This is a genomic window from Flavivirga sp. 57AJ16, assembly GCF_028736925.1.
Lineage (GTDB): Bacteria > Bacteroidota > Bacteroidia > Flavobacteriales > Flavobacteriaceae > Flavivirga.
Genome location: NZ_JAQZAT010000001.1, coordinates 503,485 through 561,155 on the forward strand (window position 1 = coordinate 503,485; position 57,671 = coordinate 561,155).

Annotated in this window: 41 protein-coding genes (1 of these 41 running past the window's edge); 14 read left to right on the forward strand and 27 right to left on the reverse strand. The window is 35.7% G+C overall.

Annotation, left to right across the window (positions count from 1 at the left end; all coding sequences use genetic code 11):
• Positions 1–356 precede the first annotated feature (356 nt).
• The 7 genes from PQO00_RS02040 to PQO00_RS02070 all read right to left on the reverse strand — a co-directional run bounded on the left by PQO00_RS02040 (position 357) and on the right by PQO00_RS02070 (position 8,466).
• Positions 357–1,196 (reverse strand): tetratricopeptide repeat protein, encoded by an 840-nt coding sequence (locus PQO00_RS02040; RefSeq protein WP_274183151.1) that lies wholly within the window; start codon positions 1,194–1,196, stop codon positions 357–359.
• 108 nt (positions 1,197–1,304) lie between these two features.
• On the reverse strand, positions 1,305–2,342 hold the full coding sequence (locus tag PQO00_RS02045; RefSeq protein ID WP_274183152.1) for a VWA domain-containing protein: 1,038 nt from the start codon (positions 2,340–2,342) through the stop codon (positions 1,305–1,307).
• Positions 2,343–2,528: 186 nt separating this feature from the next.
• Positions 2,529–3,533: a VWA domain-containing protein gene (locus PQO00_RS02050; RefSeq protein WP_274183153.1), complete on the reverse strand. Its 1,005-nt coding sequence runs from the start codon at positions 3,531–3,533 to the stop codon at positions 2,529–2,531.
• The gene (locus PQO00_RS02055; RefSeq protein ID WP_274183154.1) at positions 3,533–5,194 is read right to left on the reverse strand and encodes a BatD family protein; all 1,662 of its coding nucleotides are present in this window, start codon (positions 5,192–5,194) and stop codon (positions 3,533–3,535) included. Before PQO00_RS02055 ends, PQO00_RS02050 begins: the two co-directional genes overlap by 1 nt.
• Before the next feature lie 14 nt (positions 5,195–5,208).
• Positions 5,209–6,075, reverse strand: coding sequence for a DUF58 domain-containing protein (locus PQO00_RS02060; protein ID WP_274183155.1), 867 nt, complete (start codon positions 6,073–6,075; stop codon positions 5,209–5,211).
• A 102-nt stretch (positions 6,076–6,177) separates the two neighbouring features.
• Positions 6,178–7,179, reverse strand: a complete 1,002-nt coding sequence (locus tag PQO00_RS02065; protein ID WP_274183156.1) for a MoxR family ATPase — start codon at positions 7,177–7,179, stop codon at positions 6,178–6,180.
• A 186-nt stretch (positions 7,180–7,365) separates the two neighbouring features.
• Positions 7,366–8,466, reverse strand: a complete 1,101-nt coding sequence (locus tag PQO00_RS02070) for a DUF4382 domain-containing protein (protein ID WP_274183157.1) — start codon at positions 8,464–8,466, stop codon at positions 7,366–7,368.
• Between the two features lie 320 nt (positions 8,467–8,786).
• Between PQO00_RS02070 and PQO00_RS02075 the strand changes: the two genes are divergently transcribed.
• Both PQO00_RS02075 and PQO00_RS02080 read left to right on the forward strand, forming a co-directional pair.
• Positions 8,787–9,539 carry an SDR family NAD(P)-dependent oxidoreductase gene (locus tag PQO00_RS02075; RefSeq protein WP_274183158.1) on the forward strand — a complete coding sequence of 251 codons (753 nt, stop codon included), beginning with the start codon at positions 8,787–8,789 and terminating at the stop codon, positions 9,537–9,539.
• 91 nt (positions 9,540–9,630) lie between these two features.
• Positions 9,631–10,764: an ATP-binding protein gene (locus PQO00_RS02080; protein WP_274183159.1), complete on the forward strand. Its 1,134-nt coding sequence runs from the start codon at positions 9,631–9,633 to the stop codon at positions 10,762–10,764.
• A 606-nt stretch (positions 10,765–11,370) separates the two neighbouring features.
• On the opposite strand, the gene PQO00_RS02085 is transcribed toward PQO00_RS02080, so the two are convergent.
• The 3 genes from PQO00_RS02085 to PQO00_RS02095 form a co-directional block, all read right to left on the reverse strand.
• Entirely contained in the window at positions 11,371–11,736 is a 366-nt protein-coding gene (locus PQO00_RS02085; RefSeq protein WP_274183160.1) for a DUF2200 domain-containing protein, read from the reverse strand.
• 721 nt (positions 11,737–12,457) lie between these two features.
• Entirely contained in the window at positions 12,458–13,906 is a 1,449-nt protein-coding gene (locus PQO00_RS02090) for an arylsulfatase (RefSeq protein WP_274183161.1), read from the reverse strand.
• A 666-nt stretch (positions 13,907–14,572) separates the two neighbouring features.
• A complete protein-coding gene (locus tag PQO00_RS02095) occupies positions 14,573–16,126 on the reverse strand; it encodes an aldehyde dehydrogenase family protein (protein WP_274183162.1) in 1,554 nt (517 codons plus the stop codon).
• 122 nt (positions 16,127–16,248) lie between these two features.
• On the opposite strand from PQO00_RS02095, the gene PQO00_RS02100 reads away from it, so the two are divergent.
• A complete protein-coding gene (locus PQO00_RS02100) occupies positions 16,249–17,361 on the forward strand; it encodes an isoaspartyl peptidase/L-asparaginase family protein (protein ID WP_274183163.1) in 1,113 nt (370 codons plus the stop codon).
• A gap of 300 nt (positions 17,362–17,661) precedes the next feature.
• On the opposite strand, the gene PQO00_RS02105 is transcribed toward PQO00_RS02100, so the two are convergent.
• Positions 17,662–17,922 (reverse strand): hypothetical protein, encoded by a 261-nt coding sequence (locus PQO00_RS02105; protein ID WP_274183164.1) that lies wholly within the window; start codon positions 17,920–17,922, stop codon positions 17,662–17,664.
• A 151-nt stretch (positions 17,923–18,073) separates the two neighbouring features.
• Complete coding sequence (locus PQO00_RS02110; protein ID WP_274183165.1) at positions 18,074–18,544, reverse strand: CAP domain-containing protein; 471 nt, start codon at positions 18,542–18,544, stop codon at positions 18,074–18,076.
• A gap of 306 nt (positions 18,545–18,850) precedes the next feature.
• On the opposite strand from PQO00_RS02110, the gene PQO00_RS02115 reads away from it, so the two are divergent.
• The 5 genes from PQO00_RS02115 (at position 18,851) to pbpC (ending at position 28,632) form a co-directional block, all read left to right on the forward strand.
• Entirely contained in the window at positions 18,851–24,421 is a 5,571-nt protein-coding gene (locus PQO00_RS02115) for an alpha-2-macroglobulin (protein ID WP_274183166.1), read from the forward strand.
• Between the two features lie 81 nt (positions 24,422–24,502).
• Positions 24,503–25,234 (forward strand): YqjF family protein, encoded by a 732-nt coding sequence (locus PQO00_RS02120; protein ID WP_274183167.1) that lies wholly within the window; start codon positions 24,503–24,505, stop codon positions 25,232–25,234.
• Between the two features lie 9 nt (positions 25,235–25,243).
• Positions 25,244–25,579, forward strand: coding sequence for an antibiotic biosynthesis monooxygenase (locus tag PQO00_RS02125; RefSeq protein ID WP_274183168.1), 336 nt, complete (start codon positions 25,244–25,246; stop codon positions 25,577–25,579).
• Between the two features lie 182 nt (positions 25,580–25,761).
• A complete protein-coding gene (locus tag PQO00_RS02130) occupies positions 25,762–26,124 on the forward strand; it encodes an endonuclease domain-containing protein (protein WP_274183169.1) in 363 nt (120 codons plus the stop codon).
• A 156-nt stretch (positions 26,125–26,280) separates the two neighbouring features.
• Positions 26,281–28,632, forward strand: coding sequence for a penicillin-binding protein 1C (pbpC, locus tag PQO00_RS02135; RefSeq protein WP_274183170.1), 2,352 nt, complete (start codon positions 26,281–26,283; stop codon positions 28,630–28,632).
• Between the two features lie 243 nt (positions 28,633–28,875).
• Here pbpC and PQO00_RS02140 read toward each other — a convergent pair whose 3' ends face one another.
• The 3 genes from PQO00_RS02140 to PQO00_RS02150 are packed head-to-tail and all read right to left on the reverse strand — an operon-like array spanning position 28,876 to position 30,792.
• Complete coding sequence (locus PQO00_RS02140) at positions 28,876–29,754, reverse strand: endonuclease/exonuclease/phosphatase family protein (protein ID WP_274183171.1); 879 nt, start codon at positions 29,752–29,754, stop codon at positions 28,876–28,878.
• Positions 29,755–30,303 (reverse strand): YciI family protein, encoded by a 549-nt coding sequence (locus PQO00_RS02145; RefSeq protein ID WP_274183172.1) that lies wholly within the window; start codon positions 30,301–30,303, stop codon positions 29,755–29,757.
• Positions 30,304–30,324: 21 nt separating this feature from the next.
• Positions 30,325–30,792, reverse strand: a complete 468-nt coding sequence (locus PQO00_RS02150) for a CYTH domain-containing protein (protein WP_274183173.1) — start codon at positions 30,790–30,792, stop codon at positions 30,325–30,327.
• Positions 30,793–30,995: 203 nt separating this feature from the next.
• Between PQO00_RS02150 and dinB the strand changes: the two genes are divergently transcribed.
• Positions 30,996–32,093: a DNA polymerase IV gene (dinB, locus tag PQO00_RS02155; RefSeq protein WP_274183174.1), complete on the forward strand. Its 1,098-nt coding sequence runs from the start codon at positions 30,996–30,998 to the stop codon at positions 32,091–32,093.
• A 273-nt stretch (positions 32,094–32,366) separates the two neighbouring features.
• On the opposite strand, the gene pyk is transcribed toward dinB, so the two are convergent.
• From pyk to PQO00_RS02180, 5 genes are all read right to left on the reverse strand, one after another.
• Positions 32,367–33,809, reverse strand: a complete 1,443-nt coding sequence (gene pyk, locus PQO00_RS02160; RefSeq protein ID WP_274183175.1) for a pyruvate kinase — start codon at positions 33,807–33,809, stop codon at positions 32,367–32,369.
• Positions 33,809–34,294 carry an IPExxxVDY family protein gene (locus tag PQO00_RS02165; protein WP_274183176.1) on the reverse strand — a complete coding sequence of 162 codons (486 nt, stop codon included), beginning with the start codon at positions 34,292–34,294 and terminating at the stop codon, positions 33,809–33,811. The genes pyk and PQO00_RS02165 overlap by 1 nt, the downstream gene beginning before the upstream one ends.
• Positions 34,295–34,415: 121 nt before the next feature.
• Positions 34,416–35,156, reverse strand: coding sequence for a ribonuclease III (gene rnc, locus PQO00_RS02170; RefSeq protein ID WP_274183177.1), 741 nt, complete (start codon positions 35,154–35,156; stop codon positions 34,416–34,418).
• Positions 35,157–35,254: 98 nt separating this feature from the next.
• Entirely contained in the window at positions 35,255–36,505 is a 1,251-nt protein-coding gene (gene fabF, locus PQO00_RS02175) for a beta-ketoacyl-ACP synthase II (protein ID WP_274183178.1), read from the reverse strand.
• Positions 36,506–36,517: 12 nt separating this feature from the next.
• Positions 36,518–36,751 (reverse strand): acyl carrier protein, encoded by a 234-nt coding sequence (locus tag PQO00_RS02180; RefSeq protein ID WP_008269813.1) that lies wholly within the window; start codon positions 36,749–36,751, stop codon positions 36,518–36,520.
• Between the two features lie 278 nt (positions 36,752–37,029).
• On the opposite strand from PQO00_RS02180, the gene PQO00_RS02185 reads away from it, so the two are divergent.
• The 4 genes from PQO00_RS02185 (at position 37,030) to PQO00_RS02200 (ending at position 41,415) form a co-directional block, all read left to right on the forward strand.
• Complete coding sequence (locus PQO00_RS02185; RefSeq protein ID WP_274183179.1) at positions 37,030–37,596, forward strand: phosphoribosylglycinamide formyltransferase; 567 nt, start codon at positions 37,030–37,032, stop codon at positions 37,594–37,596.
• A gap of 103 nt (positions 37,597–37,699) precedes the next feature.
• A complete protein-coding gene (locus tag PQO00_RS02190; RefSeq protein ID WP_274183180.1) occupies positions 37,700–38,341 on the forward strand; it encodes a ribonuclease H family protein in 642 nt (213 codons plus the stop codon).
• A 115-nt stretch (positions 38,342–38,456) separates the two neighbouring features.
• Entirely contained in the window at positions 38,457–39,383 is a 927-nt protein-coding gene (locus PQO00_RS02195) for a PfkB family carbohydrate kinase (RefSeq protein ID WP_274183181.1), read from the forward strand.
• 133 nt (positions 39,384–39,516) lie between these two features.
• Positions 39,517–41,415 carry an amidophosphoribosyltransferase gene (locus tag PQO00_RS02200; RefSeq protein WP_274183211.1) on the forward strand — a complete coding sequence of 633 codons (1,899 nt, stop codon included), beginning with the start codon at positions 39,517–39,519 and terminating at the stop codon, positions 41,413–41,415.
• 442 nt (positions 41,416–41,857) lie between these two features.
• Here PQO00_RS02200 and PQO00_RS02205 read toward each other — a convergent pair whose 3' ends face one another.
• The 7 genes from PQO00_RS02205 to PQO00_RS02235 all read right to left on the reverse strand — a co-directional run bounded on the left by PQO00_RS02205 (position 41,858) and on the right by PQO00_RS02235 (position 56,287).
• Positions 41,858–42,790 (reverse strand): PorP/SprF family type IX secretion system membrane protein, encoded by a 933-nt coding sequence (locus PQO00_RS02205; protein ID WP_274183182.1) that lies wholly within the window; start codon positions 42,788–42,790, stop codon positions 41,858–41,860.
• A 4-nt stretch (positions 42,791–42,794) separates the two neighbouring features.
• Positions 42,795–50,483 carry a BspA family leucine-rich repeat surface protein gene (locus PQO00_RS02210; RefSeq protein ID WP_274183183.1) on the reverse strand — a complete coding sequence of 2,563 codons (7,689 nt, stop codon included), beginning with the start codon at positions 50,481–50,483 and terminating at the stop codon, positions 42,795–42,797.
• 1,004 nt (positions 50,484–51,487) lie between these two features.
• Entirely contained in the window at positions 51,488–52,141 is a 654-nt protein-coding gene (locus PQO00_RS02215) for a response regulator transcription factor (RefSeq protein WP_274183184.1), read from the reverse strand.
• The gene (locus PQO00_RS02220) at positions 52,131–54,254 is read right to left on the reverse strand and encodes an ATP-binding protein (protein ID WP_274183185.1); all 2,124 of its coding nucleotides are present in this window, start codon (positions 54,252–54,254) and stop codon (positions 52,131–52,133) included. The genes PQO00_RS02215 and PQO00_RS02220 overlap by 11 nt, the downstream gene beginning before the upstream one ends.
• Positions 54,255–54,402: 148 nt before the next feature.
• Positions 54,403–54,765, reverse strand: a complete 363-nt coding sequence (locus PQO00_RS02225) for a LipL32 family surface lipoprotein (RefSeq protein ID WP_274183186.1) — start codon at positions 54,763–54,765, stop codon at positions 54,403–54,405.
• 145 nt (positions 54,766–54,910) lie between these two features.
• Positions 54,911–55,330, reverse strand: coding sequence for a hypothetical protein (locus PQO00_RS02230; RefSeq protein ID WP_274183187.1), 420 nt, complete (start codon positions 55,328–55,330; stop codon positions 54,911–54,913).
• A gap of 348 nt (positions 55,331–55,678) precedes the next feature.
• The gene (locus tag PQO00_RS02235; RefSeq protein ID WP_274183188.1) at positions 55,679–56,287 is read right to left on the reverse strand and encodes a superoxide dismutase; all 609 of its coding nucleotides are present in this window, start codon (positions 56,285–56,287) and stop codon (positions 55,679–55,681) included.
• Between the two features lie 126 nt (positions 56,288–56,413).
• Between PQO00_RS02235 and PQO00_RS02240 the strand changes: the two genes are divergently transcribed.
• On the forward strand, positions 56,414–57,671 hold the start of the coding sequence (locus PQO00_RS02240) for an exodeoxyribonuclease V subunit beta (protein ID WP_274183189.1). The gene runs 1,874 nt beyond the window's last position; only the first 1,258 of its 3,132 coding nucleotides appear in the window; it begins with the start codon at positions 56,414–56,416; its stop codon lies off the right edge, out of view.

Here is a 57,671-nt window from a genome sequence, read left to right on the forward strand (position 1 = left end):
TTAGATTGACGATTTTAGATTGACGATTTACGAAGGCTAACATTCGTAATTCATAAATCGTAATTCATCATTCGTAATTCGTTTTACCGTTTTCCTTTTATTCCATTGTGATTAACGATTTTAGATTGACGATTTTAGATTGATGATTTACGAAGGCTAATATTCGTAATTCATAAATCGTAATTCATCATTCGTAATTCGTTTTACCGTTTTCCTTTTATTCCATTGTGATTGACGATTTTAGATTGATGATTTTAGATTGATGATTTACGAGGATTCGTTATAATCCATAAATCGTAATTCATAAATCGTAATTCACAAATCGTCAATCTAAAATCGTAATTCATAAATCATTTTCACCAGTCCTTTTCTGTTTTTATTTTAGCCCCTTTTTCTTTTACTGCATTCATTTTTTCCTGAACTTTTTGCTCTTGATTATTCATGGCTTCCAGTAAATTCTTTATTTGTTGCGGTGACATTTGCCCAGGTTGCGGCTTAGGCTTTTGCTGTTCTTTATTCTTATCATCCTCTCCTTTTCCCTTATCTTCTTTTTCGTCTTTAGGTTTTCCTTCATCATCCTTTTCATCCTCGCCTTCTTTTTTCTCCTGATCTCCTTCGTCCTTTTTATCCTCTTTATCGTCGCCTTCTTTATCCTTTTTGTCTTCGTTCTCCTTCTTATCTTGATCTTCCTTGTTCTCGTCCTTGTTTTTGTCGTCTTTATTTTCGTCTTCCTGATCCTTTTGTTGTTCTGCACAAACCTTTGCTAAACCTAAATTGTAACGCGTTTCATCATCTGTAGGATCATTTCTTAAAGCATTTTTAAAAGCTTCAACAGCTTCTTTGCATTTTTTGTTCTGCATTAAAATGTTGCCAATGTTATGATATGCCTTATGTTTTTCGGACTTTGAAGTGGTGGCCTTTGCTGCCTGTTCATGACGATACAGTGCTTCTTCAAAATGGCCCTTTTTATAGTAAGCATTTCCCAGATTGTAAATCCCAGCTACCGTATTTGGTTGCTCGGAAATGGCTTGCCTATAGGCCATTTCTCCAGAAACAAAATCAGCTTCATTTATTAAACTATTTGCCTCGAAAACATAGTCATTAGCTTTTTTAAGCGCTAACTTTTGCTCCTTATCTTCTTGTGCATAAGATATGGAAACCATACATGTTAATAGCATTAATACTAAATGTTTCATTTTTTTTATTTCTAAGATATAAAACCTTATTTTTTTGTTAGTTAAAAAATTTATAAAAGTTTTAATTCGAATGATATGAGTTGATTTTATCTTATAACCCGCAACAAACTAAAGGTTTTCATTAAATAAATTCAACTTTTTTAACCAGGCCGTTTTACGCTCCAATAGGAAAATATCTAAAAGCAAAAAGAAAATGCCCAAACCTAAAAACCATTGAAATTGATCTTTAAAATCGGCAAACTGTTTGGCTTCAAATTCTGTTTTATCCATACTATTTAAAATTTCACGAATATGCTCTACAACATCATTCGTGATTTTCCCATTTATATAAGCGCCATTGGCCTCTTCTGCAATAGCAATGAGAGTTTCTTCATTTAAACGCGTAATAACAGTTTCTCCTTGATTATCTTTTTTATAATTTAAGACAATGCCATTTCTTTTTTCTGGAATGGGGCCTCCTTTTACATCACCCACACCTATTGTAAATATTCGAATACCTTCTTCACTGGCTTCCTCTGCTATAGCTGCGGCTTCTTCACTATGATCTTCGCCATCAGAGATAATAATAAGGACACGATTGGTCTGCTCTTCATCATCAAAATACGTTTTTGCCAATTTAATAGCTTCGTTTATAGCAGTTCCTTGCGATGACAACATATCGGTATTCATGCTTTGTAAAAACATTTTAGCCGAAGCATAATCTGTTGTTATGGGTAATTGCGGAAAGGCCTTTCCTGCGTAAGCTATAATTCCCACGCGATCACTCGCCAAATTATTGATGATTTGCGTTACGAGTTGTTTCGACTTTTCTAGCCTATTTGGTGCAACATCTTCTGCCAGCATACTTTTAGATACATCGACAGCAAAAACAATATCGACCCCTTCTCGCTTAACGGTTTCTAATTTTGTGCCTATTTTAGGATTAATCAGGGCTATTGTCAAACATGCAAAAGCCAAGCTTAAAATACCTATTTTTAAAATCGATTTAAATACCGATGTATTAGGGCTCAATTTTTTAAGTAATTTTTTATCGGCAAATTTACTTTGTGCTCTATATTTCCAAAATTGAAGCACCAAAAAGAATAGGACTATTACTGGAATAATTCCTAATGTCCAAAACCATATTTTCTCTTCTAATTGATACATTATTGTTTATTTGTTCGTTATAGATTCGTTTATTTGTTTCACCACTAATTCACTAATGTTTTCATTTCTAAAGACGCTTTAATTATAGATTTTAAACCTGCCTTTTAATGGCCCTTCTTAGTTAATTATCATCTTAAGTCTTTTCTCTATATTCTCTTCTCTATATTCTATTCTCTTCATTCTTCTTTAAACAAAACTTCTAAAAACTGTAAAACGCAACAGTAATTCCAAAAGAAGCAATAATCCTGCAAATAATACTAAAGAGCGGTATTTCTCTTCGTAATTATAAAATTTAAACTCCTCGATTTCTGTTTTTTCCAGTTTATTTATTTCATTATAAATTTCTTCTAACTTTCTATTGTTGGTGGCTCTAAAATATTTGCCTCCGGTAACACTGGCTATTTCTTTTAATAATGCTTCATCAATTTCTACTTGAATACGCCCATACTGAAAGGCTCCATTAGGTAGGATCCCAACTGGAGACAATGCCGTACCGTTAGTTCCCAAACCAATAGTATAGGTTTTTATATCATATTCAACCGCCAATTCACTGGCAATTTTAGGGTCTATAAATCCAGAATTGTTAACCCCATCGGTCAATAAAATAATGACCTTACTCGTTGCTTTACTGTCTTTTAATCGGTTAACCGACGTTGCTAAACCCATACCTATAGCCGTACCGCCCTCGATAATATTATTATATTTTATACTTTTTAAAGAACGTATTACGATGGCCTTATCGCTTGTTATTGGTGTTTTCGTATAACTTTCTCCCGCATATTCTACTAAACCGATTCTATCGTTTGGCCTGCCTTTAATAAACTCTGACGCTACTTTTTTTAACGCTTCTAATCTATTTGGGGATAAATCTTTAGCTAACATACTTGCAGAAACATCTATAGCCATAACAATGTCTATTCCCCTGGTGGTTTTTGTTTTTGTTGAAACATCTACTGTTTGAGGTCTTGCCAATGCTGTGATTAATAAAGCCAATGCTACCAAACGTAAAACAAATAATAAGTGCTTTAATTTGGGCAACCAGGAATTGGTAATCTTAAAACCTTTTAAGCTTGATATTTTAAGTTCTGCTGTTTGCTTTTTATGTTTAAAAATGTACCACACTATGGCCAATGGTAGCACTAATAGCAACCAGAAAAATTCCTTATTTAAAAATTCGATTCCCTCAAACATTATTCTTCTGCTTTTTTAAGTTCTATTGAATTTAAAATGCGCTCAACAATTTGATCTGCATAAACATCGCTCTCTTTCCAAAAAAGCAATACTTGCTGTACGACGTTTTCTGATGTAAAGGCTAAAATAACATACTTTCCTTTTTCAACCTTGTCCGAATTTGGTACCGGCATATCCAAATTACCATAAACTTTTAGGCCTTCAGCACCATTAGGCGTGACAAATTCCTCATTTTTAGTTATAATATTTTTGGCACCAGCTCCTTCAAGTGTTTTAAAATTTCCTTCAATAGATTGTTTTAAATCTATTTTATTTTCACCCAAATTTTTATATTTTGAAGTAGCGACTACAATATTAAACTTGTCGATTAAGCTCCCATACCCAAACATGGTCATATCAACCTGTTGTGCCAATTCTTCTGGCAAATTGGGATCCATTCTTTTCAATACTTTTGGTGTTGAAATGGTTACAGGAGGAAATCCGTATGCACTCGTTATCCAATCGCCCTCTAAAAGCTCCATACTATCGTGACCAATAATGGTATCCTTTACGTAATTGAAACCGTATTTTATTGAAAAACCTGTTAGGGTTATTATTAACAAAAAAACACTTATTGCTACTGTGGTAACGATTTTTTTTCGGGTCTTTTTACGTTCTAGTTCTTCTCTATATTTTTCATCTAAAAGCTTCTCTTCTTCTGTTGGTTCTGGCAACACTTCTTTTACATGATCAATTTCACTATCAATCGTATGCCTATCTAATTCAGCTAATTCCTTATCTGGTGCTGATTTTGCAAATTTTACTAAATCGGCTCGTTTTAAAATACTTTCAATATTTTTAATCGTCTCCAGGCTTAAATCTATTTGGTTCCCTTCTTTTAGTAATCGGAGTCGCTTAATAAGCTCATCGGTAGTACTTTCTAAAGAATGGTCATATACCTTTTCATCTAAATACGTTCTAATGATCCCTGTTAATTCTGAATAATATTCTTTTATTTCTGAATGTTCTAAATAGTGGCTTTCGTCTAATTTTTGAAGGGCTAATTTAGCTCTATCGTATGGTGGGAGTAATGCTATTTTTTCGGCCTCTGTTAATGGTTTTTTTCTCCAAATAAACCAAAACAATAAAAATGCTATAACACCAATGACCAAAAGCGTAAATAATACATATTTCCACCAATTACTTGGATTCTTTTCAACTTCAATAATAGGCTTGATGTCATATAGCCCTTGTTTTGTGGTATCTACGACTATATTATTAACCTCCACTTTTAAAGAATCAGTAAAAAGAGTTTTATCACCGACAATTATTTTTTGTCTCGGAATCGTATAGGTGCCCGAATCAAATTGTGTTAATCCGTATTTTTTTATAAGGTTGTACTTATCTTTATTTTTTAAGGTATCTACTTCGTAGGATTCAATCATTTCTAAAGGTGAAAATGTTTGACCCTCAGGAAAAACAACTAAACTGGTCGTATCTGTTTCTACTTGAATATGATATGTAATTTGTTCTCCTATCTTTATGGTTGTGGAATCGATTGCTGAAGTCACTTGACCAAAAGAGAAAAAAGAATAAAGACCAAAGAATAAAGAGAAAAAGACTGATGACGGAAGACCGAAGACAGTTGTTTTTTTATTCATAATTTGTAATTCGTTATTCATAAATCTAAAATCGTTTATCCTCTTCTTTTAAAGTACCCGAGAAGTTTTTTCACATAGCTTTCATCAACACGACAATCAATGGCACCTGCCCCAGATTTCGTAAAGCTCTCTTTATAATAAGCCACTTTTTCATGATAGAATTTACCATAATGGTCTCTTACTTTTTTTGATGATGTATTTACTAACATGAGCTCCCCTGTTTCTTCATCTTCCATCTGTACCATTCCTAAGTTTGGTATGCTTTCTTCATGCTTATCGTAAACTCGTATTCCCGTAACATCATGTTTCCCTGAAACAATTTTCATTGTTTGATGATAATCGTCTGCAATAAAATCGGATAACACAAATACGATGGCTTTTTTCTTCATCACGTTTTGCATAAACTTCAACGCTTCTGCCAGATTCGTTTGTTTGCTTTCCGGTTGAAATTCTATGAGTTCCCTAATAATACGAAGCACATGAGAGCGTCCTTTTTTAGGTGGAATGTAGAGTTCTACCTTATCAGAAAATAAAATGAGCCCTATTTTATCATTGTTTTGAGTTGCCGAAAAGGCCAATGTGGCTGCTATTTCTGTAACAACCTCGTTTTTAAACTGTTGTTCTGTTCCAAACAGCTCAGAGCCTGAGATATCTACCATCAGCATCATGGTAAGCTCTCGTTCTTCTTCAAAAACTTTTACAAAAGGCTCATTATAACGTGCCGTGACATTCCAGTCTATATTTCGAACATCGTCACCAAATTGATATTGGCGCACTTCACTAAAAGTCATGCCACGCCCTTTGAAGGTTGAATGGTATTCGCCTCCAAATATATGATCAGACAAACGACGTGTCTTAATCTCAATTTTTCGTACTTTTTTTAGTAGTTCTTTAGTATCCATTTTTCCTCTCTCCCAACCCTCTCTCCAAAGGAAAGAGGGCTTTTTTAGTTTTAAGCTCCATCGAAATCTAGTCCTTCCCTTTGGGAAGGATTTAGGATGGGATTAAGGTACTTCTATTTCGTTTACAATTTTGTTGATGATATCTTCAGAAGTCACATTTTCAGCCTCAGCTTCATAGGTAATCCCTATTCTATGCCTTAGTACATCGTAAACAACCGCTCGAACATCCTCAGGAATGACATAGCCACGTCGTTTAATAAAGGCGTAACATTTAGCAGCGGTTGCTAAATTGATACTTCCACGTGGTGATGCCCCAAAGGAAATAAGAGGCTTTAAATCTGCAAGTTTATATTTTTCTGGATAACGTGTTGCGAATATAATATCCAGAATGTATTTTTCAATTTTCTCATCCATGTACACTTCCCGAACCACCTCTTGAGCTTTTATTATTTGAGATATAGATACTACGGGATTTACTTTATCCCAAGCACCTTTCAAATTGGCTCTCATAATCATTTGTTCTTCATCAATTTTTGGATAGTCTATAACCGTTTTTAACATGAAACGGTCTACTTGGGCTTCTGGCAATGGGTAGGTACCTTCTTGCTCTACTGGGTTTTGTGTTGCCATTACCAAAAATGGCTTATCCAATACAAATGTTTCATCCCCAATGGTTACTTGCTTTTCCTGCATCGCCTCAAGCAAGGCCGACTGCACTTTCGCAGGTGCTCTATTAATCTCGTCCGCTAACACAAAATTAGCAAATATAGGACCTTTCTTTATGGAGAAATCATTGACCTTCATATTGTAAATCAATGTTCCTGTGACATCGGCAGGCAATAAATCGGGGGTAAACTGTATTCTACTAAAGCTTCCATCTACCGCTTGCGCCAAAGTATTTATGGCTAATGTTTTTGCTAATCCCGGAACACCTTCAAGTAGGATATGTCCTCGGCCTAACAACCCAATAAGTAATCGTTCGACCATATGTTTTTGGCCCACTATTACCTTATTCATTTCCAACATCAGTAAATCAACAAAAGCACTTTCTTTTTCAATTTTCTCATTAATGGTCTTAATATCAATTGTACCTGTTTCTTGCATCTTCTTTATTTTTTAAAGCCCGAATATAATAAGCATATTTGAGCCATGCAAATTGTTAAAATTTTTCTTTTAAACCTGTTAAGGATTGGTTAAAATATTGATGTTAACTCAGTTAATAATTACTTAAAAATAAAGGGCCATGTCTTTCGACATGGCCCTTAAAATATTTAGAAAATTATAAAACGCTTATTCTAAAACTAAAGTCGCATCTATAATTTCTTCCTCTTCAGGACCTAATGTAATCGTAAAGTCTTGTGAAACATAGCCTTCTGCGCTTATTGTTACCGTATAGTCGCCTGGTACGATACCGTTTATTTCATACTCGCCTGCTGCATTAGCCTCGACACTGGCTGAAGCATTATCGTTAAGAGACACTGTTCCAATAATATCATTGGCTAGGCCAGATATGGTACCACTTATAGTTCCTGGTTGTAGCATGAGCTCAATAGGCTCTGCTATGTTGGTAATCTCGCCTTTGGTAACAACAACATCCATAACACTTGTACTTGCATAATCCGACTCTTCATCTACTGGCATCACTTTAACCTCATAAGTGCCTTCGGGCACACCCCATAAAGCAAAGGCTCCTGTCTCGTCTGTATATGCAGAAATCACAAAATCGTCTTCAGGGTCCTCATTACCCATATCATCAACCAAAACAGAAGCTACAGATGGCACATCGTTTGGAGAAACGGTCCCTTTAATTATCCCCGAATTAACTTCGGCACTAACATATAGTACTGGTTTTAAAATAATATTATCCGAATCACCTGCATCTACAATTGATTTCTCTACATCAAAATCCAACACAAAATCATAGGCAAAACCTTCTTCTATCGTGGTATTCACTTTAACTTTTAACCCTGATTGTTGTCCGCTTGGGGTTTTTAGGTCAAAGGTTTCGTTTTCGTCATTATCATCTTTAATGACTATAGTGTTTCCGTCTCCAAGTACAAGTCTCATTTGACTTAAAGTTCCGGCTGGAACTGGAAACCTTTCAACCAAAACTTTACTAAAACCGCCCGTAAAATCTAATAAATTAACAGTTTCATTGTTTGCTTCGAGAGAGGTCCATCCGTTATCATCATCATTGTCATCATTCATTTTAATCATTACATCAACTATTTCAACATTAACCGCTTCATAGTCTCCAGGAGCATCAACCAAGGTTACCGATATTGTTGATTGCCCTTCTTTAATACCAGGGGATTCATCATCAGCACATGATAATAAGAATGCAAAGATCAATAATGGAAAAATAAATTTTAGCTTTTTTAAAATACTCATAATTTTAATTATTTTTTAAAGGTTACTATTATATACGCATTAAAAACAGGGTTTAGACTATATAATATCAGTGGCCATCAAAAAAGAATAACTAATTTGTTATTAATCGCTAAATACTATTTACCTTCAACAGTACCATTTTAAACTAGTTTTTAAGTATTTTTATAGGTGAATTTCAACAAGATATTACCCGTATCATGTATGTGGAAAAATGTTAATTTTCGTTACCATCCAAAAACATGTGCTCAGCTTGACTGGGTAGTTGAAATGAGCTATCCTCGGCAAAACCACGAGGAATTCTTTTTAATTAAAATGAAAAAATGAAAAAAACAGCCCTAATTACAGGAGCAACAAGCGGTATTGGTGAAGCAACTGCTTATGAATTTGCAAAACATGGTATTGATTTAATATTGTGTGGAAGACGTAAAGAACGTCTAAATACCATCCAAAAGGCATTAGACCGATTAACGAACGTTCATATTTTAAACTTTGATGTACGAGATAAAGCAAAAACACTTCTGGCCATCGAATCACTCCCTGATGCTTTTAAGAACATAGACATTTTAATAAATAATGCTGGTAACGCTCATGGTTTTGATGCTATAAATGAAGGAAGTATAGATGACTGGGATGCCATGATGGATATTAATGTAAAGGGACTACTATATGTAAGCAAAGCTATTATTCCGCAAATGACAGCTCGCCAATCTGGGCATATCATTAACATCGGTTCGTCGGCAGGCAAAGAGGTATATCCAAAAGGAAATGTTTACTGTGCCAGTAAACATGCCGTTTTAGCTATTACAGAAGGCATGCGTATTGATTTAAATCCGTTTGGGATAAAAGTAGGAGCCATAAATCCTGGTTTGGTAGAAACAGAGTTTTCCCAGGTACGTTTTAAGGGCGATAAAATGGCAGACTCTGTGTACAAAGGTTTTAAAGCTTTACGGGCTAAGGACATTGCAGAGATTATCTACTTTGTGATTTCACGCCCCCCGCATGTAAATATTGCAGATTTATTAGTGTTTCCAACGGCACAGGCTAGTAGTACGATTGTTAAAAAGAATTTATAAAATGAGTATCACTTTTACTAATCCATTTTTCATTCCAATAAAATTTTAAACTAAAACGCATGAGATTCCTGCCTTCGCAGGAATGACAACTATGATTAACAAACGCCTACTCATAAAACACCTCTTAGCTCATAACGATGAGAACAGTTTCTATGATAAAAAACGAAAAATAGACATCAGTCATAAAGAAGGCAAAGCTAAGTTTTTAAAGCATGTTTGCGCACTCTCTAATAGCAACCCCAAAAACAACTCGTATATTGTTATTGGCGTTGAAGACGAGGACAATACTATTATAGGTGTCGATTTTTTTGATGACAGCAAAATACAAAACCTCATCAATGCGTACTTAAGCCACCCGCCAATAATTCAATATGAAAACATCCCGTTTCCGCACCTCCCTGATGATAAAGTGGTCGGTTTGGTAACCATAAGACCTACCGGTAAAATAACATCGCTTCGAAAAAACATTTGGAAATACTACGGCGGTTCTGTGTTTTTTAGAGATGGCAGCATGAGTATGCCCAAAGTCTTTGATATAGAAATTAAAGACGTTAATTCTAAAATTGTTGAGGCCATTGAGAACAATGCACAAAACAATATAGAGCATACGCTTAACGGTGTTTTCGACTTTATGAATACTCGTAAAGATTATAATGCACAATACAGGGTTTTTAAAGAGTATTTCGTAGTCTGTTGGGCGGGTCAAAAAAAGATGGTGAAGGACGAAGTTTTCTTTTCCAGAGTAGATATTGAATTGATTAATGAACAGGTACGATTATTTTTTTCTGCCTTGGATGAAGTCTCTATTTCATTTGATGATAACAGTTTTAAAATTATTGAATATGTCGATCTAGGGCTTCAAAATTCCAGTAAATATTATCCGTTAGAAGAAACAACCATTCGCTTCGAAAACAATGCAAGCTATCATATTGATACCACATTATTATTTGAACCGCCTCAATTTGATAAAAAGGTATTGCACCATATTTATAATGCTAACAATGCTATTTTAGAGAAGCTCAAAAAAGGACTTGCTCTTACTAAAAGAGAAGAGGCAGACCTGAAAAATCTCCCTGGAACTTACCTTATATGTTTTCTCAATTCATTTCAAGAAGCCATAAACAAACTTAACGAAGCTAAACCTTATTTAAAAGCCCATAGCACAGCACTATATAATCTTTACAAAGAATCTCTACGCATTTTAAGAAAGGTTAAATACAGTTAACATTTGTTGACAAGTTTAACCGTAAGTTAACTCATAGACTTTTAAACTGCGATAAAAATAATTAATTTTGCACTGCTATTAATCTTTTTATACAACCTTGTTACTCCCGAGAAATTCGGTGCTGGAGCAAGGTTTTTTTTTGAACTCATCTTGACTTTTTTCTTCGCTGTAGCAAAACTTACAAAATATAAACCATTCTTGTTATAAAACTTATACTTCCTGCTCATTGCTCTAAAATACAAAAAGCTCTTACATCCCTGTAAAAGCTTTCTCTTTTTATATTTTCTTACTCTTACCGCCACTAGGAAACCCTAGCGGTAGCCGTTACAGCAAACTAGCACCAGCAGAGGCAAACCAGCTTAAATAAAAAAGCCTTTGCAATTTAATACAAAAGCTCATTTATATTTCTTTGCTCAATCCTTTTTATTTCTTACTCTTACCGCCACTAGTTTTGGAAACTAGCGGTAGCGGGGTTTTTAATTGAAAAGATTTCTTAAAGAAAAAGAGAGAACACAAAACGTAAGTTATTGAGCACTATTTCATGCTATCACCATAATACTTATCTTCCAATGGATTTAGTTCAACCTTTATAATCCGTTGTCTTTCTTATACCTGTCTCAATATCTTCTCCATCTTTTTACCTTTTGCCAATTCATCTACCAATTTGTCCAAGTATCTCACTTGTTTTGTCAAAGGAGTTTCAATTTCTTCTATCCGATATCCGCAAATTGTCCCTGTAATTAGATGGGCGTTAGGATTTAATTTTGCATTCTTAAAGAAAGTCTCAAAAGTAACTTTTTCGTCAAGTTGTTTCTTAAGCTTTTTGTTATCGAATCCCGTTAACCATTCTATAACTTGATGCAACGCTTCTTTTGTCCTTCCTTTTTTCTCAACCTTATTAATATAATGCGGATATACGGATGCAAATGTCATTTTAGCTATCCGCGCATCGTGTTCTGGTGTTGTTTTCATATTTGTGCTTACTTTAATATTCTGCGATCACAATTTTTTTCTGCCTACTTATCACTTGTCCAGCATTGAGTTTACTCATCAATTCTTCTAGCTATTGCTCGTTTGCAACAAATGCCGTATCTGTAGTTAAACTTATACTTCCTGCTCATAGCTCTAAAATACAAAAAGCCCTCACATCCCTGTAAAAGCTTTCTCTTTTTATTCTTTTAGTCCACTTTACTTACTCGGTACGGCACTCGTCAAAGACGTAGCGCTAGCGTATAGAGAACTAATAGACTTCTTTTATTAATATAACTTAAAGCTGTATTTCTCTAAATAATTTTTTTAACCTGAGACAGATTTAATAATAAAATTTAATTATTGTTAAATAAAAAATATAACAATAAGTAAAATTATAAATGTTTTAGTTACAAATTATAAATATAGAAGCTCTTTAGCTCTAGTTTTCAAAACTAGTAACCCCTCGCTAGCTCTAGTATCTACTAGTGCCGTACCCGAAATCTCGCCCTAAAATAAGTTTACATATTTATACTTAACCTTATAATAGATTTACTTGTATATTTTTATAAACATCTAAAAATACAAAAGCTACCCTATTTCTAAAGTAGCTTCTTTATTTATTTTTTCTTACTCGCTACGCCACTAGGAAATCCTAGCGGTAGCCGTTACGGTAAACTAGTACCAGCAAAGGGCTAACGTTCTCAACCATGATTAGCGATATTTAATTTTTTTCATACCCAAAGCTAAATGCTTCCGAATAAGTATGTTCCTTCTCCATAATGTTGGCGATTTGCTCTACGATTTCAGGATTTTCATCGGCAACATTATTTTCTTCACCAATATCAGAAACTAAATTATAGAGTTCAATAGACGCTCTAGCGTTATTGTTCATATCTAAGCGTATCCCTTTCCAGTCTCCAAACCTTACTGCCTGTTTTCCTCCTCGCTCTAGAAATTCCCAATATAGATAATCATGGCTTTCTTGTTTTTTCCCCAATAATTCTGGCAAGAATGAGATACCATCTATATTCTCAGGTGGTTTTAATTGTGCGATTTCACATGCTGTAGGCAAAAAATCCCAAAAAGCCGAAATATGATTTGAAGTAGAATTTGCTTTTATTTTATTTGGCCAATATGCAATCATGGGCACTCGTATTCCCCCTTCGTACAGATCACGTTTGTGCCCTCTTAAATCTGCATTGCTGTTAAAATAATTTGGGTCGGCCCCACCTTCTTGATGAGGACCATTATCTGAGGTAAATATTATTATGGTATTTTCTGCAATGCCAAGTTCTTCTACTTTTTTTCTAATCTCACCCACTTGTTTATCCAGCAGGTAGACCATGGCGGCAAAAGCTGTATGAGGTTCTTTTTGCGAACCATACCCACCGTTTTTATAATCTTCACCATCATCTACACCCTGATAACTTTTTTCAGGTAATAATTTCCCTCTAAATTTTGCCATATACCCTTCTGGAGCGACAAGTTCTGCATGGGGAATAACCGAAGGGTAATACATAAAAAAAGTAGTGTCTTTATTCTTTTCGAGGAATGCTATAGATTTTTCATGAATAACATCAGGAGCATACGTTTCAGTTTCTTTTCCGCTATTCCCTTTTAATATTTCCTTGGTTTGATTGTGCCATAAATAATAAGGGTAATAGTTATGTCCTATCCGTTGACAATTATAACCATAAAATTCATCAAAGCCCTGATTATTAGGATCTCCTTCAGAGGCAGGGTAACCTAATCCCCATTTCCCAAAAGCACCTGTTATATAGCCTTCGGATTTTAAAAGTTCGGCAACTGTTACTATTGAAGAATCTAAAGGATATTGTCCTTCGGGCTTGATTTCTCTATTTCCGCGTATAAATGTGTGCCCCGTATGTAGCCCTGTCATTAAAGATGACCTAGAGGGAGCACAAACAGTAGACCCTGAATAGTGCTGGGTAAATAAAACCCCGTCTTTAGCTAACTTGTCAATATTGGGTGTTGAAAATTTCTTCTGCCCCATTACGCTTAAGTCCCCATAACCTAGATCGTCTGCTAGAATATAGATGATGTTAGGTTTTCGAGTGTCTCCATTTTCTATTGTTTGTTTTTTATTATTGCAATTAATAAGACTCCAACTAAATACAATGACAGCTATTATTTTATATAATTTTTGCATTCTTATTTTTTTGATTATGGTTTTTAGTTTTCATGAAGTAGAATGAATGGCTATGCGTATTGGAACACATATATTCGTACATACCCCAGCAAATCTAGCAGAATTTTATCGTAAGAAAAAGAATTTAACAAGATCCCCGCTTGTTCCTTAATAGACCCATCTAGCGCTCGTTCAATGTCATTGAGGCTCGTTTGCAACGTGTACCTTACCTCAATGTCATTAAGTTAAGACCGTAATGTCAGTCTGAGCCTTTCGGCTCCGCTCAAGACAGGCTAAAGTCGAAGACCTATTGGAGTTCTAGTTTTTATTAGCATTTCGACTGCGCTCAATGTGACAAATAAAGAACAAATTTCCTTAACTTAATGACATTGACCTTACCTGTGGCTAAACTTACAAAATATAAACCGCTCTTGTTATAAAGCTTATACTTCCTGCTCATTGCCCAAAAATACAAAAAGCCTTTACATTTCTGTAAAAGCTTTCTTTTTTATCCCACTTTACTTACTCGGTACGGCACTCGTTAAAGACGAAGTGCTAGCGCATGCGTGGACTAGCTGAGGAAAAACCTTGCGGTACATAAAACAATGTCTATACCCAAAAAGTTTTGCTTTATTACCATAAGATTCCTGCCTTCCTACCTATCCGGCAGGCAGGCGCAGGAATTAGTTACAGATCAAACTTAATTCCCTGTGCCAAAGGCAACTCCGTGGTGTAGTTTATAGTATTCGTTTGACGTCTCATATACACTTTCCAGGCATCAGAACCAGATTCGCGTCCGCCTCCAGTGTCTTTTTCCCCACCAAAAGCCCCACCAATCTCAGCTCCTGAAGTTCCAATATTTACGTTCGCAATACCACAATCACTACCAGCAACAGATAAGAAACGCTCTGCCTCTCTTAGGTTATTGGTCATAATGGCAGAGCTTAACCCCTGAGCTACTTCATTTTGAATGTCAATAGCATTTTCAACAGCTCCCGAATATTTTAATAAATACAATACAGGTGCAAAAGTTTCGTGTTGTACAATTTCAAAGCCAGGTTTTGCTTCAGCAATAGCCGGTTTTACATAACAGCCACTTTCGTAACCTGGGCCAGAAAGTACGCCGCCCTCAACAACAATATTCCCGCCTTCTTCAACAACTTTAGTTAATGCATTTTCGTACATTTTAACCGCATCTGTATCAATTAACGGCCCTACATGGTTATTTTCATCCAGCGGATTTCCAATACGTAATTGCTTATATGCATCGACAACGGCATTCTTGACCTGATCGTATATGCTATCATGAATGATTAAACGACGTGTCGAGGTACAGCGTTGTCCGGCTGTCCCTACTGCTCCAAAAACAGCTCCGATAACAGTCATTTTAATATCCGCATCAGGTGTCACAATAATAGCATTATTGCCCCCTAGTTCCAATAAACTTTTTCCTAAACGTGCCGCCACTTCTTGTGCTACAGTTTTACCCATTCTGGTAGAACCTGTTGCGGAAATTAATGGAATACGGGCATCCTTCGTCATAAACTCACCCACCTTATAATCGCCATTAATTAAATTACAAATGCCTTCTGGCAAGTTGTTTTCTTTAAAAACTTCGGCGGCAATATTCTGGCAGGCCACACCGCACATAGGTGTTTTTTCGGAAGGCTTCCAAACGCAAACATCACCACAAACCCATGCCAATGCGGTATTCCATGCCCAAACTGCCACTGGAAAATTGAATGCGGAAATGATACCAACCACACCTAATGGATGGTATTGCTCGTACATTCTGTGTCCCGGACGCTCTGAATGCATGGTTAAACCGTGAAGTTGGCGCGATAAGCCAACTGCAAAATCACAGATATCTATCATTTCCTGAACTTCGCCCAACCCTTCCTGATACGACTTTCCCATTTCATAGGAAACCAACTTACCTAAAGCTTCTTTCTTTTCTCGTAATTTATCACCAAACTGACGTACAATCTCGCCGCGTTGCGGAGCAGGCATGGTTCTCCAAATTTTAAAAGCACTTGTAGCACTTGCCATCACCTTCTCATAATCTTCGCGAGTAGTCGTTTTTACCTTCCCGATCAATTGTCCATCAACCGGCGAAAGAGACACTATAGTATCTCCACTGGAAAAACTATTAGAGCCTGTTGAAGTCCCCTCGTTAACATCTGCCACACCTAGTATCTTAAGCGCTTTATCTATACCAAAATCTGTTGCCATTGCTTGCATTAATTATTGAATTACTATTTATAATATGATTATATGCGAATATAACAATAAAAAGCCTTTTAAATAAAAATTTAATAATGATAAAACTAGTACCTTTAACGTGTTCATCAATTCCAATTTTCATGAAAAAACCTATCCACATATTAGTTATTACCTTATTATTATTTTCTTGTAAAGAAAAAGGGAAATTAATTGATTCCAATCCCCAAGAAAATTATCCGGACAAGTCCGAAATTGAAAAAACGCATCATATCACCTCATTAAATAAAGAAAACACGAATGGGTTTTCAATTATAATTCACGGGGGTGCAGGCACTATTTTAAGAAAAAACATGTCTTCAGAAAAAGAAGCTGCCTATAAAGCAACATTAGAGGAAGCCATTAGAGTTGGATATAACATCTTAAAAAATGGCGGTTCTAGTTTGGACGCCGTACAAAAAACGATTAATGTTATGGAAGATTCGCCCTTGTTTAATGCCGGGAAAGGCGCTGTTTTTACAAATGCGGGAACCAACGAGCACGACGCTTCCATCATGGATGGAAAAACGTTGAATGCAGGCGCATCGGCAGGGACAACCATTGTAAAAAACCCTATAAACTTAGCCAGAACTGTGATGGACCGTTCCCCTCATGTCATGTTATCTGGAAATGGCGCTAATAGTTTTGCAAAAGAACAAGGGTTACAAATTGTTGAACCTGATTATTTTTATACTGAAAAACGTTATAAATCCCTTGAAAAAATAAAAGAAACCGAGACATCTCAATTAGACCACGATAACAAGGTAGCGGCCTTTTATGATGAAGATATAAAAAACTCTAAATTTGGAACCGTTGGCTGTGCAGCACTTGACAAAAATGGAAATTTGGCTGCTGGCACCTCAACCGGAGGTATGACGAACAAACGCTGGGGCCGCATTGGAGACTCGCCTATTATTGGAGCAGGGACTTACGCGAATAATAATACCTGTGCCGTCTCCAGTACAGGTTGGGGTGAGTATTTTATCCGCGCCATGGTAGCCCACGATATTTCTGCACTTATGGCATATAAAAATGTATCCCTGCAAGAAGCAGCCAAAGACGTTATTCAAAATAAACTATCAAACCTAGGAGGCACCGGAGGCGTTGTCGCCATTGATAAAAACGGGAATATGGTTGCAGAATTTAACACAGCGGGCATGTATAGGGCAACCATGAATGCCAAAGGCGAATTAGCAATTGGTATTTATAAAGATTAGTTTCTGCTTTGTACCAAAGGCCTGTCCGAGACAGGTTCGAGGCTGTCTGAAAAGTGTCATTCTGAATATTACCGAGAAACAAAATATATTTTGTTTTGAAGGTAGCTGCGAAGCTGTGATGAATCTCTTAAAAACATAATATATTGTTTTACTAAACTATAAGATTCTTCGCTATAGCCTGTACTGAGCATTCTAAGTACTCTGAATGACAAATTTTATTACTTTTCAGACTGCCTCGTGGCTGTATGTGGTAACATACAGTCGGAGGTTTTTTTAAGAGCTCTTTTCTTGTTTAATTCGTTAAAAGCCCCTTTCTTTTCCTCCTGAGATCGAAAAATTCATCCCCGCTTCTGCTAAACTACCATGAGTACATATCTTTAAAAAAGACACGAATGGCACAAATTCACACGAATCCAATACTTTATGGTATAGATTGGACTCTGCATGAATATGAATCCCTAGTCTATATAGGCTTGAAATCCTGTCAATAGTCTGAATAATTAGTGAAAATTTGTGCCATTCGTGTCCAATCTTTTTTTTGTGCTTTTTTTGTGTACTCACAGTAGTTCTGCTAAAGTAGGGAGGCGGTTCAATTATACTGCCTTACCGTATAATATCCCATCTTGGTTTTTTATGGGATTGCCAAGTAAAGACGAACTTTGGGGTCTGGTTCCCCTCTAGCGATAGCACGCGAAAAAAGGTCAAGACGAAATCATTTTTTTAGAAAAAGCTGTGTGTAATAATAATGGCCATCCTTATTTTTAATAGCACTAATACCAATATGTGTAAAATCACCTTCTATATTCTCTCTGTGTCCTTTGCTATCTAACCAGGCTGCCATAACATCTTGCGCAGATTTTTGTTTGGCTGCTACATTTTCACCTATCCCTTTAGCGTTTTCCTCATCAAACAATCTATCTGCTCGTTGATCAAAATTTTCATGCCCTATTTTTTGTTGATCAATCATAAAGAACGTGTGTTCATCAGCCAATTTGGTTGCCAAAGTATTTAATACCAGCTCTTGTTTTCCAATACTGGCTCGATGTTCATTAACCAATCGAAGTATTTCAGAGGTAACAGAAACCTCAGAAGAATTATCGTCACTCGAACACGACACATTACAAATTAAGACTACCAAGCATGCCAATAAAAGCCATGCTTTAAAATAAAAGGTTTTATTCATTTTTAAGATTTTGGGTTTCTAAATATACGTTTAGTTTTGTTATGCGGTCGTTAAATTCAAAAAAACCTTAAGACTTATTTAACATTGAAAAAAGGTCTGAAACTTAAAATTTGAACGTACCTTTATTAATAGGAAATGGCTTGCTTTTTCTTTTTATAAAATGAAGTTTATTACTCCGTAGCGATGCTATGCAGTTCAAAAAAGCCTTCATTTGGGAATAAAATCACTATTTTTCGCTTCAATCAAAAAACATGTGCTCAGCTTGACTGGGTAGTTTAAACCAATTTAATTTAAAATTATTAATCTATGCTGTTAAAAAAACTTTTTGCTTTCGCATTACTTATTACGTTAGCTACATCCTGTAAAAAGAAAGTTGTTGAAACTGATAACCTTTTTAAATTCAAAGATTATATAAGCTATACATCATCTGGTTTAACATCGGTAATAAGCCCCATCGAAATAAATTTAACAGAAGACGTTGAAGGATGGGAAATGGGTCAGGAAATTACAGATCGTATGGTTTCCATAAATCCACATGTACAAGGAAAATTAATGGTAGCCAATAAGCATGCCTTATTGTTTACTCCAGACGAACCACTACAACCAGCTACAGAATATACTGTTACCGTTAAGCTATCGGATATTTATAAAGATATCCCCAACGAATTTAAAACCTATACGTTTCAGTTTAAAACCATCACGCCTAGCTTCAATATGGTGACCAACAGCCTGCAATCGTACAGTAAAAAATGGCAGTACTTAGAAGGCATTATTAAATCGGCCGATGTTATTTCCCTGGACCATGCCAAGCAATTGGTAAAAGCTTCACAGAATGGGAATAACTTAAATATTGTATTTAATGAAGCTCATGAAAAAAGCAAGGTTTTCGATTTTAAAATAGATAGTATTAACCGTTTAACCAACGATAGCCATATTCTTGTTTCTTGGGACGGAAAGCCTATTGATGCCGATAACAAAGGGGAAAACAAAATAACCATCCCAGGGATAAATAACTTTACGATTACCAAAACAGCCGTTATTCAATCGCCCGAACAATATTTATTGATCAATTTTTCAGATCCCTTAAAAAAGCAGCAAAATTTTGATGGCTTAGTAGCGCTTCAAAACGTAAAAAACCCAAAATATATCGTTGATGGTAACGTACTAAAAGTATATCCAGATGCTAAATTGGTAGGCAATATTCAAGTAGATGTTTTTCAAGGCATTAAAAACACAGAGGGATTCAAACTCAAAGAGACCTTTTCTGAAACCATTGGTTTTGAAGCTTTAAAACCCCAAGTCCGTTTAATTAGTAATGGTTCTATTTTACCAAATTCGGAAGAATTAAAATTCAATTTCGAAGCGGTTAATTTAAGTGCTGTTGATGTTAGGATTATTAAAATTTTCGAAGACAATATGCTTCAGTTTTTACAAGACAATGACATGAACAGTAATAACAGCCATGAAATTAGAAAGGTAGGGCGCCGTATTGCAAAAAAAACCATTCCGTTAGTATCTCAAACTGAAAACACAGGAAAATGGAAAGCATATAGCATTGATCTTTCAAAGTTCTTTAAAGCAGATCCAGGTGCGATCTATCGCGTAGAAGTTAGTTTCAACAAAAGCTATTCCCTGTATGATTGTGATGCTGTTGTTAATGTAAATAATGTAGAAAATGGTGATGATTATTATGACGAGGATTACTATGAAGAGGAGGATTACGGTAGCCAAACTTCTGAAGAAGACGATGATTTAAGAGAAGAAGCCTATTGGAACAATCTAAATTACAGATACCGTAACTATTCGTATAACTGGAGAGAAAGGGAAAACCCTTGTCATAATGCTTACTACAATGAAAGCCGTATTACATACCAGAACTTAATTGCTTCAAACCTGGGAGTGATCGCAAAACGGGGCACTAATAATTCATATTACTTTGCAGTTACTAATATTTTAAATACCAACCCAGAAGCAAATGCAACGGTAACCCTTTATAACTTCCAACAGCAAAAATTGGAAGAAACGGTAACAGACAAGGAGGGTTTGGCACTTATTGATGCCAAAAAACATGCAGCATTTGCTATTATCTCTAAAGGAAACCATGTTAGTTATGTAAAGCTTCATGACGGTAATTCATTGTCCCTAAGTAAATTTGATGTTTCTGGAAATCGGTTACAACGCGGACTTAAAGGCTATATTTATGGGGAACGTGGTGTTTGGAGACCTGGTGACACGTTACACTTAACATTCATGCTAAATGATATAGCCAATAATCTTCCTAAGCAGCATCCTGTAAAGTTGGAAATTACAGATCCCAACGGAAAATTGGTTTATAAAAAAGTGAGTGCAGATCATATTAATAATTTTTTCAAATTCACGGTTCCAACAGCTTCAGAAGATAAAACAGGAAACTACAATGCTAAAATCTCTGTTGGGGGTGCTACTTTTAATAAAAACTTAAAAATTGAAACGGTAAAACCCAACCGATTAAAAATTAAAGTTGATTTTAAAAATGACATTCTTACAAGTGCAGAACCTTTAAGCGGAACCTTGGATGTAAAATGGCTTCATGGTGCTCCGGGAAAAAACTTAAAAGCCGAAATAAAAGCAAAGTTCAGCACCTCGTATACTGGCTTTAAAAATTATAAGGATTATACATTTAACGATCCTGCCCGTCAATTTAACACAGAAGAAATCAATGTTTTTGAAGGGAAGGTAAATGAGGAAGGGAGCGCTCAAATTACCAATAAAATAGCTGTCGGAAAGAATGCCCCAGGCATGTTAAACGTTCAGTTTTTAGTGCGGGCTTTCGAAAACGGCGGCGATTTTTCATTGGATGCATTCACCAAACAATATGCCCCTTATGAGTCTTTTGTTGGGCTGCGCTCTCCAAAAGGAAAAGCCTATGGATCTTATTATACAGATGAAGATCAAAGCTTTGATCTGGTGGTGGTCGATGCCAAAGGGGCTCCTGTAAAACGACATAACCTGGAAGTTAAAATCTATAAAATTGAATGGCGCTGGTGGTGGAATTCGTCTTACGATAACTTATCAAGCTATGTCTCCAGCAGTTACCACAGACCTTATTTAAACTCTAAAATAAACACCGATGCCAACGGAAAAGCCACATTAAATATAAATATTCCAGATAACGAACGGGGTCGCTATCTTATAAGAGTCACAGATCCTGTAAGCGGCCACGCCACAGGGAGGACCGCCTATTTTTATAAAAACTGGTGGCAAAACTCATCTTCCGGTGATAAAGATGCTGCAAAAATGCTCGTTTTTTCGGCAGATAAAGAAAAATATAATGTTGGGGAAACGGCCAAAGTAACCTTTCAATCCGGTACCGAAGGACGCGCTTTAGTAAGTATTGAAAATGGCACCGAAGTATTGGATTATAAATGGGTAAAAACAAAACAGGGCGAAACCGTAGTCGATATTCCTGTAACGTCCGAAATGGCCCCTAATGTGTTTATTAATATTTCGTTATTACAGCCCCATGCTATTTCGGCCAACGATTTACCAATTCGTTTATTTGGAGTCATCCCCATGCTGGTTGAAGACCCAAAAACCAAATTAGAGCCCGAATTAAAAATGCCAAACACCTTACGTCCCGAGCAAGAATTTGAGGTGACCGTTTCAGAAAAAAATAGAAAGCCCATGACCTATACCATTGCTATGGTTGAAGAAGGCTTGTTGGATTTAACACGCTTTAAGACCCCAAATGCTTGGGATTCCTTTTACGCTCGCGAAGCTTTGGGCGTAAAAACCTGGGATCTTTTTGATGATGTTATTGGTGCCTATTCAGGCAGTATAGACCAAGTATTTGCTATTGGTGGTGACGGAAGTGCTGCTGGTGGGAAAAACAAAAAGGCCAACCGTTTTAAACCCGTCGTTACGTATTTAGGGCCTTTTACCTTAAAAGCTGGCGGTAGTAAAACGCATAAAATAAAAATGCCAAATTATATTGGTTCTGTAAGAACCATGGTCGTTGCCGGAAATAACGCAACCGAAGCTTATGGAAGTACCGACAAATCCGTTCAAGTAAAAAAGCCCTTAATGGTATTAGCATCGCTTCCACGAAAATTAAGCCCTGGCGAAAAAGTGACGCTTCCTGTAACTGTTTTTGCTATGGAGCCCAAAGTAAAAAATGTAAATATTAGCTTGAAACTTAGTAACGGCATTTCCATCGTTGGTGCTAAATCAAAAGCGCTCACTTTTACAAAACCAGATGAACAAATGGCGTACTTTGAATTGGACGTTAGTAAAGCAAAAGGTTTTAATACTGTTGAAGTGATTGCCTCTGGAAATGGTGAAAAATCGACTTATAAAGTAGAACTGGATGTTATGAATCCAAACCCTATAACATCAAAACCAATAGATCAAACCTTGGAAGCAAACGCCTCAGAATCCATAGCATTTTCAACATTTGGAGAGCACGGAACAAACTCGGCAACCTTAGAGTTTTCAACAATGCCTCCAATGGATTTTTCACGCAGATTGCAATATTTAATTCAGTACCCGCATGGCTGTGTAGAACAAACCACATCGAGCATATTTCCACAATTGTTCTTAAATGATATTTTCGATCTAACACACGATAAAAAACAAAACATCAAGAATAATATCGAAAATGGGATTAAACGTTTAGGGCATTTTCAAAGACCCAATGGAGGTTTAAGCTATTGGATGGGAGAAAACGATACGAACGATTGGGGAACCAGCTACGCAGGTCATTTCATGTTAGAGGCCGAAAAGAAAGGGTTTGTTTTACCGCTTACTTTTAAAAGCAATTGGCTTAAATACCAACAACAAGCAGCAAGGGATTGGAGACCGAGTTACAGATCTTATCATTCCGATTTAGCACAAGCTTACAGACTGTATACCCTAGCTTTAGCTGGGCAGGCAGATTTAGCTGCTATGAATAGATTGCGTGAATTTAACGAGCTATCAAACGAAGCAAAATGGCGATTGGCAGCAGCTTATGCACTAGCAGGACAAAAGGAAGCCAGTACGGCTATTTCAAAATTGGCCAACATTAATTTTAAACCGGTTCGCCATAACTATTACACCTATGGTTCTGTTGATAGAAATCGTGCTATGGCCTTAGAAACTATGGTAATTACCAAAAACCCTAAAAGGCGGGAATTGTCTCAATATATTGCTAAGGACTTATCGAGCAATCGCTGGATGAGCACCCAAACAACCGCTTACAGCTTATTGGCCATTGCAAAAATGGTAAATGCCAATGGCGGAAAAGCCCTTAACGTAAGCTATACTATAAACGGAAAAGCAGAAACCATAAATTCTAAAAGTGCGATTGCTCAACGCGAATTAAACATTGCTGATGGCGAAAACACTTTGTCGTTTACCAATAATAAAGACAATATGGTTTATGTACGTGTTTTAAATTCGGGGAAATTACCACTAGGTCAAGAATTAGCAGAACAACGCGGATTAAGTGTATCCATACAATACAAAGATTTAAAAGGAAATAAAATTAAGGTCTCCGAGCTAAAACAAGGTCAGGATTTTGTAGCTACAGTAAAGGTTAGCAACCTTAAAAACGAAATTGTTAACGATGTGGCATTAACACAGCTATTTCCATCCGGTTGGGAAATCGTAAATACCCGTTTTACAGATTTTGGAAATACAACAACGAGTCAGGCCAGATTTACAGACATAAGGGATGATCGTGTTAATTTCTATTTCGATTTAGAGCAAAAAGGAAGACGGGATACCAAGACTTTTAATGTCATGTTAAACGCATCGTATTTAGGAACCTATTATTTACCGGGCGTTCAAGCTGAAGCCATGTATGATAATGAATATTTAGTAAGGACACAGGGGACATGGGTTACTGTTGAGAAGTAGCGGTTAAATGGTCAGATTTTGGGGAGCTTATACCAGCTTAATTAATTTTGATAAATTCACTAGAAACTTAGGGGTTAAATCATGAACGCAACAGAAATACTAAAAGAGAAGGATCACAGACCGTTTGAATACCCTAAACGAAAATGGACATTTTATCAAGAGTGGAATAAAGCCGTTTTTTTACATTGGGAAGTGCCGCCGAATTTAATAACTCCTTTACTTCCAAAGGGGGTGAAACTTGATGTTCTGAACGAAAAAACCTGGGTGAGTTTAGTTGCTTTTAACATGAACAATATAGGGGTTAGAAACGTTCCTAAAACGCCTTATATTTCAGATTTTCATGAAATAAACATTAGAATTTATATTACCTGTAATGGCAAACCAAGTGTTTACTTTTTAAATATGGAAGGAAGTAAACGATCCTCTTGTAAAGTCCTGAAAGCCATATCAAAATTTCCTTATCAACATTCTAAAATGAGTAGAGGGAACACCTTTTACACCTCAAAAAACAAAATATTCCATGATACTTTTAACATAGAATATAACATAGAAAACACTCCTGTTAAAAAAGATAAAACCGACTTATGGCTAACGGAACGCTATGCTGTTTTTCAAAACTACAAAAACCATATGATTGAATATGATGTACACCATATCGAATGGCCCATGCAATCAATCATGGTTAACAAACTGGATTTAAACTATCCCAGATTTAATCATTTAATAAACAATCACCCCGATAAAATACATTATTCCAGTGGTGTGCAAGTATTAACCTGGGATAAAAGAAAACGTCCCATAAGTGACTTTTAAATAAAAAATATGAGCAACGATTTTAAACCCTATTATGCAGTCATTTTTACATCAACGCAAAATGAGACTATTGAAGGTTACTCCGAAATGGCCAACAAAATGGAGGCACTGGCAAAACAGCAAGACGGTTATTTAGGCATGGATAGTGCCAGAGAGCATGTAGGCATAACCATAAGTTACTGGGAAAGTTTAGATGCCATAAGAAATTGGAAGCAACAAAGTGACCATTTACAAGCCCAGCTAAAAGGAAGATCCGAATGGTATAGTTGGTACCATGTAAGAATTTGCAAAGTAGAACGTGAGTATGAGTTTAAGACCTCCTCGACTCCTATTTCAAGGTATTGAAATAGAAGCCACTCCTCCTTAAAAGGAGGAGCGTTAAATAAAAATGCTATTAATTAACCGAACTAAAAGTTTAAATTAAAGTTAGAAACAACTCCTTCCCTTAATTAAGGGAAGGTGGATTCCGATGCCAATCGGAAGACGGAAGGGTTAAATTATAAGACAGAAAAACACAAGTTTTAAATATGAACAAAAAAATCCATAATCATAAATACCTTGAAGAATACAGAAAAGAATTGCGAAACAATTCAACTTCTGCAGAAGCAACATTATGGACGTTTTTACAAAAAAAGCAACTTAAAGGAAGGAAATTTAGAAGACAACATAGTATTAAAAACTATATCGTTGATTTTTATTGTGCATCAGAAAAACTGATTATAGAATTAGACGGAGCCTATCACCTTAATGTTGCTCAACAAAACTATGATCAGGAAAGAACAGAAGCTTTAGAAAATTTAGGCTTTAAAGTACTTCGATTCGAAAATAAATCGGTTTTTAAAGATAGTGCTAATGTATTGGAGGAAATAAGTAAACACTTTAAGAGTTAGAACCTCCTCGACTCCTTAAAAGGAGGAGAGTTAAATAAAAATGCTATTAATTAACCGAACTAAAAGTTTAAATTAAAGTTAGAAACAACTCCTTCCCTTGTTAAGGGAAGGTGGATTCCGATGGCAATCGGAAGACGGAAGGGTCCTAAACACAAAATGAACAGAATAACAAAACATATTAAAAAACATAAAATTAAATCGGCTATTATAGCTGTGTTATTGATTGCTTATTATTTCTGTTTACCAAAACAACTCTTTAAAGATCCTACTGCAACCGTTATTACAAGCTCTAACAATGAACTATTAGGAGCTCAAATTGCCAAAGATGGTCAATGGCGATTTCCACATAACGATAGTATTCCAGAAAAATTTAAAACCTGTATTGTTCAATTCGAAGATGAATATTTTTATAAACATCCTGGCTTTAATCCAATATCTATCTTTAAAGCATTAAGGGATAATCTAAAATCGGGTGCAGTAAAACGGGGCGGAAGTACCATTACACAGCAAGTCATTAGGTTATCCAGAAAAGGCCCCTCCAGAACCTATCTCGAAAAACTAAAAGAAATTATTTTGGCAACTCGATTAGAGTTTCGGGCATCAAAAAATAAAATATTATCCTACTATAGTAGCCATGCCCCTTTTGGAGGAAATGTTGTTGGATTGGATGCTGCTTCGTGGCGTTATTTTAATAGAAACGCCCACCAATTATCCTGGGCAGAAAGTGCCACACTTGCTGTTTTACCAAATGCCCCAAGTTTAATTTATCCTGGAAAAAACCAAGAAAAACTATTAAAAAAACGCGATCGCCTTTTAAAAAAACTTTTAGAAAACGCTATTATCGATTCATTGACCTATCAACTGTCAGTTGCCGAGGGCTTACCTCAAAAACCCTACCCCTTACCACAAATAGCACCTCATTTATTACAAAAAGTATCTCAAACCAATTATGGAAAACACATAAAAACAACCATTGACACGAAGCTCCAGCAACGTGTAAACTATATTATAAAAAATCATTATAATCAATTGAGCCAGAATGAAATTTATAATGCAGCGGTGCTCGTTTTAGATGTAAAGACCCGACAGGTTTTAGCTTATGTAGGTAATACCCCGACAGATAAAGCCCATCAAAAAGATGTTGATATTATTGATAAACCAAGAAGTACCGGTAGTATTCTAAAGCCCTTTTTATATGCTGCCATGCTAGATGCCGGAGATTTGCTGCCTCATACCTTGGTAACAGATGTTCCTACCCAATTTGGTAGTTATAACCCAGAAAACTATAATAAGACCTACGATGGTGCCGTTCCTGCAAGTAAAGCTTTATCACGTTCGTTAAATGTTCCTGCCGTTAGAATGCTTCAAGAATTTGGCTTAGATAGATTCCATCATTATTTAAAAGCTTTACAATTAAAAGACTTAAAATACCATGCAAACCATTACGGGCTATCACTTATTTTAGGAGGTGCAGAAAGTAATCTTTGGGATCTATGCAAAAGCTATGCGGCGCTGTCCTCAACGCTAAATCATTTTTCGGAAACCTCAAGTGAATATTTCACCAATGAATTTCGTGAACCTACTTTTTTAGCTTCAGATAAAATCACCTTCGGGAATAAAACTGGTGACAAAACACTTTTTGATGCGGCATCTATTTATTTGACCTATGAAAGCCTAAAAGAAGTAAACAGACCCGAAAGTGATGAAAGCTGGGAGTTTTTTGATGGCTCTAAACAAATTGCATGGAAAACAGGTACCAGTTTTGGATTTCGGGATGCTTGGGCCATTGGTACTACCAAAGATTACGTAGTAGGTGTTTGGGTTGGTAATGCTGATGGCGAAGGGCGACCAGGTTTAGTTGGTGTACAAACGGCAGCACCTATTTTATTTGATGTGTTCGATTTATTGCCAAATAGTGATTGGTTCCCGAAACCCTTTGACGACATGCAGGCCGTCGATATTTGTAAACAAAGTGGGCATAGAGCAGCTCCCAATTGCCAGACCGTTGAACAGAAATTTATTCAAGTAAGTGGCTTAAAGACAAAACCCTGTCCGTATCATATATTAGTACACCTGGATCATAACGAATCCTTTCAAGTGAATACGTCTTGTGAAGATTTAAGCAACATTGTTCACAAATCCTGGTTTGTTTTACCTCCTTTAATGGCCTATTATTACAAAACAAAAAATCCGTTTTATAAACCGCTTCCTAAATTTAGGAATGATTGCTTAGGAGCGCATACCGTTTCGATGGCATTTATTTATCCAAAAGAAAATAACAACATTTTTTTACCCAAAGATTTCGATGGAAAAACAAATGAACTGGTTTTAAAAATAGCACATTCAAAGCCTGAAAGCACCTTATTCTGGTATATTGATAATACTTTTATTGGAAGCACTAAAGACATCCATGATATGGCCATCATACCAAAGCAAGGTACACACATGATTACGGTTGTGGATGAATTTGGGAATGAGGCGAAACGACGTTTTGAAATTTCGAAATAAAGAATTTCTTGAAACGATCTATCTCGCGGCAAGCCTCGGAAAATTCTTTTATACTATACCAATTATGAATTAAAATACGCAATTCAAACTCATTCATTAATTCGTTTTATCACTTTACTCATCATTTCCATAGCTTAGGCTATGCAAATAACACGCAGCAGGCTAAAACAAATAAGCAATGTCGTTTTCTGTTACTCATTTTAATTCATAATTGGTATTAATCCCGCTTCCCTTTGGGAACAACTATTTTCCAACAACTGCCTTAATCATGCTATGGTCGCTTTTAAATGTACCGATCTTTACAGCTTTAAGAGTTTCCAGATCTTTAGATACCCAGATATGGTCAAGTGATAACAAGGGTATATTCCAAAACCACGTTTCTCTAAAACCATTTCCTTTTTCTGAGAAAGCGTGATTAAAATTCATTTTAATCTTATCTAAATACATAGATTCAAAAGGGACATTAAAATCTCCTAAAACTACGGTGTTTTTGGTTTGTGTAATAGCTTCAGTTACAAATTCCAGTTCCCAACTTCGCGGCACATCCATACTTCCGGATACATCGACCGCATAAAAATTAACACCATTGGTTTCAAAATTAATTACTGTTGATTTGTATTTTGATGGCATTACCTTTTTTATGTTGATAGGTGTTTTAGAAAACACACCTATCTCTTTAACTGGGTGCTTGTAAAAATAATAATCGAGGTACTTTAACTTTGTTTTTTTTAATATATCGCCATGATATTCAACTAAAACAACTACATCTGGAATGGCATCATTTTCATTAAATACGTCTTGAAAATTTCTTTCATGTGAGGCATTCCAAAAAACAACCTCTAAATCATTTTCTTTAATGTCTTCCGGAATATGTATTTTAAAACTTCTGCCTAGCCAAATAACCAACAATAAAGTTCCCAGTAATAAATTATACTTTCTAAATCTTCTACCAATAAAAACAGAAAGCACTAAAACGATAAGAATAATGATGGGTAAAGGAAATGTATAAAAATATAAAGACGCTTGATAGCTACTTTCTTTTGCAACAAAATGAATAGCCAATAATGCTATAATTATGATAACATTAATAACATTAAATAGGGCCTTTATAAACTTTAACATCTATCGCAAAGGAAAGCCTTTTCCTGCCCACCATGGATGAATTTCAATCTCTAAGCGTCCTGCTTTTACCATGGGATCTGAGTTTGCTAAACTATCCGCCATTTTTAATGTGGGGACATTATAAATAGTAATCCCGCGAATGTCTCCCTCATCACCAAAAGGACCAGAAATATCCGCATAGCCCAACTCGTACATTTTTCTTAAATGAGCTAAATGCTCTTTTTGTAATAAAGCAGTCTCTTCTTCGTTCTGACCTCTAATAGGGCCCGTTTTTAAAAACGCTATAAAATACTGTTGCATTAAAACAGTGTCTTGCGTTTTTTCATCAACATAATCAAAAGTTTTAAAGCCCTTTGCAGTAAGTTCTTCTTTAATTTGCTTAGTTGTCTTTTTAATGGGTTTTTCCACTACTTCTACTTCTATTATTGAATCTACTTGCGCTTCTATAACCTCTTTGTCCGCTTCAATATCCAAAATAGGTGCTTTTCCTTGTTCTTTACATGAGAAAAGTACACACGCTAAAAATATTGCTATTATTAAATGCTTCATAATTTAGACCTTTTTAAATTATTACCATGTTTTATATGGCTGTTTACTTAATTGTGAATTGTAATATTTTATATGTCCTGTAACTTCTTCTCCTAACCAATAAGGTGTTTCAAAAGTTTCATTTTCACTCCCTAATTCAATTTCTGCAATCACTAAACCTTCATTGTCACCAAAAAATTCATCTATTTCAAAAGTATGGTTTTTAATCTTTACTTCATAGCGAATTTTATCAATAACGCCTGGTTCACAAATATTTAAAAGTGATTCTGCTTCTTTTTCAGGTATTTCCTTTTCCCATTCAAATCGTGATAGTCCATCTTGTGATGATTGCCCCTTAACCGTTATATAGCCTACATCACCTTTCAACCTAACCCGAACCGTACGTTTTTTATGGGTGTTTAAAAACCCTTGAATAATTCTAGTACTCTTAAATGCTTCTTCCTTATAAGCATGGGATGTCACTAAAAATTTACGTTCTATTTCTATCATATTTATTTCCCACGAAAGTGGGAATCTTTTAATAATTCCTGCTATTTATTTACTCGATAATCGAGATTTAAACCTGACTGCCGTCAGGCAAGTTGCTCCGAAGCTTGCTCCGAGGTAGTTTACTAATAAAAACCTTATTAATTATAAAACATTTCAAATAAAAAAGAGATTCCTGCCTCCGCAGGAATTTGTAAATTTACAGTATGTCTGCCAATTTACCAATACGAAAAATTATTCATGTGGATATGGATGCCTTTTACGCATCTGTTGAGCAAATGGATAACCCTGACCTTAAGGGGAAACCTCTTGCTGTTGGCGGTGGTGGCACACGAGGTGTTATTAGTGCTGCCAGTTATGAGGCTAGAAAATTTGGTGTAAAAAGTGCGATGGCCGGTAATTTAGCTTCTAAATTATGCCCGGATTTAATTTTTGTAAGACCGCGTTTTGATAGGTATAGTGAAATTTCGAAAAAAGTTAAGAGCATCTTTTACGACTATACCGATTTGGTTGAACCACTATCTCTAGATGAAGCTTATCTAGATGTTACCGAAAACAAAAAGGGCAATCCAAGTGCTTCTTTAATTGCAGAGGAAATTCGTGAACGCATTTTTAAAGAAATCGGTTTAACCGCTTCTGCGGGTATTTCTATTAATAAATTTATTGCTAAAGTAGCAAGCGATTACAATAAACCTAACGGACAAAAAACCGTAAACCCCGAAGAGGTCATTGTATTTTTAGAACAGTTAGACATCAGGAAATTTTATGGTGTGGGTAAGGTAACTGCAGAAAAAATGTATCAAAAGGGCATCTTTACAGGGATGGATTTAAAAGGAAAATCGCTTGAGTATCTTGATAAAAACTTTGGGAAATCCGGACGCTATTATTACGATGTGGTTAGAGGGATTCATAATAGTGAGGTGAAGCCTAACAGAATACGAAAATCGCTAGCTGCCGAACGTACATTTAGCAAAAACTTATCGAGTGAAGTTTTTATGCTTGAAAAATTGGAGCATATTGCCGATGAGGTTTCACGGCGTTTAAACAAAAGTGACGTCGCTGGAAAAACAGTCACGTTGAAAATAAAATACAGCGATTTTACATTGCAAACGAGAAGTAAAACCTTGCCATATTATATAAATAACAAGAGCATCATTCTAGAAACTGCTAAGGATTTGTTATATCAGGAAAAACTGAATAACTCGGTACGTTTGTTGGGTATCTCAATATCTAATTTAAATACCGAAACCAATAAAAAACGGGAGCAAAAAAGTGTGAGTGTGCAATTGAAGTTTGAATTTTAAGTCATTTTTATTTACAGCCCAGACCTGTCAGGTTTTAAAAACCTGACAGGTCTAAATAACTGAAAAACAATCGATAAGATGATATTGTTTCTAGTTTAAAAAATATCTTCGTATGACCTTTTATAATGATTTAGTTATATCTGTGTTAACATCTATAGTCTTTTTAACTTATCTTCAGATAAATTCCTTTTTTTTGAGATACTAGAAAAAGTACAATAAAAAAGCGTTATTCTTCAAAAGAATAACGCTTAAATATTTTAAACGCTGAATTTATTAAAAATCACAGGTATCTATTTCGGTAACACGCAATGTATTTACCATCCCTCTATCTTTGATAGGCATGGCCGCTAAACTAATAAGCATATCCCCTGCTTCCAGGTATCCCATTTTGCAGGCAATAGCATTTACATCCTCAATAGTTTCATCGGTACTTACAAATTTATCATAATAAAAAGCACGAACTCCCCAAAGCAAGCTGAGGCGTGTTAATATGCGCCTGTTAGAAGTAAAAACCAAAATATGGCATGATGGCCTCCATGCAGATATTTGAAATGCCGTATACCCACTATTTGTTAATGTTGATATAGCTTTTGCACTAATCTCATTTGCCATATTAGCCGCATGATAACAAATAGCTTTTGTTATATAACGGTTGGTACGGATATGAGGTGGTAATTGAGGGACTTTAATTAAGCTTGAGTTTTCTACACTTTTAAGTATATCGGACATTTGCTTAATAACTTCTACGGGGTAACTACCAACGGATGTTTCGCCAGATAACATCACGGCATCGGCCCCATCCATAACCGAATTTGCAACATCGTTTACCTCTGCTCTTGTTGGTGTTAAACTAGAAATCATGGTCTCCATCATTTGGGTAGCTATAATCACTGGAATTCTCGCTTTTTTAGCACGTAATACTAATTCCTTTTGAATAAGCGGCACTTCCTCAGCAGGCACCTCAACACCCAAATCACCACGAGCTACCATAATACCATCGCAATGCGTTACAATTTTATCAATATTTTCTACGGCCTCCGGCTTTTCAATTTTAGCTATAATTGGTATTTTGTGGGCACTATGTTTATTTATTAAATCGCGCAGTTCCATTAAATCTTCTGCATGACGCACAAATGATAAAGCAATCCAATCTACATTTTGACTAATAGCAAAAATAGCATCTTCAATATCTTTTTCGGTTAAAGCTGGTTGCGAAATATTTGTATTAGGAAGGTTTACCCCTTTTTTGGATTTAAGTGGGCCTCCCTGAATAACACGGGCAACGACCTCATTTTTGTTGTTGGTTGAAACCACTTCAAAAATTAATTTTCCATCATCTAAAAGAATGCGCTCTCCTGGCTTTGCATCTTGCGGAAACCTATCATAGGTCATATAAACACGCTCTTTTGTCCCTTCAAAACGCTCGCCAGTAGCAAATATGATTTCGTCATTAGGGAGCACAACAACTTCTTCTTTCATAACACCAACACGAAGTTTAGGGCCTTGTAAATCTGCTAAAATAGCAGCCGTAAAACCATACTCTTCGTTTAATTCCCGTATCATTTTAATGCGATCGGTAACATCATTGTAATCGGCATGAGAAAAGTTTATTCTAAATACATTAGCGCCTTCTTCAAGCATTCCTTTTAAAACTTCTTTCGTACTTGTAGCAGGTCCTAACGTTGCTACTATTTTGGTTTTTTTTGTTGTTGACATTAGCTAAAAATTAAATTATCCTTAGATTTTAATTGATTGACATCAATACTGTAAGCTGTAACAATTTGTGGTACCTTTAATATATTATTCAGAATAAGTTTTTCTTTATTAAAAAAGATTTCATTATCTATTTTCAAAAAATAATTAACCATTTTATATTCTGGTATCAAATATGCTGTTCTCGTGATTTTTTCTTGAGAGTCAAATAATGATTCGTTTCTACTTTGCCTATGATCTTCTGTTTTACAAACATTAGAAACTAAGCTCCATACCGTTTGCTGTTTACTATCTTCCCATTCAAAAAGTGAATAGGTTATTTTTCCATTTTGATAATCCAAATCCAATGGGTTTCTAGTAAGGCTTATTCCTAAATATTTATTTAAGAGATATGCTAAACGATAATCTTCAAGTGTATAATGAATTGCTATTAACGTACAAAAATCCTCTTCAAAAACATCATCTAAAATAAGTTTGTGTACAGCCATAACTTATATTAATTGGGGTAAATATAGCATTTAAAACATTCAATTGGAATACGTTTAACTTATATCTTAATAACAAAGTAAACGAAAACGTTATAGTTAGTTCTTTTATCTAAAATATCCTTTAAATCATTTTAGACATCTTGCTTTGAAATGCAAAAAAGGCACGTTTTGAAGCTTTTTCTTCTGCTTTTTTCTTTGATGTTGCCCGTGCTTTTGCAACAATTTTTTCATCTATAGATAATTTTACCGAAAAATGCCGAACCTCATCATTACCTGTATCTTCATACACATTATAACGAAATGTTTTCTTTTCTTTTTGGCACCATTCAATAAGCAAGCTTTTGTAACTAATAACCTTACCTTCTAAAGTTTCAATATCTACATAAGGAATAATAACACGTTTATATATAAACTTTTCACAAGACCTATAGCCTTTATCAAGAAAAATAGCTCCTATTAAAGCTTCAAAAATATTACCGTGAATATTGTCTCCAAACTGTCCTGGAGGGATTTTGCTCTCTACTAAGTCTATTAAGTTTAAGTCTCTCCCCAGTTCATTTAAATGCTCTCTACTTACAATTTTAGAGCGCATTTTAGTTAAATAACCCTCATCACCGCTTGGTACTTCTAAATATAAATGTGATGCGATTACGGCACTTAAGGTCGCATCTCCCAAAAATTCCAAACGTTCATAATTAATAGCATTTCCTTTACTATCTCTTAAATTCATTGAACGGTGTGTGAATGCCGTTTTGTAAAATTTTATATGTTTAGGTTTAAACCCAAGGATTTTAGTTAATTGCATAAAAAAATTCCCGTTGCGTTTAAAACGGGAATTTAATATGTTACGAATGTTTTTCATCTGATAATTAATAGTTTTATTTTAATGTCAGATGCAATAAACCATGTCTCATTCTACTGTAAAATTTAATTTATCATATGGTTTATTTCATTCGGAATTTAATTTATTTTCTTGAACACAATACATGCATTGTGTCCGCCAAATCCAAATGTATTACTCATTGCTACTTTAACATCGCGCTTTTGAGCCTTGTTCAGGGTTAAATTTAGTTCAGGATCAATATTTTCATCTACTGTCGTATGATTAATTGTTGGAGGTACCATACCGTGTTCCATTGCCAATATAACCGAAATAGCTTCAATAGCCCCAGCAGCGCCTAATAAGTGCCCAGTCATTGATTTTGTTGAATTGATATTTATACTCTTAGCATGATTTCCAAAAACCTTAGAAATGGCCTTGAGTTCTGCCACATCCCCTAAAGGGGTAGAAGTACCATGTGTATTTATATGGTCTACATCTTCTGGTTTAAGATTGGCATTTTCCAAACAATTTTTCATGACCTCAACAACACCAATACCTTCTGGGTGTGGAGCCGTCATGTGATGTGCATCGGAAGATAATCCTCCTCCGGCAACTTCAGCATATATTTTTGCTCCTCTTGCTTTTGCATGCTCGTACTCTTCTAAAACTAAAGCACCTGCTCCTTCTCCTAAAACAAAACCGTCTCTGGTTCCATCAAATGGTCTTGAAGCTGTTTCTGGACTTTCGTTTCTAGTAGATAATGCGTGCATGGCATTAAAACCGCCCATTCCAGCAATAGTAACTGCTGCTTCACTTCCTCCTGTAACAACCACATCACAATACCCTAAACGTATATAGTTTAAAGCATCGAACATAGCATTTGCAGAAGAAGCACATGCAGAAACCGTTGTGTAATTTGGTCCCATAAATCCATGTTTAATGGAAATATTGGCTGGTGCAATATCTGCGATCATTTTCGGAATAAAGAACGGATTAAACCTTGGAGTTCCATCACCATCGGCAAAGTTTAAAACTTCTTGCTGAAAAGTTTCTAAACCTCCAATCCCTGTTCCCCATATAACACCTACGCGCAACTTATTTACCTCGTCTAGATTTAATTTAGCGTCTGCAATAGCTTCATCTGAGGCTACCATAGCATACTGTGCAAATTTATCCATCTTACGAGCCTCTTTTCTATCAAGAAAATCAGTTGCATTAAAACCTTTTAATTCGCAAGCAAATTGGGTTTTAAATTTCTCGGTATCATAATATGTTATAGGCGCAGCACCACTTTTACCACTAATAAGTCCTTTCCAAAATTCATCTTTGGTATTACCTATAGGTGTTAAAGCCCCTAATCCTGTGACTACAACTCGCTTTAGCTCCATAAAGTGTAATGCTTATTTTGCTTCTTCTATATAAGAAATAGCTTGACCAACTGTGGCAATGTTTTCTGCTTGATCGTCCGGTATTTGGATATCAAATTCTTTTTCGAATTCCATTATTAATTCAACAGTATCTAATGAGTCCGCTCCTAAATCGTTTGTGAAGCTTGCTTCTGTTACAACTTCGTTCTCATCAACTCCCAATTTGTCCACGATAATCGCTTTTACTCTTGATGCAATGTCTGACATAATATTTTAATTTTAAATTTTAATTAGTTGGCAAAAATAAAAAACTTTATTTTTAAAACATATCTTTAAATATAAAAATGTGTTTGTAATTTACTAAATTACTTCTAAGTATTTATGTTTTACCTTCAAATTGTTAATAATTATTCTTTTTTTTGCTCGAGTAATTTCAACATGATGCGCTGTAAAACGAAATGAACTTGGAAGATTTTACGGAACATGCTTTGAATTTTATTTACTAGATGGTATCTAAACATTAATTTAAAAATATAAATCAACACATGAAACGTATTGTGATTTTTGCATCCGGAAGCGGTACTAATGCTGAAAATTTAATTACCTTTTTTCGCAATAGCAATCGTGCGTCTGTTATTCAAATTCTTACTAACAATCCTTTCGCTAAAGTTTTAGACCGTGCTAAAACCCTAAAAGTAAGTGCGCTCTCTTTTAATAGAATAGCATTTACAAAAACAGACGATGTATTAAACATCTTAAAGGCGTCTCAACCGGATTTAATCGTGCTCGCTGGATTTTTATGGAAATTCCCAGAACCTATTTTGAGAGCATTTCCTAATAAAGTTATTAATATTCACCCTGCTTTATTACCGAAATACGGTGGTAAAGGTATGTATGGAATGCATGTACATGAAGCCATTGTCGCTAATAAGGAGCTTGAAACCGGTATTACTATTCATTATGTAAACGAACATTACGATGAAGGCGCGATTATTTTTCAAGCAAAATGCGATGTTAATACTTCTGACACCCCCGAAGATGTTGCTGCAAAAATCCATGAATTGGAAATGGCACATTTCCCTAAGGTGGTTGAAGGATTGTTAAAAGGTTAAATTCGTAGAAAAACGAATCTAAAAGGAGCATAGTCGAAGCGTCTTAATTATAGATAGAAGTTAATATTAAAAAAATTCCCGCCTTCGCGGGAATGACAAAAAAATGTCAAAGAAGAAGAAGAAATATTATACTGTTTGGAAAGGGCATCGTACCGGTGTTTTTGAATCTTGGAATGATTGCAAAGCGCAAATAAAAGATTTTCAGGGCGCTCAATATAAATCGTTTTCAACATTTGAAGCAGCAAAAAAGGCTTTGAAGGGAAACTATAAAGATTATATTGGAAAATCCTCAAAGTTTAAAAGCGAGCTTTCCAAAGAGCAATTAAAAAAAATAGGACTGCCCAATTACAACTCTATTTCGGTTGATGCTGCTTCAAGTGGAAATCCAGGAAAAATGGAGTATCGTGGTGTCGACACTAAAACTAAAAAACAGCTCTTTATTCAAGGCCCTTTTGAAGAAGGAACGAATAATATAGGTGAGTTTCTAGCTATTGTACACGGATTGGCTTTACTTAAAAAAAACAATAGTGATCGTATTTTATATACAGATTCCAAAACAGCCATGAGCTGGGTGAAAAAGAAAAACTGTAATACCAAATTAAAGCGCAATAATAAAAACAAAACTCTTTTTGATTTAATTGACAGAGCTATTGAGTGGTTAAAAAACAACACCTATATAACCGTTATTGTAAAATGGGAAACCAAAGCTTGGGGAGAAATCCCTGCAGATTTTGGAAGGAAATAAGCTGTTTTTTTAATCTATATCTTCACTACGAATAAGCGTATTTGCATTCAAAAAAAATATTCTTGAATTAGCACTTAAAAGACTTATCTTTGCAGAAAATTATCAGGTCTCTTTTATGAGTAAATTACTAATAGTTGGCACAGTAGCATTTGATGCTATTGAAACGCCTTTCGGTAAAACCGATAAAATTCTGGGCGGTGCCGCAACTTATATTGGTTTATCGGCTTCACAGTTCAATATAAATTCTGCAATAGTATCTATTGCAGGTGATGATTTCCCCCAAGAATATTTAGACTTATTATCAAATAAAAACATAGATATTTCGGGTATTGAAATAGTTAAAGATGGGAAAACATTTTTTTGGAGTGGACGGTATCATAACGACATGAATTCTCGTGATACCTTAGTGACGGAATTAAATACGCTTGCCGATTTTAATCCTGTCGTTCCAGAAAATTATCGCGATGCAGAAATTGTTATGCTGGGAAATCTACATCCTTTAGTACAACAAAGCGTTTTAGACCAAATGACAACAACTCCTAAATTAGTGATTTTAGACACTATGAATTTTTGGATGGATTGCGCTTTGGAAGATTTGCACAACGTTATTAAAAATGTAGATGTTATTACTATAAATGATGAAGAAGCCAGACAATTAACAGGAGAGTATTCCTTGGTTGTTGCCGCAAGGAAAATTCATGATATGGGACCTAAATATGTGGTTATTAAAAAAGGAGAACATGGCGCTTTATTGTTTCATGATGACAATGTATTTTATGCCCCTGCTTTACCTTTAGAAGAAGTTTTCGATCCAACAGGAGCAGGAGACACCTTTGCCGGAGGTTTTGCTGGATATATTGCGAAAACAGGGGACACCTCTTTTGAAAACATGAAAAACGCTATTATATATGGTTCTACTTTAGCCTCGTTTTGTGTAGAGAAATTTGGCACCGAGCGCATGGAAGATTTATCAAAAGAAGAAGTCCATAAGCGGCTGTTACAGTTTAAGCAATTAACACAATTTGAAATAGAATTAACATAATACAAACGCGCTCTAAATTTAGAGCGCGTTTTTAATTAAAAACAAAACTCCAAAGTAGTATTATTTTGGAATTAATAATTTGTCATTCCGTGCCCGCTTGTTGGACGGGCAGGAAAACGAAAAAAATTTATATATGAGTGATGCCTTAAAACATGAATGTGGAATAGCTGTTATAAGACTTTTAAAACCACTGGAATATTATAAAGAAAAATATGGGAGTGCATTTTACGGTGTAAACAAAATGTATCTTATGATGGAGAAACAGCATAACCGCGGTCAAGATGGTGCCGGTTTTGCAAGTATTAAATTAGATACCAAACCAGGTGAGCGCTATATAAGTAGAGTGCGCTCTATAGCACAACAGCCTATCCAAGATATTTTTGGTCAGATAAATGAAAGAATAAATAACGAATTAACGGCACATCCAGAGTACGCTAATAATGTTGCCTTACAGAAACAACATATTCCTTATATAGGAGAACTTTTATTAGGGCATGTTCGCTATGGTACTTTTGGTAAAAACAGTGTAGAAAGTGTGCATCCGTTTTTAAGACAAAACAACTGGATGCACAGAAACTTAATCATGGCAGGTAACTTTAACATGACCAATGTTAAAGAACTTTTTTCTAATCTTATCGAGTTAGGCCAGCATCCAAAGGAATATACCGACACCATAACTATTATGGAGAAAATCGGTCATTTTTTAGACGATGCCGTAAGTAAGATCTACAAAAATTTAAAAAAGGAAGGCTATAACAAAAGAGAGGCTTCTCCACTTATTGCCGAGCGACTTAAGGTAGCTAAAATATTAAGACGTGCAGCAAAAAATTGGGATGGCGGTTATGCAATGGCAGGGCTTATTGGTCATGGAGACTCTTTTGTTTTAAGAGACCCAGCAGGTATTCGTCCAGCATACTATTATCAAGATGATGAAATAGTTGTTGTTGCATCAGAACGCCCAGTTATTCAAACCGTATTTGATGTTAACTTTGAAGACGTTAAAGAATTAGATCCTGGACAGGCCATCATTATTAAAAAGTCTGGAGAAGTACGCTTTAAACAAATACTAGAGCCTTTAGAGAGAAAATCCTGTTCTTTTGAACGTATTTATTTTTCCAGAGGAAGTGACGCAGAAATTTACCAAGAACGCAAAATGCTTGGTAAACTATTGATGCCAAAAGTTCTTGAAGCTATTGATAATGATACTAAGAATACCGTCTTCTCTTATATACCCAACACAGCAGAAACATCATTTTTTGGAATGATCGAAACTGCTGAAGCTTACATAAACAAAAAGAAGACCCAGGCTATTTTAAACGGACAACGTTCTTTATCGGCAAAGAAAGTAACCGAAATCCTATCAGAGCGTGCACGAATTGAAAAAATTGCCATAAAAGATGTTAAACTCAGAACCTTTATTACCGAAGACAGTAGTCGTGACGATTTAGTAGCCCACGTTTACGATATTACTTATGGTGTTATAAAGCCAGAAGACAATTTGGTAATTATCGACGATAGTATCGTAAGGGGTACTACATTAAAAATGAGTATTATAAAAATGCTCGACCGTCTTGACCCTAAAAAAATTATTGTGGTGTCCTCTGCTCCTCAAATTAGATATCCTGATTGTTATGGCATAGACATGGCCAATCTCGAAAGTTTGATTGCCTTTAGGGCTACTTTGGAGTTGTTAAAGGATGCCAACAAATATCATATTGTAGAAGAGGTATACAACAAATGTATCAGTCAAACGGATTTAGATGATAAGCATGTACAGAATTTTGTAAAAGAGATTTATAATCCTTTTACTGATGAAGAAATATCAGATAAAATTTCCGAGCTATTAAGCGATGAAAGTATTAAGGCAGAAGTTAAAATTATCTTTCAACCTGTTGAGAATTTACATAAAGCATGTCCTAATCATTTAGGTGATTGGTACTTTACGGGAGATTATCCTACTGTAGGAGGCAATAGAGTTGTAAATAGAGCATTTATCAACTTTTATGAAGGAAATAATGAGCGTGCTTATTAATTGTTAAATTGCTAATTTTTTTCACTTTATCTGTACAAAATCGCAATTAACCCGAAAAATATGCCGTTTATCTAAAAAATAATCAATATATCTAAAATACACATAACTTGGTCTCACCATAACATAAGTAGGTTAAGTTCATGGTAGATTTGGGGCAAAAAAAGGTGAACATCTGTTCGCCTTTTTTTATGCAATTTATTTTTTTTTGTAGGCCCGTTTTAAAAATTATTCTTTCATCTCTTTTTGCTTTATAATAATTTTACAAAACCGTTTAAGCCAATATATAGGCAGTTTAACTAAAATATTTCGTCAATCTTTACAATCAGCATATATTTGGCTCACCATAACATAAGTAGGTTAAGTTCATGGTAGATTTGGGGCAAAAAGGTGGACGAACGTTCACCTTTTTCATTTTTATTTCAATCTAGCCTTTTAACCCCAATTAATCAATACTATACCCATCTCCAAATTGATAACTTAATACAAACCCATGTGTGTTACCCAATGGAGAGTTGTTAGTTGCCGTATTATAGTTGTATATAAAGCGTGCACTTTTAAATAAATAAACTCCAGCTAAAAAATTTAGAGAAGAGCTCGTTCTATATCCTGTTCCAATTTCAAATTTGTTTTTAAAACTTACCGCTAAATTTATATCGACTTGCATAGGCGCACCATCTTCATGTTTTAATAGTATATTTGGTTTTATCATCACTTCATGATAACGATTATTAAAAAAGCGGTATCCTAAATACCCATAATAAGGGTTTACGAGATTTAAATTATCATCAGAAGCTAATGATTCCCCTAAAATATTTGGCGTTGAAAACCCTAGATAAAATGAGGCATGATTAAACAAGAAACTAAAACCTAATGTCGGGATCGTAGCATTGATATTTTCAGCAAATCTAGGATCGTTTGGAATTCCTAAATCTAATAGGTTATCTTGATATTGCTGTAAGCCAGCAGTAATTCCAAAGGAAAGTACGCCTGCGTCATATGGTTGCCAATATGGGCGATTACTTTCAAAATCAAAGAATATTTTATAAGAATACGCTCCAAAAACATTTGTAGAAGTCGTGACACCTATTTCATCTCTTATAATACCAGCGCCAATCCCCATTTTCCCTCTATTTAATGCACCGTGACCACTCATTGAAAAAGTCCTTGGACTTCCTTCAAACTGATTAAAATAGCCAGAATTGCTTATGGATAGCTCTGTGTTTGGAGTTAGGCCCGCATAAGCAGAATTTATAATAAAAGGGTTGTAATTATATTCGGAAAACAATGGTGTTTGTTGACCAATACTTATACTGGTTTTTAAAATAAAAAATAGTATAACAGCCGCATAAGCGGAATAGTTGTTTTTTCTAATCATTATATTAACGCTTTATTACTAAAAATCCCTTTAATTTTTTCAGGTTATGACTTCCCGAAATTTTAATATCAAAGAAATAGGTGCCATTCGGTAATGTGCTTGCTCCAAATTTATTGAGGTTATTCGCTTCTCCTCTAAACACGTTACTACTATTATTGTAATTTGGGATTGAAAAAACTAAATCCCCCCATCTATTATAGATATTTACCATATTCTGCGGACTATTTTCTATACCTTTTATCTCCCAAAAATCATTAATTCCGTCGCCATTAGGTGAAAAACCATATTTTGATTCTACTAAATGTTCTGTAGTAAACGATGCTTCTGAACAATCCATAGCTTCTCCAACAGCGTTGTAAGGGATTATAGTGACATAGATGGTTGTTCCCTCTGGTAAGTCTGGCAAATCAAATGTTATAACATTCCCTACGTCTTCGGCATTAAGTATATCTGTAGCGCCCGTGGAAGTCCCGGCGTTTATTCTATATCCCGTGGCGCTTGCCACAGCGTCCCAACCAAGGCCTGTCGTTACGGCAACATCCGTATCGCCGTCCGACGGACTTGATAGTGTCGTACAGGCAGGGGCGGTCGCTATCGTTTCCGTAACGAACGATGCCTCGTTACAGCCTGCGGCGGGCCCAACTGCGTTGTAAGGGATTATCGTGACGTAGATCCTTGTATTCTCCGGTAGGTCAGAGGGGAAGGGGTACGCCAGTACGTTCCCCACGTCCTCGGCATTGAATATATCGGTAGCGCCCAACGAAGTCCCGGCGCTTATTCTATATCCCGTGGCGCTTGCCACGGCGTCCCAACCAAGGCCTGTCGTTACGGCAACATCCGTATCGCCGTCCGACGGACCTGATAATGTTGTACAGACAGGGGCGGTCGCTATCGTTTCCGTAACGAACGATGCTTCGCTACAGCCTGTGGCGGGCCCGACCGCGTTGTAAGGGATTATCGTGACATAGATGCTCGTATTCTCCGGTAGGTCCGAGGGGAAAGGGTACGCCAGTACGTTCCCCACGTCCTCGGCATTGAATATATCGGTAGCGCCCAACGAGGTCCCGGCACTTATTCTATATCCTGTGGCATTTGCCACGGCATCCCAACCAAGGCCTGTCGTTACGGCAACATCCGTATCGCCGTCCGACGGACTTGATAGTGTCGTACAGACAGGGACGGTCGCTATCGTTTCCGTAACGAACGATGCCTCGCTACAGCCTGTGGCAGGCCCGACCGCGTTGTAAGGGGTTATCGTGACGTAGATCCTTGTATTCTCCGGTAGGTCCGAGGGGAAAGGGTACGCCAGTACGTTCCCCACGTCCTCGGCATTGAATATATCGGTAGCGCCTGCCGAAGTCCCGGCACTTATTCTATATCCCGTGGCGCTTGCCACGGCATCCCAACCAAGGCCTGTCGTTACGGCAACATCCGTATCGCCGTCCGACGGACTTGATAGCGTCGTACAGACAGGGGCGGTCGCCATGGTCCCCGTAACGAACGATGCTTCGCTACAGCCTGCGGCGGGACCAACTGCGTTGTAGGGGGTTATCGTGACGTAGATCCTTGTATTCTCCGGCAGGTCCGAAGGGAAAGGGTACACCAGTACGTTACCCACGTCCTCGGCATTGAATATATCGGTAGCGCCCGTCGAGGTCCCGGCGCTTATTCTATATCCCGTGGCGCTTGCCACGGCGTCCCAACCAAGGCCTGTCGTTACGGCAACATCCGTATCGCCGTCCGACGGACTTGATAGTGTCGTACAGACAGGGGCGGCCGTTATCGTTTCCGTAACGAACGATGCTTCGCTACAGCCAGCGGCGGGCCCTACTGCGTTGTAGGGTGTTATCGTTACGTAGATCCTTGTATTCTCCGGTAGGTCAGAGGGGAAAGGGTACGCCAGTACGTTCCCCACGTCCTCGGCATTGAATATATCGGTAGCGCCCAACGAGGTCCCGGCGCTTATTCTATATCCCGTGGCGCTTGCCACGGCGTCCCAACCAAGGCCTGTCGTTACGGCAACATCCGTATCGCCGTCCGACGGACTTGATAGTGTCGTACAGGCAGGGGCGGTCGCTATCGTTTCCGTAACGAACGATGCTTCGCTACAGCCTGTGGCGGGCCCAACCGCGTTGTAAGGTGTTATCGTTACGTAGATCCCCGTATTCTCCGGTAGGTCCGAAGGGAAAGGGTACGCCAGTACGTTCCCCACGTCCTCGGCATTGAATATATCGGTAGCGCCCGCCGATGTCCCGGCGCTTATTCTATATCCTGTGGCGCTTGCCACGGCGTCCCAGCTAAGGCCTGTCGTTACGGCAACATCCGTATCGCCGTCCGACGGGCTTGATAGTGTCGTACAGGCAGGGGCGTTCGCCATGGTCCCCGTAACGAACGATGCTTCGCTACAGCCTGTGGCGGGCCCGACCGCGTTGTAAGGCGTTATCGTGACGTAGATCCTCGTATTCTCCGGTAGGTCCGAAGGGAAAGGGTACACCAGTACGTTCCCCACGTCCTCGGCATTGAATATATCGGTAGCGCCCAACGAAGTCCCGGCGCTTATTCTATATCCCGTGGCGCTTGCCACGGCATCCCAACCAAGCCCGGTCGTTACGGCAACATCCGTATCGCCGTCCAACGGGCTTGATAGTGTTGTACAAGTAGGAATGGTCATCACAGAATTCCCGGTTCTAAAGGTTTCTTCACCACAACTTATGGCATCGCCTATATCATTATAGGGTATAATCGTTACAAAAATTAATCTGTTGGGTATTAAATCATCTGGCAGAGTATAGGTCGTTACATTACCAACATCAACATTATTAAGAACCTCTATACCTCCTCCAGTAGTACCTACCGTTAATAAGTAACCAGTGGCATTGGGTATAGAACCCCAGCTAAGACTGGTATTAACAGGAACGTCTGTAGCTCCATTTAATGGGCTCGTTAAGCTTGTACATATTGGCGCAACTGGAATTATTTCTGTTGTAAAACTTTCTTCAGTACATAAGGAAGCAGTACCTGTTTCATTATAAGGTATTATAGTAACAAAAATGGTGGTGTCCTCTGGCAGGTCGGTAGGAATATTGAATGTGGTTACATTACCAACATCAACATTATCAACAATGTCATTGCTCCCAGAGTTCGTACCTACCGTTATACGATAACCATCAGCATTTGCTATAGCTAACCATTCTAAATCTGAATCCACGGTTATTCCAGTTGCAGCGTGAATTGGAGTGGTTAAATTAGTACAATCTGGTACGGTTGGAACAGCACTACTGGTAATTTCAAAACTTTCGTCTATACAGCCCGTAGCCTCCCCTTCGTCATTGAATGGTATTAATGTTACAAAAACGGTTTCTCCGCCAGAAAAATTAGTGGCAAATTCATACGAAGTCCCTGTAACAGTTTCATTATTAACGATTGTAATGTTTCCAGGGTTTGTACGAACAGTAAGTCTATAACCTCTTGCATAAAGAGTTGGTTCCCACCTTAAATTCGTATTTACTGGAACTTCTGTTGCCCCATTTAGCGGTGCAATAAGTTGAGTACATGCTGGTACAGGGCAATCCAACACATCACCAACAATGGTCCAGCCATAGGTATCTATCATGGATTGTCTTTCTTCCAAGGCATCACAATACAATAATCCTTGAGCACCTAAGGTAACTCCGGGAGTTAGTACTTGTTCTGACCAAGCTATTAAAGTGGTGTCATAATTTTCTCTTGTAAGCGCTGTTTTATCTAGCATATTAGTCATGTCGGAAACACGGCTAACATCCCAGGTACTAAATTCCTGATCTAAACTGGTAGCGTTATTGAACATAGAGCGCATACTCACAGCACCTATATTCCAACGGTCTAAAGGTTGATTAAATGCCAAGGCATGCATAAACATTGCGTCCATATTTAATACACCTGAAACTCTCCAATTATTAATGGTTTGGTTAAAAACTGTAGCTTTATTGAACATATATTGCATGGTAGTAACACCTCTTACATTCCAATTATCTATCAATTGATTAAAAGCAGAAGCCCCATTGAACATTTCTTTCATAGTGGCAACAGAGGCTACATTCCAGGAATTCATAGGTTGATTATAGACCACGGCATTTTTAAACATCGCTTCCATGGTTGTAACATAGGCTACGTTCCAGTTATCTATATTTTGATTAAAAGCGGAAGCTCCTCTAAACATCTCTTCCATAGTTAAAGCTTCTCCTGTATCCCAATTTCCCAATGGACGATTAAATACTATGGCATCTTTAAACATAGCCTCCATCGTTGTTACTGAAGCTACATCCCAATTTTCAATAGGATTATTAAATAGTTCCGCACCTTCAAACATCGAATTCATCAAGGTAACAGATGATACATCCCAAGTATTAATGGGTTGATTAAATAAGATAGCCTTCTTAAACATAGCCGACATATTTGATACGGCACTTACATTCCATCCATCAAGGGGTTGATCGAATGCCCGAGCACTTTCAAACATTGAGGACATATTTACTACAGAGTTAACATCCCAATTATTTAAGGGTTGATTATAAGCAGTGGCACTTTTAAAAATGCTGGACATATTAGTGACATTGGTGACATTCCAATCATCTATTTTTTGATTAAATACCTGAGCGCTTTCGAACATAGAGGCCATTGTAGTAACCGATAATACGTTCCAACTATTAAGAGGTTGATCAAAACTGCCAGCATTATTAAACATAAAACTCATATCGGTCACCTTGCTTACATCCCAACTATTTATAGGTTGGTTAAAAGCTAGAGCATTTCGAAACATCCTAGGCATATTTGTAACGCTGCTTACATTCCAAGTATTTAACGGTTGATTAAATACTTTGGCACCTAGAAACATATTAGACATATTCGTTACACGACTTACATCCCAAGTATTTAATGGTTGATTAAAAGCTTCGGCATAGTTAAACATATCAGACATATTCGTTACACGACTTACATCCCAGGTATTAATATTTTGATTGAATATAAGTGCAGAAGCAAACATGGAATGCATGTTTTCTACATTAGCTACATTCCAACTATTGAGAGGTTGGTTAAAAGCATTTGCAGTATAAAACATTTCAGACATATTGGTTACGTTACTAACGTTCCAAGAATCAATATTACCGTTAAAAAGATGGGCGCCCCGGAACATTTCAGACATATCTTCTACTTGAGATAGATCTGGTATATCTGTAGCATTATAAGTCATGTTTTCACAACCAAAAAATGCTCTGTTCATAGACTGCCATTGTTGCGTTCCCCATTGATCTATGGTCAACAGTTTTATATTATCTGTAGAGTACCAAGAATAGTGTGCGGGATAAGTTCCAATAATACTTATGGTATAAATCCCTGGTGTTTGATAGGTGTGAGTTATAGATCCAGTGACATTGTTATCAAATTGATGATCTCCCCAATCTATAGAGTAATTGTATGTTAAACCTCCTTTAGCACTTATTCTTAGTTGATTTGCATCCGAAGTCGTCGATGACACTTTACTAGTATCGTAAGTAAGTTTAAAAGCGGTAGGACTATTTTCCCAACTTGCTATCACTGTAAAGCTCTCTTCCACACAACCTGTTGCAGGCCCAGCAGCATTATAAGGTACAACCGTAACAAAAACCTCATCTCCAGGAGTTAAATCTGTGGCAAAGTCAATCCCCGTTACATTACCGACATCCTCATTGTTATAAATAGTTTGAGAAATTCCACCATTTACTCTTCTAACACTTATTCGGTATCCAGTTGCCCCGGGTACAGCCTCCCATACTATATCGGTATTTGATGGCGCATTAGTCTCGCCATTTTTTGGATACACTAAGGAAGTACAGATCACAAAAGGACAGTTTATAATATCTCCATTAATAGTCCAGTTAAAATTATCGATAAGCTCCTGCCGTGCGTGACGTCCATCACAATAGTTTAGGTTTGTTACACCTAATACTATGTTAGAACTTACGGCTTGTGCAGCCCAACCTATTAAAGTGTCGTCATAATTAGTTTGTGATAATCCCGAATTAGAAAGCATATTAGTCATACTATTAACTGTACTAATATCCCAACTACTTAGGTTTTGATCAAAAGCGCTGGCATTAAAAAACATATTAGACATGTTAGATACGGCCCCAGTATTCCAATTGTTTAAGGGTTGATTAAAAACTGTAGTAACACTAGAAGAACGAAACATACTAGACATATCTCTTACTGCACTAGTATTCCAACTATTTAAGGGTTGATTAAAGGTATTTGCGTCTTCAAACATGCCTCCCATATCAGTTACCTTATCTACCACCCAACTGTCTAGTGGTTGGTTAAAAACCTTAGTACTCCCAAACATTGTCTCCATATTTGTAACACTGCTTACAATCCACTTATCTAAAGGTTGATTAAAAACCGGAGCATATCGAAACATGGAACTCATATTTGTAACCTGACTCACGTCCCAGTCATTTATATCCTGATTGAAAGTTTGGGCAGATTGAAACATAGACGCCATATTTGTAACCTGACTGACATCCCAGATACTTATGTCCTGATTAAAGCTACTTGTACTCTCGAACATGGAACTCATATTTGTAACCTGACTGACATCCCAAACACTTATATCCTGATTAAAGGCATATGCGTCTTCAAACATGCCGCTCATATTTGTAACATGGCTCACGTCCCAGCTGTTTAGCGGTTGATTAAAGTTTCTAGTGTATCTAAACATAAAACTCATATCTGTTACCTTACTTACATCCCATTTATCTAATGGTTGATTGAAAGTACTAGACAAATAATAGCCATCAAACATCCTGGACATATTAGTAACACGGCTCACATTCCAATTATTGAGTGGTTGGTTAAAAGCGGTGTTTCTAAGAAACATGGCAGACATATCGGTTACCGAAGAAACATTCCAAATTTCTATATTTTGATTAAATAATTGACAATAACTAAACATGCCGGACATGTCTTCAACTCTGGAAACATCCCAACTACTTATGTTTTGGTTAAAAGCACTTGCAGAGTTAAACATATTAGACATATTAGTAACCAAAGCTGTATTCCAATTATCTAAGGGTTCATTATATAATCTTGCTCCATAGAAGGCTTCAGACATATCAGTAACATTACTTGTTACCCAATTATCTAAGGGTCTATTAAAAGTAATAGCACTGGCAAAAATTCCTGAAATATCGGTTATAGTACTTATATCCCAATTATTTATAATGCCATTAAAAACACTGGCATTCCTGAACATATTTTTAAGGGTTGTTACTTGTGAAAGATCCGGGCTATCGATAGCATCAAAATTCAAGTTTTCGCATCCATAAAAAGCATTCTCCATGGTTTGCCATTGAATATTTCCCCAAGCCAATATCTCTATAATCTTATTTCTATCACCACTATTATTAAAGTAAATAGAAGGAAAGTTACCACTTATACTTATCGTATATTTTCCTGGAGTCACGTATGTATGTGTAATATCTCCAGGGACATTGGTGTCTGTTGAACCATCTCCCCAATCTACAGTATAATTGTACGTATAAGCGGGGTTTGTGGGAATGGTAACCTGATTTGGATTCGATACACTTGATTGTTCGGTATCCCAAATAGAATTAAATGTCTGTCCAAATAAATTATAACAGAAAAGTAGAAGAAATATAGTGAAAGTATTTTTTATCATATGATAACATTGATTTTAGGTTAACCTAATAATGATGGATCGCCATGTTGGTTTTTACTTGTAAATATTTGATTTGCAACATTCTGTAATCATCTCTTGTAATAGCAACGCGCATAATTGCTCAAGCTTTGACACATAGATTGTTATTGGAGTGACACCTAAATCAATTAGAGCCTATTTAAAATAGCATCTATAGCTGTCACAGTTGTCCATTTAAAGTGAACTGAAGAAGTAGTGAATAGGTTGTTTTTCATGTGGTTATATTTTAGAGTGGGGCAATCTTTATATTATTAGGTCGCAAACTTAAAAAACATAAATGATATAAGGATTCTATTCTATAATATGACTCCTCTTTTATGCCATTTTTTTATGAAATAATCGTTGAGTTGCACAATTAATATAAAGTTCTTTTGCATTTGTTTTTTTTCAAGAAGTAAAAATGGTTCAGTGTACAATACCTAATAAGGTTTATGTGATTCCCCAAACCATAACTTTAAGTTTTTAAAAGATTAATATTTGGTTTAACGACTCTATTAAAGGCTTAAACCGCTTCAATTTCATGGGACAAAGATGCATCATCATAAACATTAAAGAAACATCTTTTCCAGTGAAAAAAACACCCTGTAAACAGGGTGCTGTAAAACCAAAAAAAAGTGTATTGATTTTAGAGGTCGGTAGTTAATAGCCTCATTTAAATTCAATTTTCTGATTATTAACAATGTCTCCTCGAGCACAGTCGTGAGGTTTTCAAAAGGTCTTGGCTCCATGTTATTAGGTTAAGAAAATTTATTCTATTTCGCCATGTTGAGTACTTCGACTACCCTGAGCATAAAGTAAGGTCGAAACGCAATTTAAAACGAGGATTTAAATGTTATCGACCCATCTAAGGATAATTTTTTTTAGGATAACTAATTGGTTTTTAATCTTAAAAATCATTTTATTTTATATTTAAATTTAAGTACGATAGAAATGAATTATTAGGTTTATTTTATTCGTTAATTGGTTTAAGAATCCATTAAATCCAAATACTTCATTTTTATAGCATATTTAGTTAATCCTGCTAAGTTCCTTACTCCTAATTTTGCAATTAAATTTTTACGATAACTCTCAATGGTATGCTTACTTAAAAATAATCTATCTGCAATTTCCAGGGTAGTAAACTCTTTTGCTATTAGTGTAATCACATCAATTTCACGCTGTGTTAATTTGATGTTTTCTTTTTTCTTTTTAGAGAATTTATTTTCCATATAGATCTCTGTTATTTCTCGTGAAAAATATTTATCTCCTTTTATAATAGTTTCTATTGCTTTGAGTAATTCTTCTTTTTCAGCATTTTTAGGCACATAACCATCCACGTCACTTTCAATAAGTGTATCAATCATATCGGGATTAGTATGCATACTTACAGCAAGGATTTTTAGATTACTATCTTTTTTTTTCAAAATTTTGGTCAATGCAATCCCATCCATTTCTGGCATGGTAATATCTGTAATAACTAGATCTATCTGTTGGTCACTATTAATATCTATATACTTAGCAACCTGAGCGCCATTTTTTGCAGTTAACAAAATATGGTATGCCCCTTCTGAATTAAAAATACATAGCAGGCCATCTAAAAACATTTTATGGTCATCTGCAATAATTAAATTATATTTCATTGGTCATGGATATCAAATTGGAAATTTCGATACTTATTATAGTACCTATTTTAGGGTTGGAGTCAATATTTAAAACTCCTGATATTTTTTTTAATCGACTTTTCATATTTTTAAAACCAATGCCATTGGTTTGTTTTTTAACATTGAACCCAATGCCGTTATCTTCAAAAATAATCCCCAGTACATTGTCTATTAAATTAATTTGAATATCAATGCTACTTGCATGAGCATGTTTAATGGTATTGGTTATTAATTCTTGAATAATTTTAAAGATTTCAGCTTGTAAATTCTCGTCCAGAAGATCAATTTCTTCTACTGGATATACATTTATATTTGAAGAAATGGAACTTTTTTTTAAAATATTATTAAGATATTCCCTAAGAACATTACAAAAATTATTTTCACTAAATTTTTTAGAAATTAAATTATGTGACAAATCCCGAACTTGCCTACAAGTATTATCTATTTGAAAATTAATTGAAGCTAAATCATTATGGTCAGAATTATTTAATTGTAACTTAATCCCGGCTAAATTACCACCTATACTATCGTGTAGTTCTTGAGCAATACGTTTCCGTTCATTATTTTGACCTTTTATTGAAGCTTTTACTAATTTTAATTCTTGATCTTTTAAAATAGATGCTATTTTTTGCTCGTTAACTTCTTGTTGCTTTTTATTTAATTCGCTCTGTGCTTTTAACTTTAAATAGTATGTATACAGTAAACCTATGATTGGTATTAAAAAGATAAGAAAAGAATATAGAATTATATTTTTAATCCCTTTTTGCCTGTTTGTTTCAGCTTGTTGAATTAAAAATTGAGCGGCCTTTATTTCTTGATTTTTTCTAAGTAATCTGTTTTCATTAGCTGTTTTTTCTGTAGCATTTTGAATAGATAATAATTCATTTTCATTAGATTTTTTTTCTATTTCCCTTAGTAATTCCAAGTTTTGAAAGGCTTCCTTTTGATTGGCTAATTCTAAATTACGATTGACTTTTTCTACTTGTAGAATACTAATTTCTTTTTCTTTTTGAAGTGTTTGATACTTAACTTCTAGCTCATTGATCTCTTTGTTTCTTTGAAGTTGACCAATAGAATCCTTGATAGCGAAATATTTCCAGGAGAAATAGTATGCTTTTTTATAATCAGACTTATGCCTTGCTATTTTTTTTAGGTTTTCATAAATAATTAACTGTTGATCTAGATATCCTAAATCAATAGCATTCACTAAAGCCAAAGAGTAAATCAGTTCTGCATTGTCAAAATTTTCTTCATTGATAAAAATACTGCCTATATTCATTTCAGCATTTAATTTTTCTTTATAAAATTTATGCTTGGTGGCTATTTTTATAACACTGTCATAAAGCACTAGTGCTTCCTCGGTTTTATTCAGAGTTTGGGCATTAGATGCCAAATTCAATAAAATGGTCGTTATTGCAGAAGTGAACTGATGTTCTTTGGCTAGTTTAAGTCCCTTTTTTAAAAATAGATCGGACGTTTCGAAATCTTTTTTATCTGCATAAATCTGACCAATATTTATATAACTCCCCATGGTTATTTCAAGGTGCTCGCCATACGTTAAACACGCTTTGAAAAGACGTAAAGCTTGGTCTAAATCTCCAATTGCTAAATAATTAACCGCAAGCCCATGCAAGTGTATAAAGTAATCTTCCTCCTCATTATATTTTTTAGCTAAAATAATCCCTTTTTGATGCCACTTTTTACTTTCTTCAACCAAACCTTTGGTATTGTAATTAATGGCTAATAAATTATAAGCTGCCATTTTTCTTCTACAGATTAATGAATCGTTCCCTACGGTATTCAATGTCATAAATGCTTTGACATAAAAATTGGAAGAATCACTTAGCCGCCTATTTTTAAAATAATGCGCTAGCAATAAATGGGCATTGATTTTAGCGAAATGTGTGCGTGCTTTTTTTCGTAGTTGATGACCAATAACATACGCTTTTTCGTCTCCCCGGTTTAAAATATCAAAAGCATCAAGCACTTGTTCTTTTTCTTTAGCAGCGAAATCTCTTTTGGAAGAAAAATTCGAATCATTAACCTGAGCGCTTATTACAGGTGGTAGCAGCAATAAGATTTGTAGACACAAAAGTCTTAAAGGTTTTAACATAAATGCGTATAGGTATTTTTAGGGCAACTTTTACAATGTAAAATATTGTAAAAAGCTAATTTAATATAAAACTAAAAACTCATCCTTAAAAAGAATGAGTTTTTTGAATTAGTTGAATATATCGAGTTTAATTATATATATTTTTAAGATCTTCAATGGTTTTTGCCATGACTACTCCAGGAAGTTTTATAGGTGCAGCAACTTGCGCTAAAAATATCCCTTTTACGTCACCTGTTTTATAAGTTGTAAATCCAATTCTATATAAGCCAGCAGTTAATGCTTTCGCAGGTGTACTAGCTACACTTTTATACTTCAATAACGAGTTATACTTTACACCTCTTGGCTGCTTGGGCATCTCACTACTATCATCATTGTGTACTAATACAGCCCTGTTAGCATTTTTTACAGCATCTTTTCTAATTTTAAAAAATATCCGAACGCTCCGTAATATAAGTATTGAAATACGCTTCTGAACTTGCATGATTTTCATAAGCCTTTGCCTTTATAGCGTTTTTAATTTTTGAGCAAGTCCACTTAAGATACTACCAACAACCCATAAGGCCATAGCAATTACATTTTTGTTTTCTTTTGTAGGTTTTTGCTACTTGTTTTGATTAATGTTTAATTATAAAAAATCAAATAAACATGAAAGAAGCTACAATCATCCAAGCTCCGACAATTAATCCTAGAACCCCCAATTTTCCTTGTTTTGGAGCTAGTTTTTCCCTCATTCTATTTGCTTTTTCTTTTGCCGCTTCGTTTTTGGACAAAATAAATTTATTGATTAAGCCAAAGCCTAACATAAATCCTAAAACAGCTTCAATTATATTTCCTGCCAATAATGTGATCCACCATATTGGGAATGTGGTAAGCCAACCAATATTTAAAACAGCAGAAATAATTCCCCAAACACCCCAGCAAAAAAAGACAAAACCAATCCATCCTTGATAAGGTTCTATTTTTTCTAAAAGTTCTTTTGCGTTTGGTTTTTTTGAAAGAAGTAAAGATGGTACTGCAACAATACTTAATAAGATTAAGGTGATACCCCAAGTCATAATTTTAAAGGTTTAAAGGTTAATATTCGATTTAGTTTTTTTTAATATCTTGAGGCAAAGATGCGGTAACGTAAACATTAACCAAACATCTTTTTCAGTGAAAAAAATACCCTGTAAGCAGGGGGTACGAAAAACAAAAAAAAGTATATTAATCTTTATACCAAATATATTTTAAAATGTGACACAGAAAACGACATGCTTTTGTGTTTATCCTGTTATGAATTATTCATATAGCTATATACAGCTCATTAAAGCCCTCTTTTGGGAATAATCCCAAATAAACATAAAAAAACACCTAGCAAATATCTGCTAAGTGTCTTTTTATTAGTCTGTTTTTAAGGCTAAATTCTATTTTGCTTCAGCATAACGCCTTTCAACTTCATTCCAGTTAATAACATTAAAAAAGGCATTAATATAATCTGGGCGTCTGTTTTGATAATTTAAATAATAAGCATGCTCCCAAACATCAATACCTAAAATTGGTGTACCTCCGCAACCAACTCCCGGCATTAATGGATTGTCTTGATTTGGCGTAGAACAAACCTCTACTTTACCGCCTTTGTGTACACATAACCAAGCCCAGCCAGATCCAAATCGTGTGGCTGCGGCTTTGGCAAAAGCATCTTTAAATGCATCAACAGAACCATATGCAGCTTCGATAGCATCTTTTAATGCTCCAGATAAGTATCCTTTTCCTTCGGGATTCATTACTTCCCAAAATAATGAGTGGTTGTAAAAACCACCCCCGTTATTTCTCACTGCACCATTATTCATATCTAAATCCTCAAGTATATCTTCGATAGACTTTCCTTCTAGATCTGTTCCTTCAATGGCGTTATTTAAATTGTTTGTATATCCTTGATGGTGTTTAGAATGGTGTATCTCCATAGTACGAGCATCAATATGAGGTTCTAATGCATCATACGCATATCCTAATTTCGGTAATTCGAAAGCCATAATTTTTTGTTTTAAAATATTAGTGTTTAATTTCATTCAAATTTACATATAATACACGTCAATTAAAAATAATAAATGGTTATGAAACCATTGATAGTTTTTATCTTGTATCCAAAATTATAATTTATGAGCCAAAACCATTCTTTTACTATCTACAATGCTTCTGCCGGAAGTGGAAAAACGTTTACACTCGTAAAGGAATATTTAAAAATTTTGTTTCAATCTAACAATTCAGAGCATTTTAAACGGATTTTGGCGATTACGTTTACAAACAAGGCCGTTGCCGAAATGAAAGATCGGATTATCGAAACCCTCAAGCAATTTTCTAGCAAGACCATATTGGACAAACCTAATAATATGTTTAAGGCCATTAGTGAAGAATTGCAAATGGACGCATCTAAGCTCCATAATAAATCAGAAAAACTATTAAACACCATTATACATAACTATGCAGCGTTTGATATTTCGACTATTGATGGCTTTACGCATAAACTCATTAGGACCTTTGCCTACGATTTAAGACTCCCTTTAAATTTTGAAGTAGAACTAGATCAAGAAGCTTTATTAAATGAGGCCGTTAATAGTTTGATTGAAAAAGCGGGAACCAATGATGCACTTACCAAGGTCCTTATTGATTTTGCCATTGAAAAAGCCGATGATGACAAAAGTTGGGATGTCTCTTTTGATTTTAATAACATAGCGCGGCTCTTGGTTAATGAAAATGACATCCCTTTTCTTGAAACATTGAAAGATAAAACCTTAGATGATTTTAAAATACTTAAAACACAATTAAAAAAGAACCTCATAGCCTTAGAGAATAATATCATTCAAAAAGCGCAAAACGTATTAACTTTAATTGAAACCGCTGGTCTGGAGTTTAATGATTTTTCCGGAAGCTATTTACCTAAGCACTTTAAAAATTTGGCCGATAAAAAGTTTGATCTAAATTTTGAAGCCAAATGGCAAGAAGATCTCGAAACTAAAACATTATACCCCAAACGTGCCACTGAAGATGTAGCTTCTGCAATAGAACAAATTCAACCGCAAATAGCGACCAATTTCCACGAAACCAAACACCTGGTTTTCCATCTTAAATTTTTAAAAGCTTTTTATAAAAATATAACGCCACTATCTGTTTTAAATGCTATTCATAATGAATTAAAAACACTTAAAGAAGAGCAAAATAAAATGCTTATTTCAGAGTTCAATACCATTATTAGCAAAGAAATAAGAAATCAGCCCACCCCTTTTATTTACGAGCGTATTGGCGAAAAGTTCAACCATTATTTTATTGATGAATTTCAGGATACTTCGGTCATGCAATGGAAAAATTTAATTCCCCTTTTAGAAAACGCGTTATCTACCCATACTGGGAATGTCATGT

Bases quoted from the DNA above. Each gene is read 5' to 3' on its own strand.
- PQO00_RS02195 (WP_274183181.1), top strand. From the start codon at position 38,457: ATGAGTAAATTACTAATAGTTGGCACAGTAGCATTTGATGCTATTGAA.
- PQO00_RS02150 (WP_274183173.1), bottom strand. From the start codon at position 30,792: ATGATAGAAATAGAACGTAAATTTTTAGTGACATCCCATGCTTATAAG.
- PQO00_RS02165 (WP_274183176.1), bottom strand. From the start codon at position 34,294: ATGGCTGTACACAAACTTATTTTAGATGATGTTTTTGAAGAGGATTTT.
- pbpC (WP_274183170.1), top strand. From the start codon at position 26,281: ATGAACAGAATAACAAAACATATTAAAAAACATAAAATTAAATCGGCT.
- PQO00_RS02100 (WP_274183163.1), top strand. From the start codon at position 16,249: ATGAAAAAACCTATCCACATATTAGTTATTACCTTATTATTATTTTCT.
- PQO00_RS02185 (WP_274183179.1), top strand. From the start codon at position 37,030: ATGAAACGTATTGTGATTTTTGCATCCGGAAGCGGTACTAATGCTGAA.
- PQO00_RS02075 (WP_274183158.1), top strand. From the start codon at position 8,787: ATGAAAAAAACAGCCCTAATTACAGGAGCAACAAGCGGTATTGGTGAA.
- PQO00_RS02145 (WP_274183172.1), bottom strand. From the start codon at position 30,303: ATGAAGCATTTAATAATAGCAATATTTTTAGCGTGTGTACTTTTCTCA.
- PQO00_RS02040 (WP_274183151.1), bottom strand. From the start codon at position 1,196: ATGAAACATTTAGTATTAATGCTATTAACATGTATGGTTTCCATATCT.
- PQO00_RS02115 (WP_274183166.1), top strand. From the start codon at position 18,851: ATGCTGTTAAAAAAACTTTTTGCTTTCGCATTACTTATTACGTTAGCT.
- PQO00_RS02200 (WP_274183211.1), top strand. From the start codon at position 39,517: ATGAGTGATGCCTTAAAACATGAATGTGGAATAGCTGTTATAAGACTT.
- PQO00_RS02080 (WP_274183159.1), top strand. From the start codon at position 9,631: ATGATTAACAAACGCCTACTCATAAAACACCTCTTAGCTCATAACGAT.
- PQO00_RS02140 (WP_274183171.1), bottom strand. From the start codon at position 29,754: ATGTTAAAGTTTATAAAGGCCCTATTTAATGTTATTAATGTTATCATA.
- PQO00_RS02130 (WP_274183169.1), top strand. From the start codon at position 25,762: ATGAACAAAAAAATCCATAATCATAAATACCTTGAAGAATACAGAAAA.
- PQO00_RS02095 (WP_274183162.1), bottom strand. From the start codon at position 16,126: ATGCAAGCAATGGCAACAGATTTTGGTATAGATAAAGCGCTTAAGATA.
- PQO00_RS02120 (WP_274183167.1), top strand. From the start codon at position 24,503: ATGAACGCAACAGAAATACTAAAAGAGAAGGATCACAGACCGTTTGAA.
- PQO00_RS02110 (WP_274183165.1), bottom strand. From the start codon at position 18,544: ATGAATAAAACCTTTTATTTTAAAGCATGGCTTTTATTGGCATGCTTG.
- pyk (WP_274183175.1), bottom strand. From the start codon at position 33,809: ATGTCAACAACAAAAAAAACCAAAATAGTAGCAACGTTAGGACCTGCT.
- PQO00_RS02215 (WP_274183184.1), bottom strand. From the start codon at position 52,141: ATGAAATATAATTTAATTATTGCAGATGACCATAAAATGTTTTTAGAT.
- PQO00_RS02210 (WP_274183183.1), bottom strand. From the start codon at position 50,483: ATGATAAAAAATACTTTCACTATATTTCTTCTACTTTTCTGTTATAAT.
- PQO00_RS02190 (WP_274183180.1), top strand. From the start codon at position 37,700: ATGTCAAAGAAGAAGAAGAAATATTATACTGTTTGGAAAGGGCATCGT.
- PQO00_RS02205 (WP_274183182.1), bottom strand. From the start codon at position 42,790: ATGATTAGAAAAAACAACTATTCCGCTTATGCGGCTGTTATACTATTT.
- dinB (WP_274183174.1), top strand. From the start codon at position 30,996: ATGTCTGCCAATTTACCAATACGAAAAATTATTCATGTGGATATGGAT.
- PQO00_RS02180 (WP_008269813.1), bottom strand. From the start codon at position 36,751: ATGTCAGACATTGCATCAAGAGTAAAAGCGATTATCGTGGACAAATTG.
- fabF (WP_274183178.1), bottom strand. From the start codon at position 36,505: ATGGAGCTAAAGCGAGTTGTAGTCACAGGATTAGGGGCTTTAACACCT.
- rnc (WP_274183177.1), bottom strand. From the start codon at position 35,156: ATGAAAAACATTCGTAACATATTAAATTCCCGTTTTAAACGCAACGGG.
- PQO00_RS02085 (WP_274183160.1), bottom strand. From the start codon at position 11,736: ATGAAAACAACACCAGAACACGATGCGCGGATAGCTAAAATGACATTT.
- PQO00_RS02060 (WP_274183155.1), bottom strand. From the start codon at position 6,075: ATGGATACTAAAGAACTACTAAAAAAAGTACGAAAAATTGAGATTAAG.
- PQO00_RS02090 (WP_274183161.1), bottom strand. From the start codon at position 13,906: ATGCAAAAATTATATAAAATAATAGCTGTCATTGTATTTAGTTGGAGT.
- PQO00_RS02235 (WP_274183188.1), bottom strand. From the start codon at position 56,287: ATGGCTTTCGAATTACCGAAATTAGGATATGCGTATGATGCATTAGAA.
- PQO00_RS02125 (WP_274183168.1), top strand. From the start codon at position 25,244: ATGAGCAACGATTTTAAACCCTATTATGCAGTCATTTTTACATCAACG.
- PQO00_RS02225 (WP_274183186.1), bottom strand. From the start codon at position 54,765: ATGAAAATCATGCAAGTTCAGAAGCGTATTTCAATACTTATATTACGG.
- PQO00_RS02230 (WP_274183187.1), bottom strand. From the start codon at position 55,330: ATGACTTGGGGTATCACCTTAATCTTATTAAGTATTGTTGCAGTACCA.
- PQO00_RS02045 (WP_274183152.1), bottom strand. From the start codon at position 2,342: ATGTATCAATTAGAAGAGAAAATATGGTTTTGGACATTAGGAATTATT.
- PQO00_RS02050 (WP_274183153.1), bottom strand. From the start codon at position 3,533: ATGTTTGAGGGAATCGAATTTTTAAATAAGGAATTTTTCTGGTTGCTA.
- PQO00_RS02065 (WP_274183156.1), bottom strand. From the start codon at position 7,179: ATGCAAGAAACAGGTACAATTGATATTAAGACCATTAATGAGAAAATT.
- PQO00_RS02070 (WP_274183157.1), bottom strand. From the start codon at position 8,466: ATGAGTATTTTAAAAAAGCTAAAATTTATTTTTCCATTATTGATCTTT.
- PQO00_RS02055 (WP_274183154.1), bottom strand. From the start codon at position 5,194: ATGAATAACGAATTACAAATTATGAATAAAAAAACAACTGTCTTCGGT.